Genomic DNA, 57,233 nt, shown 5'->3' on the forward strand with positions numbered 1-57,233 from the left:
AGACGCTTACCCAAACGCCCGCTGGATCAGGTCCTCGGTCGAGGGATCGAAATCCTGCCCGCCCTGGTCGGCCGCCTTGGCCATTTCCTTGCCCAGCTCGACGCCGAACTGGTCGAAGCTGTTGATGCCCAGCAGCACGCCGTTCACGAACACCCGGTGCTCATAGAACGCGATCAGCGCGCCCAGCGTGCGCGGGTCGAGCGTTTCCAGCAGGATGGTCGAGGACGGACGATCGCCCGAATAGCTGCGTGCGGGGTCGTCGGTCTTCTTGCCCTTCATCAGCGCGGCCCCTTGCGCGAACGCATTAAGCAGCAACTGGCGATGATGCTCGTCGCTCAGCACATCGCCCGGCTCGACCACCGCGATGAATTCGACGGGGACCAGATGCGTGCCCTGGTGAAGAAGCTGGAACACCGCATGCTGCGCATCGGTGCCGACGCCGCCCCAGGTGATCGCGGCGGTGGGACGTCCCACCGGCTGGCCGTCGACAGTGACGCCCTTGCCGTTCGACTCCATCTCCAACTGCTGGAGATAGGAGGGCAGGAGGCGCAGGCGCTCGTCATAGGCGAAGGGCGCGCGCGTCTCGGCATGGCGGACCTGGGTGTAATAAAGGTCGGCAAAGGCGGCGAGCGCGGGGGCGTTCTGGCTGAGGTCGGTCAGGCGGAAATGGCGGTCCATTTCGGCCGCGCCCTCCAGCAGTTCCTCGAACGCGTCCCAGCCCAGGCCCAGCGCGGCGGGGAAGCCGATCGTCGACCAGAGCGAATAGCGGCCGCCCACCGACTCGGCGAAGGACAGGATGCGCGTCTCATCCACGCCCCATTCGACCGCCTTGTCCGGGTTGGCGGTCAGCGCGATGATGCGGCCATAGGGGTCCTCGACGCCATGCTCGGTCATCCATTGCAGCGCCGAGGTGGCGTTGAGCATCGTCTCGGTGGTGGTGAAGGTCTTGGAGGCGACGACCAGCAGGGTCGCGGCGGGGTCGAAGCGCTTGAACACCTCTTCCAGCGCCATGCCATCGACATTGGACACGATCGCCACGTCATACCGGTCGCTGTCGCGGCCCAGCGCATCGACCAGCAGATCGGGGCCCAGCGCCGAGCCGCCGATGCCGATGTGCAGGACATGGCGGATCGGCCCCAGCGCCTCGGCCTCGATCGCGTCGATCAGCGCGCGCATCCGGGCGTGCGAGGCGCGGGCGGTGGCGACGCTTTCGGGATTGCCCTCGCCGCGCTCGGCGGTGTGCTCGACCGCGCGGCCCTCGGTGACGTTGACGACTTCACCGCCGAACAGCGCGTCGCGCTTGGCGGCCAGGCCGCTCGCCTTGGCGAGTTCGGCAAAGGCGGCGACGGCTTCCGGCGTCAGATGCGTCTTGGACCAGTCGAAATGGATACCCGCCACGTCCAGGCTGAGCGACGCCAGCCGGTTGGGATCATTCGCGAAAAGATCGAGAAGCGGGGTCTGCGGGAGCGATTCGATCGTCGACCAGTCGGCAGCCATGATGCCTGTTCCTTCCTTGACGGGCCCGGATGGGCGCTTCGCCCACGGCGTTAGACAAAGCGGGGGCGCAAAGCCAAGCCCTAGATTGGTATGCTGTGGCCGGGATAGGGCGATGGGACGCCGATCCGAGCCATGGCGGAGCTGCCGGGCCGGAACCGGATGGCCTATAGCGTGATCCGCCGCGGCTGTTCGATCACGCGTCCATGCTTGCCGATACGCTGCGCCGCGCATTGCAGAATATGCTCGGCGGCGAATTGCGGTTTGCGACAGCGAGGTTCGACGCGGAGGCGGGCCAGATCCCGGGCGCGGTAGATCGAAGTGCAGAAAACCGGTGCGTCGCCGACCTGCTCCACGGCACAGGCGATGGCGATATAGCGTCCGTTGCGCGCAACCTCTGCTTGACTGCAGTCACGTTCGATCAGGCGTCGGGGGCCCCGCAACATCCTCGACCGCCATCCGCAGGCCCTCGCGCGGGTCATTGGCGGCGGGCGTGTACCAGGGGCGCAGCAGCAATCGTGACTGGATCGTCGTGACGATATCCGACCCCCCGAAGTTGATCGGCGTGTCGCGCATCGCGGCAAAGCTGGGATCGACCGCCGGCAGGCCGAGAGCCGCGACACTGCCGGGCTTGGGCGTACAGTGCTTTGTATAGCTGCCTGCCATCGGCTTGCCTGCCGGGCGGGCACGGCCCGGCCAGCCCAGCACATAAAAGCCGGGGCGAAACTCGGCGCAGTCCGCCGCCGATAAAACCCGCGCGCCCGGCGCGCGCCTTGCCGCGGCTACCCCAACCAAGGCGAGAGGGTCGCGGGCGGTCTGGACGATCATCCAAGTCGAACCGACCGGTTGCGCATCGGCTATTGTCATGGGTAATGCGACGCACACCGCGCCAAGGGTGATGGCATGCCGAAACGGGTAGTGGATATCCTTCATAGACCGCTCTCCCGTTTCACTTGGCGGAGCTCCGAATTCTGACGGCCTTGCAAATGCGCCCAGTCACGAAATCCCGTCCAATCGCCACCCCATACCAGGCCTTGCGCCTTTCCAGCTTTCCCGAGCGTGCGGAAGAAGATGTGACAATCCGGCTCGTTCCAGCCTCAGCGTTCGTCAACGATGTCGACCGCCCAGGCATTGGGACGTCCCTGAGGCGTCTGTGCGTTATGAAAGCTGAACCGCACCTTGGTTACGCCCCTGCGCGTCAGTTGCTGCTGCACCGCCACCGATCGCCAACCAAAAACGATGTCGGGACGAAATCCTTGCGCGCGAAGCGTTTGCAGTACGGCTTCGATCTTTCTGCGAAATCCCGGTTCCAGGCTGGCCAGCTTTTTATCCTGCGGCCACTTGCTGCTGTCGCCGGTCCAATTCTTCGGTTCGCCGCCGGAGCCTGAACCACTTCTGGGCGCAACGGTGAAAGCCGCCACGCGATCCGGCTGAACCATATGGCGAGGCGCCGCCCGCACCGCGCCGCTTTGCAAGCGGGCAAGTGTGATGCCGCCAACATCAACCCTGCCATCGGGTCTGGTAAGAAAACGCTGCTGAAACCCGACAATCGCCGCAATGATACGCCGGTCCGCAATGTGATCGATAGGGCCGGGGTCCATCCCCGCGCGCTTCAACAGGGATTGAACCAAGCCGACATCGTCATGCCGATTGAGGCCGTACCTTCCCACGCTTCCCGTGATCATGGTCGCACCTGCTTGTTATCGCGACACTATATTGCACGAATTTCAGCTTTATTTGCAACGTTATAAAATTTATCAGCCGAGATGCGCATTTGTTAGACAGGCGTTTTGTGCCCTTTCGGCCTTACCGATGCTTCGCCGCTACAGGATCACGGACTACGCCCACCTCAGCGAAGGGGCGGGGTTCTGCGGGATGCGTCGCCGGCTCGGCGAGTTCGCGCTGCCAGTAACCGACGTCGATCCAGCGGCCATGCTTGTGGCCCACCTCGCGAAAGACGCCGGCGCGGCGGAAGCCGACCGCTTCGTGCAGCTTGATCGAGCCGTCATTGGGCAGCGCGATCACGCCCATCGCCTGGGTGAAGCCTTGCGCGGTCAGCGTGTCGACCAGCGCCTCGTAGAGCAGTCGGCCGACGCCGGCGCGCTGCGACACGTCGGCGACGTAGATCGTCGTTTCGACCACCCAGCGATAGGCCTCGCGCTCGCGGAAGCGGGCGGCATAGGCATAGCCGATCACCGCCTCCTCGCCGCCTTCCTCGCTGCGCAGCGTGGCGACGATCCAGGGGTAGAGCCCATCCGCCCCCGCCATGCGCGCGCGCATCGTGTCCGCATCGGGCGCCTGGGTCTCGAACGAGACGACGCCGGCCAGCACATGCGGGGCATAGATGGCGGCGATGGCGGCGGCATCGTCAGGGTGGGCGGCGCGGATCGCGATCATGTGGGTCTCCGGAAGCGGTGAGCCTGCCTAGCGCGGGGAAGGCCGCTTCGGAAAGACCCGATTCCCACATCCGTTCAGCCTGAGCGAAGTCGAAGGCCGCGTCCTGCCCCGTCGACAAGGGATTGCCGGGCACGGTGACTTCGCTCAGCGCGACCCGAGAGGAATTCCCTTGGCCTTCGACTACGCTCAGGCTGAACGGGTGTGGGCCGCGGTTACAGCCCCAGCCGCGCGATCAGCAGGTTGAGCAGGCGTTGATCGCTCGCCGTCGCCATCGGACCCAGCGCGCCGCACTCCAGGCAGCGGGCCTGGACCGAACCGCTGCGCACCAGCCGCTGGACATCGCCCAGCGCGCGGGCCGCGACCGCCCGCCGCTCGGCAGCGGCGATGGCGAAGACGTCGCTGCCATCCTGGGTCGAATCGTCGTCATCCTCGAACCCCTGGATTAGCTCGGCGGCGAAGCCCGGCTTCTTCTCCAGATATTCGGCATGGATATTGGCGGGGTCCAGCTTGGCGCGGCGCGCGGCTTCGGCGACCGCGTCGGACAGATTGCCGAAGCGGTCGATCAGCCCGATCTGGCGCGCGGTGCCGCCGTCCCACACGCGGCCCTGCGCGATGGTATCGACCTTTTCGGGCGTCATGTGGCGCGACTGGGCGACGCGGGTCAGGAATTGGCGATAGCCATTCTCGATCCCCGCCTGCAGGATCGTGTCCAGCATCGGCGTGAAGCCGCCCAGCACGTCGGGCTGGCCGGTCAGCGGGGTGGTCTTCACCCCGTCGGTGGTCACGCCGATCTTGGCCAGCGTGTTCTCGAACGAGGGGATCAGGCCGAAGATGCCGATCGAACCGGTGATGGTGCCGGGTTCGGCGAAGATGATGTCGGCGGGCGTCGACACCCAGTAACCGCCCGACGCGGCGAGGCCACCCATCGAGACGACGACCGGCAGCTTCTGCCGCTTGGCTTCCAGGATCGCCTGGCGGATCTGCTCGGACGCCAGCACCGATCCGCCCGGCGAATCGACACGCACGACCAGCGCCTTCAGCTTCTTCTTGGCGAGCCCGTCGAGCAACGCCTTGGAGATAGTATCGCCCGCCGCGGTGCCGGGGCCTGCGTCGCCATCGACGATGTTGCCGGCGATGGTCAGCACGCCGATCGCATCGCCCTTGGACGGGAGCGGATTGGCGCGGACCCAGGCGTCATAGCCGATGGTGCGGAAGCTGCCGGCGGGCTTGCCGTTCTCGACGCCCGCAATCTCGGCGACGCGCTTGCCGAAGGCCATGCGGTCGCCCAGCCTGTCGACCAGCCCGGCCTTCAGATTGGCCTCGGCGATATTGCCGTTCGCGGCCAGCACGGCGCGATCGGGCTGGGTCAGGAAGCCGTCGATCTGCGCCTTGGGCCGGGCCTTGGCGACCGATTCGCGCCACTGGGCGAACAATGTGCCATAAAGCGCCTGCGACGCGGCGCGCGCATCGGGGCTCTGGTCGGTGCGGATATAGGGCTCGACGAAGGACTTGAACTTGCCGACGCGGTAGACATGCGCGGTGACGCCCAGCTTGTCGATCAGCCCCTTATAATAAAGCTGGTTGCCACCCGGCCCCATGAACAGCGTGCCGCCCAGCGGATTGACCCAGATTTCGCTGGCATGCGCGGCCAGGCGATAGGCGCCGTCGGTATAGGCGGTGGCATAGGTCAGCACCGGCTTGCCGCCTTTGCGGAAGCGGGCGAGGGCATCGCCCATTTCCTGGATCGCCGCCGGATAGGCGCCGCCGAACGCATCGAGATCGAGCACCAGCACCTTGACCCGAGCGTCGTCGCGCGCGGCGTCGATCGCGCGCACGACATCGCGCAGGCGGAATTGACGCGGGCTCCCCCGGCCCGACAGCATGGCGAAGGGGGCGACCGTCTCGGGCTGTTCGACGACGGGGCCGTCCAGCTTGAGCAGCAGGGCGCCGTCGCTGATCGCCTTGGTCCCCGGCCGCGCGTTGAGGGCGGCGAAGATCAGCCCGAAGAACAGCAGCATCGCCACCAGGACCAGCAGATCCTTGATCCCGACCAACAACCGCCACGCGCCCCGCACCAGCCGCCATCCGCTGCGCCGGCCGGGCTTGCGCCCCGGACGGCTAAAATCCTGATCGAGGGGAGAGGCGGGCGGAAGAGCGTCTGCGCGAGCGTCGGTCATGCGTCATGGCTAGCCCAGCCGGGAAAACGGGGCAATGGCCCGTATTAGCTCGCCAACACGGACGATCGGCGCGCCGAATTTTGTTCCCGCGGGCGGGGCGCTTCGTCGAAATTTTTTGCCGGGGGTCGTTGACGGGCTGAATGGCCGTTCACATATCCGGGGCGTTGGCACTCGCATGGCTCGAGTGCCAGAAAAGTGTAACATGCCAGATAAAGGGACATGGCAATGAACTTTCGTCCGTTGCACGACCGCGTTCTCGTCCGTCGCGTCGAGGCCGAGGAAAAGACGGCCGGTGGGATCATCATCCCGGATACCGCCAAGGAAAAGCCGCAGGAAGGTGAAGTCGTCGCCGCCGGCACCGGTGCGAAGGCCGAAGACGGCAAGGTCACGCCGCTGGACGTGAAGGCGGGCGACCGCATTCTGTTCGGCAAGTGGTCGGGCACCGAGGTCAAGGTCAACGGTGAAGACCTGCTGATCATGAAGGAATCGGACATCCTCGGCATCATCGGCTGAGCGACTGATCCTCTTTCCGTTTCCCAACATTCCAGATTGAAAGGGTAGCCACCATGGCAGCCAAGGAAGTCAAGTTTTCGCGCGACGCGCGTGAGCGCATCATGAAGGGCGTCGACATCCTCGCCGATGCCGTCAAGGTCACGCTGGGCCCGAAGGGCCGCAACGTCGTGATCGACAAGTCGTTCGGTGCGCCCCGCATCACCAAGGACGGCGTTTCGGTCGCCAAGGAAATCGAACTCAAGGACAAGTTCGAGAACATGGGCGCGCAGATGGTGCGCGAAGTGGCGTCGAAGACCAACGACATCGCCGGTGACGGCACCACCACCGCGACCGTTCTCGCCCAGGCGATCGTCCGCGAGGGCATGAAGTCGGTTGCGGCCGGCATGAACCCGATGGACCTGAAGCGCGGCATCGACATCGCCGTCACCAAGGTCGTCGAGGACATCAAGGCCCGCTCGAAGCCCGTTTCGGGCTCGAACGAAGTCGCGCAGGTCGGCATCATCTCGGCCAATGGCGACCGTGAAGTCGGCGAGAAGATCGCCGAGGCGATGGAAAAGGTCGGCAAGGAAGGCGTCATCACCGTCGAAGAGGCCAAGGGTCTCGAGTTTGAACTCGACGTCGTCGAGGGCATGCAGTTCGACCGTGGTTACCTGTCGCCCTACTTCATCACCAACCCGGAAAAGATGACGGTCGAACTGAACGACCCGTACATCCTGATCCACGAGAAGAAGCTGTCGAACCTGCAGGCGATGCTCCCGATCCTGGAAGCCGTCGTCCAGTCGGGCCGTCCGCTCCTGATCATCGCCGAGGACATCGAAGGCGAAGCGCTGGCGACCCTGGTCGTCAACAAGCTGCGCGGCGGCCTGAAGGTCGCAGCGGTCAAGGCACCGGGCTTCGGCGATCGTCGCAAGGCGATGCTGGAAGACATCGCCATCCTGACCGCGGGCGAGCTGATCTCGGAAGACCTGGGCATCAAGCTCGAGTCGGTCACCGTCGGTATGCTGGGCACCGCCAAGCGCGTCACGATCGACAAGGACAACACCACCATCGTCGATGGCGCGGGTGATGCCGAAGCGATCAAGGGCCGCACCGAGGCGATCCGTGCGCAGATCGAGAACACCACCAGCGATTACGACCGCGAGAAGCTCCAGGAGCGTCTGGCCAAGCTCGCCGGCGGCGTCGCCGTGATCAAGGTCGGTGGTGCGACCGAGGTCGAGGTGAAGGAGCGCAAGGACCGCGTCGACGACGCGCTGCACGCGACCCGCGCGGCCGTCGAAGAAGGCATCGTCCCCGGTGGTGGTACGGCGCTGCTGTATGCGACCAAGGCGCTCGACGGCGTCAAGGGCGTCAACGACGACCAGACCCGTGGCATCGACATCGTTCGCAAGTCGCTGACCGCGCTGGTTCGCCAGATCGCTCAGAACGCCGGCCATGACGGTGCGGTCGTGTCGGGCAAGCTGCTCGACCAGACCGACACCTCGTTCGGCTTCAACGCGTCGACCGACACCTATGAGAACCTGGTTGCCGCTGGCGTCATCGACCCGACCAAGGTCGTGCGCACCGCGCTCCAGAACGCGGCGTCGGTCGCCGGCCTGCTCATCACCACGGAAGCCACCGTGGCCGAGCTGCCGGAAGACAAGTCGCCCGCCATGCCCGCCGGCGGCGGCATGGGCGGCATGGGTGGCATGGACTTCTAAGTCGGATCGGAAACCGGCGGGCTTGCCCGCCGGGGACCGGACCGGCTTTGTCCTTGCGGCACAGTCAAACACGAAGGGCCTGGGGAGCGATCCCCGGGCCTTTTTTGCGTCTGCTCTATTTTCCGGCGCTCCGTTCGGCCTGAGCGAAGTCGAAGGCCACGAGAGTCATCCGGCGTAAGGGGAGGGCATGCACTTCGACTTCGCTCAGTGCGAACGGAGGTTGGGATGAGAATGGTCATTCCACGGACGTGAGGCGAATGGCGCGGCCATGACTATGCATGCCACCCCGGCGAAGGCCGGGGTCCAATAGCGGTTCGGCTGATGGCGCGTTACGCGATGCCGAAAGCGCGCGGTCGGAGGGTGTGAAGGGGCTTCCCATGCGACGTTCGACGTCCCTCCGAACGTAACGCAACTGGACCCCGGCCTTCGCCGGGGTGGTCTTCGTTTGGGGGAAAACAAAAAAAGGCGGCCGGACCTTCGCCCGACCGCCTTTCCTGAAACCAGAAACCGCCCCGCTTAGGCGCCGGCGTTCTTCAGCGCCGCCTGGACGTCCGACCAGCTGATCGCGCCCTTGAGCGGCTGGCCGTTTAGGATGAAGGTCGGCGTGCCGGTCACCGTGCCGTCGGCACCGCGATCCTGGGTCTGCTTGGTCAGGCGGTCGATCTGGGTCATGTCGGCCAGGCACTGGCGCGCCTTGGCTTCGGGGATGCCGCGCTGCTTGACGAAGTTGATCAGGTCCATCTGCTCGGCCATCGCCTTGATGGCGTCGACCGGCTTGGCGTTCTGAAGCTGCTGCTGCATGGCGGGCGGCATCGCCTGCAGCTTGTCGTTGAATCCCTGCTGCGCCTGATACATCTGCTCGAGCAGCGGGAAGAAGATCGTCTCGCCCTGGCAGATGCCGAGCAGCGCCGGCGGCAGATCGGGGGCGCCGTGGATCAGGAATTCGCGGAATTCCCAGCTGACCTTGCCCGACTTGACGTAATTGTTGGTCAGCGGCTCGAACCCTTCACGCGCGAAGGCGCCGCAGGCCGGGCACAGGCGCGAGCCATATTCGACCAGCTTGATGGGCGCGTTGGGGTTGCCCATCACATAGCCCTCGTCGGTCTTGTGAACGACCTGGGTCCAGTCCTGACCGGCCGGCGCGGGCACGGCGGGCAGCGGCGAGGCGGCCGGGGTGCTGCTATTGGCGGTGTTGCCGCTGCCGCCACAGGCTGCGAGCGCCAGGGGGAGGGCGAGGAGGAGAAGGCGAGACTTCATCGACAATTGCTCCGAAGGGAAAAAGGAAATCAGCGGGCGCCGGCGGCACGCAGCAGCGGTTGCAGGGCTTCCCAGGTGAAGACGCCCTGAGCCTGCTTGCCGTTTATGAAGAAGCCCGGCGTGCCTTCGATGGTGTCGGGCGCAGCGGTGGTGATCGCAACTATCCGGTCGGCGGCAGCACGATCGGCCAGGCAGGCACCGAGTTGCGCATCGCTCAAGCCGGCGGCCTTGCCGATCGCGGTCAGCCCGGCACCATCGGCCAGCGCGCGCATCTGCGCGGCCATCGGATAGGTGCCGATCCGCTGGCCATTGGCCTGCTCGAACTCCATGCCGCGGGCCAGCCAGGTCTTCTGTTCGGCAAAGATCGTCTGGTTGAGGCCGGCGAATTTCGCCGCTCCGCCACAGCGCGCGATCAGCGCGGCGGCCAGGTCGAGCCGGTCGCGGATGAAATGGCGGATCTCGACGCTGGTCGAACCCGACCGGACCATCTTGTCCTTCAGCACCGGCGCCGACTTGACCGCGAAATCGCCGCAATGCGGGCAGGTATAGCTGACATATTCGACCAGCTTTACCCGTGCGGCCGGATTGCCGATGATATAGGCACCCGCCGGCGTCTGAGTGACATGAGCGGTCCAGTCGGCGGTCTTGCGCTGCGCCTGTGCGGCCATGGCGGTGGCGGGGACGGCGAGGCCGAGCGCGGCCAGCGACAGGAAAAGACGCATCATGACACCTTGGGAAGGCCGCGCGTCGCGGCGACGCCGGCGGCAAGCGATTCGAGCACGGCGCGAAGCTCCGGATCGGCGATTTGGCGAAGGCCGTCGCCCATCTCCGGCGGCACCGGCTGGGGCTTGGGCGGCGCGGCGCGGCGGGGGGCGGCCAGGGGCAGCTCGCCCTGCCGAATCTGCAACCGCGCGACCGCCGGATAGCCGAAGAAGCGATTCACCCGTTCGATGATCTCGGGGGCGATATGCTGCATCATCGGCGCGTGCGCCCCGCGTACGACCAGGGTCAGCACGCCATTCTGTTTCTCGCCCTGCGGAAAGCGAATCGACTCCGGTGCGCTGGCGGTCGACAGGCGGGGACCGACAATGTCGGGCCAGCGGCTGACGATGGCGCTCTGGACGAAGCCGAAGCGGCGAAAGGCCGCGCCGCCGATGGCGGGCAGCAGTTCGGACACCGCACGAGGGCGATTCGATCGGGGGGGCGGCTCCTGGGGGGCGCGGACGCGCTTGCTCATATCGGGCTCCATGCCATAGCGGGCCGGTGGACGCCAAGCATTCATCATCGCCCGACTATTCGGACAGCCCCGCCGCCCGGCTGCTCGCCTGGTATGACCGTCACGCCCGCGACCTGCCCTGGCGCGCGAAGGCCGGGGAGACGCCCGACCCCTATCGCGTGTGGCTATCCGAAGTGATGCTGCAACAGACGACGGTGGCGGCGGTAGGCCCGCGCTTCTCCGCCTGGGTCGAACGCTGGCCCGATGTCGCGAGTCTGGCGGCGGCATCGGACGAGGACATCATGGCCGCCTGGGCTGGGCTAGGCTATTATGCCCGTGCGCGCAATCTGGTGAAGGCGGCGCGGGCGGTAGTCGCCGAGCATGGCGGGCGCTTTCCGTCGACCGAGGCGGGGCTTCGCGATCTGCCGGGGCTGGGCGCCTACACGGCGGCGGCGGTGGCGGCGATCGCGTTCGGCGAGCGCGCGGTGGTGGTCGACGCCAATGTCGAGCGGGTTGTCGCGCGCCTCTTCGCGATTCAAACGCCGCTCCCCGCCGCGCGGCCTGCGATCCGAGAGGCGACCGACCGCATCACCCCCGATGCCCGCGCCGGGGACTTCGCGCAGGCGATGATGGATTTGGGTTCCTCCATCTGCACCGTGAAGAAGTCGCAATGCCTGCTCTGCCCGATCGCGGTCGATTGCCGGGCGCGGGCCGAGGGGATCGCCGAGTCGCTCCCGGCCAAGGCGCCCAAAAAGGCGAGGCCCTATCGCCATGGCACCGTCTTCTGGATCGAGCGGAAGGGCCAAGTCTGGCTGGTCCGCCGCCCGGACAAGGGATTGCTGGGCGGGATGCGCGCGCTGCCGACCGGGCCTTGGGCGGACGAGCGACCGGGCCTGACGGACGCGCCGGCCAAGGGACCTTGGGTGATGCTCAACGACACGGTCGTGCATGGCTTCACCCATTTCGAGCTGGAACTGGCGCTCGCCAGGATCGATGGCGAGCCGGCGGCGTCCGTCGCGGGCGAATGGTGGCCGATCGCCGATCTGGGAACTGCCGGACTTCCCACGCTTTTCGCGCGGGCAGCCGATCGATTGAAAGGGGCCGGAGAATGACGATGCGCCGTGTGATGTTGCCGGGCGGGGCGATGCTGGCCCTGCTGAGTGCCTCCGCCTCCGCTCAGGTCGCGCAGCCGGCCCAGGCCACGGCCACCGCCATGCTGCCGGCGACTCAGGCCTTGTTCGACAGCTATGTCCGAACGGGCAAGATGCCGGGGATCGTCGCGGCGATCGGCCGGCCGGGCCAGCCGCCCGTCTTCGTCTCCGCCGGGCGCACCGCGCTGGCCCCGAACGCACCCGCCGTTGGACCGGACACGCTGTGGCGGGTCTATTCGATGACCAAGCCGATCACGGCCATGGCGGCGATGATCCTGATCGAGGAAGGCAAGCTCGGCCTCGATCAGCCGCTGTCGGACATCTATCCGGCCTATAAGCAGATGCGGGTTCTGACCAATGCCGACGCCTCGCTGGAAAGCCGGCCGGCGACCAGGCCGATCACCATTCGCAACCTGCTGACCCATACGGCGGGGCTGGGCTACAGCATCACCACCAAGGGGCCGCTGCTCAAGGAATATGAGCGGCTGGGCATCGTCCCCTTCGCGGCCAATGCGCAGGTGGAGGCGGCGTTGCGGCCGAAGCGACCGGCCAATCTCCAGCAATTCGCCGAGCGGGTCGCCACCCTGCCGCTGATCGCCGAGCCGGGGACCAAGTGGAGCTATTCGATCGGCCTCGACGTGTTGGCGGCGGTGGTGGAGAAAGTTGGCGGCATGCCGTTTGAGCGCTTCGTCCAGACGCGGCTCTTCACCCCGCTCAAAATGAATTCCAGCTATTGGCAGGTGCCGGCATCCGCCGCGAACCGGCTGGTCACCAATTACACCTTCCTCGGCGACCGGCTGGTGCCGGTCGATCCGGCGGCGCGCTCGGTCTTTCTCCAGGCGCCCAGCTTTCCCTATGGCGGGGCGGGCCTTGTCATGTCGGCGCGCGATTATGACCGTTTCCTTCAGATGCTGCAAAATGGCGGGATGGTCGACGGCGTCCGGGTAATGAAGCCCGAGACGGTCAAGCTCGCCATGTCCAACCTGCTGCCCGTCGGGGTCAGCTTCGGCGGCGTGTCGGGATCGACCGGGGGCAGCGGCGGCGGAGTGCCGACCGGCTATGGCGCGGGCGGTTCGGTGACGCTGGCCGATACGCCGGGCGGGCCGGGCAAGGGCACCTATGGCTGGGGCGGTGCGGCCGGGACGGTCGCCTATGTCGATCCGACGCGCGGGCTGCGCGGCACGATCATGGTCAATTATTTCCCCGCCGACCGCTGGCCGCTGCGCCGCGATCTGGCGGCGACGCTGTATCAGGATCTGGGAGCGGCACGACGGTGAGGGATATCGGTTTTACCGGCGGGCGGCTCGATCGTGCCGATCCGCTGCGTCACGACGAAGCGGGATTTGCGGCGGCCCTGGCCGATCCGGCGGCGCGGCGTCTGGTCCTGCAGGGCTATGAGCCGGAGATGGTGGACGGGCGGCTCGGTTGGACTGGAATCGATCCGGAGGACGGCCCTGACGACCATGTCTTGCTCGGATTCGAAGACGGCGTACCGCATTTCGCGCGGTTGACGGCCGAGCCCGCCAGCGGGCGATCGTTCGAGATGATCGCCGCGCTCCATGCCCTGGAGCCGGGGGAGGCGGCGACCTATGCGGCGGCGCGTTCGGTGCTCGACTGGCATGCGCGGCATCGCTTCTGCGCGCGGTGCGGGGCGGAAACCCAGCCCTTCCGCGCGGGCTGGGGGCGGCGCTGCCCGGCGTGCGGCACCGAGCATTTCCCGCGTGTCGATCCGGTGGTGATCATGATCGCCGAGCATGACGGCCGCGCGCTGCTGGGGCGCCAGCCCGCCTTTCCACAAGGGCGCTATTCGGCGCTGGCGGGGTTTCTGGAGCCCGGCGAATCGATCGAGGAAGCGGTCGCGCGCGAGCTGTTCGAGGAAGCGGGCGTACGGGTGACCGATGTCCGCTACATCGCCAGCCAGCCCTGGCCCTTCCCGTCGTCGCTGATGATCGCCTGTATCGCGACGGCGCTGGACGATCGGCTGACCATCGACCGGACCGAGCTGGAGGACGCGATCTGGGTATCGCGCGACGAGGTCCGCGCGGCGCTGGCGGGGGATGCGACGCGTTTCGGTGTGCCGCCGGCCTATGCGATCGCGCATACATTGTTGAAGGAATGGGCCGAATAAATCCTCCACGGACCGGGGAGGGGGACCATCCGCAGGATGGTGGAGGGGCGTGCCGCAAAGGACGTTCCTCGTAGCAGCCCCCCTCCATCAGGGCTTCGCCCTGCCACCTCCCCTTGCAGGGGAGGAAATTTGCGATTTATCCCCGATCGCGGGCCTGGCGGTAGGTTCCCAGTACCCGCACCCATTTGCTGTGGAAGCCCAGTTCCTCGATCGCTCGGTCGAAGGCCGGCTCCCCCGGCTTGCCGACAACGTCGCAATAGAATTCGGTCGCCGCGAAACTGCTGCCGCGCTGATAGCTTTCCAGCTTGGTCATGTTGACGCCGTTGGTCGCGAAACCGCCCATCGCCTTGTAGAGCGCGGCCGGAATGTTCTTCACCTCGAAGATCAGGCTGGTCATCCACGGGCCGTCGCCGACCGGCGGCTGACCGCCACGCGCCAGCACGACGAAACGGGTCATGTTGTGCTCGCCGTCCGACACGTCCTCGGACAGCAGCTTCAGTCCGTACAACTCGGCCGCCCGTGCCGGTGCCAGCGCGGCGACGCTCGGGTCGGCCATCTCGGCGACGCGCGCGGCGGCGCCGGCCGTATCGGCATAGGCGATCGGGCGCAGGCCATGCGCGCGCAACCAGTGGCGGCACTGGCCCAGCGCTTGCGGATGGCTCATCACCTCGACCAGCTCGTCGCGCGTGCCCGTCGTCATCAGCGCATGGCGGATCGCCAGGAAATGCTCGCCGATGATGACCAGCCCGGATTCGGGCAGCAGGAAATGGATGTCGGCGACGCGGCCATGCAGCGAATTTTCGATCGGGATGATCGCGCGGTCGGCCTTGCCCGACTTCACAGCCTCCAGCGCGTCGGCGAAATCGAAGCAGGGCAGCGGCAGACCATCGGGAAAGGCCTCGATGGCGGCGACATGGCTGTTGGCGCCCGGCGCCCCCTGGAACGCGACGGTGCGCGCGGGCTGGGCCAGCGCGGCTTGGGTCATCGCCTCGACGATCGGGCGGGCGGGGGCGGCGTAATTGTCCATGGCGGCGTGGCGTAAAGCGGGGGAGGCATGCGATCAAGGCGCGAACCCCGAAGCAAAACTTGCCGTCCGCGAAAGCCGCACCTAAGGTCGGCGTTCAGGAGAGATATTGGCGGGGCAGCGAAACGCGATGGACCTAAAGACCAATACGATCGCGGGATGGGTGCTTGGCGCGGCTGGCGCGGCATTGGGCCTGTCGATCGTCGGCGGCATGATCTACCACGGTGGGCGCCCGGAAAAGATGGGTTACCCGATCGAAGGCGTGGAGGCCGAAGGCTCGGGCGGTGGTGCCGCCGAAGTGCCGATCGCTTCGCTGCTGCCCACCGCCGATGCGGCCAAGGGCGCCGAGGTGTTCAAGAAATGCGCGGCCTGCCATACGATCAACCAGGGCGGCGCGAACGGCATCGGCCCCAATCTCTATGCCACCATGGGTGAGGCCATTGCGCAGGGTAAGGGCGGCTTCGCCTTCTCCGACGCGTTGAAGGCGGTCGGCGGCACCTGGGATTGGGACAAGATGAATGCGTGGCTGACCTCCCCACGCAAGTTCGCGCCCGGCACCAAGATGACCTTTGCCGGCCTGTCCAACCCGCAGGACCGCGCGAACGTAATCCTGTACCTCAACCAACAGGGATCGAACCTGCCGTTGCCGGCGGCCCCTGCGGCCAAGGCGGAAGCGGCGGCGGGTGGCGAAGCGCCCGCCAATGGTGCGGACGCGGCGGTCAAGAAGGTCGAGGAGGATCCGCGCGGCGAGACCGGATCGATCGCCAATACCGGTACCCCGGCACGCGGCGCGCCATCGGTCGATCCCCAGGCCGCGATCGAGGGTGCCAAGGCACCGCGCTAAGGCCGGAGCTTCGTCATGGATGCGTGTCTTTCCGTTTTAGGGATCACGCATCCTCTGTTGCAGGCACCGATGGCGGGGGTCTCGACGCCCGCCATGGCCGCGGCGGTCAGCGAGGCGGGCGGACTGGGCGGCATCGCGCTCGGCGCCAGCGATGGGGCCCAAGCGGCGACGATGATCGCCGAGACCCGTGCGCGAACCGATCGGCCGTTCAACGTCAATCTGTTCGTCCATGCCCCGCCGCGACGCGATGCCGCGGTGGAGGCGGCGTGGTGCGAGGCATTGCGGCCCGCCTTCGCCGAACAGGGCGCGGAGCCGCCCGTACGGCTACACGCCATTTACCCGAGCTTTGCCGAGGATGACGCGATGCTGACGCTGCTGCGTCAGGCGCGCCCTGCGGTGGTCAGCTTCCACTTCGGCCTGCCCGATGCCGCACGGATCGCGGCGCTGAAGGCGGCGGGATGTCTGTTGCTGGCGAGCGTGACCTCACTGGCCGAGGCACAGGCGGCCAGCAGCGCGGGCATCGATATGCTGGTGGCGCAGGGCTATGAGGCGGGTGGCCATCGCGGCATTTTTGATCCCGACTCGCCCGACGATCGGCTGGGCACGTTGGCGCTGACCCGGTTGCTGGCGGTGCAGGGCCACCGTCCGGTGATCGCGGCGGGCGGGATCATGGACGGCGCGGGCGTATCGGCGGTGCTGGCACTGGGCGCAGTGGCGGCGCAGCTTGGGACCGCCTTCATCGCCTGTCCGGAAAGCGCGGCGGATGCGGGTTATCGTGCGGCGCTGATGGGGGAGGGGGCTTCGCATACGGTGATGACGCGTGCGATTTCCGGGCGACCGGCGCGTTGCCTGGCCAACCGGTTTACGGCCTTGGGGGCGACCTTATCGGTGCAGGTGCCCGATTATCCGGTGGCTTATGATGCGGGAAAGGCGCTCAACGCCGCTGCGAAGGCGCGGGGGGAATCCGGCTATGGCGCGCAATGGGCGGGGCAGGGAGCACCCTTGGCGCGAGCGATGCCGGCGGGGGATCTGGTGCGAGCGATCGCGGGGGAGATGTAGGGGCGTGGCCTTCGACTTCGCTCAGGCTGAGCGGAGTGAAGGGCCCTTTTTATGTGTCCCAACGTCCGTTCAGCCTGAGCGAAGTCGAAGGCCAAGGGACAAGGCGTCGGCTCCCGCCCGAAGGGCAGGAGCCGGCAGAGCTCAAGCCTGCTCCGCTTCCAGCCGTGCGCGCTCCTCATAGAAGTTGCGCACCACGTCCCACGCTTCCTCAGCGGTTTCGACATAGGTGAAGATGCCCAGATCGCGCTCGGACACCACGCCTTCCTCGACCAGCGCCTCAAAATTGACGACGCGTTCCCAGAAGGCGCGGCCGAACAGCAGCACGGGGATCGGCTGAATCTTGCCCGTCTGGATCAGCGTCAGCAACTCGAACAGCTCGTCGAACGTACCGAAGCCGCCCGGGAAGGCGGCCAGCGCGCGGGCATGGAGCAAGAAGTGCATCTTGCGCAGCGCGAAATAGTGGAACTGAAGCGAGAGCGAAGGCGTGACGTACGGATTGGGCGCCTGCTCGTGCGGCAGGACGATGTTCAGGCCCACCGACTCGGCGCCGACGTCATGCGCGCCGCGATTGGCGGCCTCCATGATCGAGGGGCCACCGCCCGAGCAGACCACGAATTGCCGCATGCCGCGATCGTCACGGGGCAGGCGGCTGGTGATCTGCGCCAGCTCGCGTGCGATGTCGTAATATTTGCTCTTGGCGACCAGATTTTCGGCGATCCGGCGTGACTTGTCGTCATGCGCCAGATCGAGCAGCGCCTTGGCCTTGGCGGGCTCCGGGATACGCGCCGAACCGTAGAAGACGAAGGTCGAGGCGATCTTGGCCTCTTCGAGCAGCAACTGCGCCTTCAGCAATTCCAACTGGAAACGGACGGGGCGAAGGTCTTCGCGCAGCAGGAAGTCCATGTCCTGAAAGGCCAGCGTATAGGCGGGGCTTTCGGTCTGCGGCGTCGAGACGATCGTCTTGGCGCTCTCGGCGTCCTGGCTGGCATTGGGGAAGACGCGGTTCGGTACTTGGGTTTTATCGGTCATTTTGGGTGATGTAGGGTATCGATTGCGCCTGCGCTACCGGCAAAAGCGTGCGTTATCGTCTTCCAGATGCAGGTGGTTGCGGTGCGCGGCGTTATAGTCGGGGCTCAGCACCGTGCCGAAGCGGCGACAGGCCGAGGCGCGGATCACCGTCCAGAATTGGCGGATCTGCGGATCGGTCGAATACCAGTCGTTCAGCAGCGTGATTCGCCGCCCGTCCTTCAACACGAAGCCGCCGACATCGACCGCATTGGCCAGCGCATGGCCCGATCGCCGGTCGCCCATCCGCGTGCTGCCGACGATATTGCGACAGGCATAGGTGCCCATGCCCTCGACCTTGACCAGCGGCGAACCCAGGATCTGCCAGGCGGCGGGCGCGACGGCGTTCCTGACCCATCCGGCAAAGGCGCGCGCATTGCCACAGCGCATGGCGGTCACGCCGGTCACGGGTACGCCGATATCGGTCAGTTGCACCGCGCCGTACAGGCCGCAGCCGGGGCCGAGTTCCTTATCGGGCAGGCGTCGGTAATCGACGCCCTCACGCCGCAAATCGGCCTCGCACTGCGCCGTTTCGCGTACCGGCGGACGATAGGGTTCGGCACGGGAGGCCTGTCGGGTCGGCCGGTCGGGACGGCCGCAAGCGGAGAGGAGCATAGCCCCCAGAATCGGAATGACGAGAAACAGGGGGACGCGAACCATATGCCCCCTTGTTCCCCGCCGCTTCGCTTTTGTCAGCCCCGATCAGCCATGCGGAGGCGTGTCTGCGACATGCTCCAATATGTCGCCCGGCTGGCAGTCGAGCACGGTGCAGATCGCATCCAGCGTGGTGAAGCGGATCGCCCGCGCCTTGCCGGTCTTCAGGATCGACAGATTGGCGAGCGTCAGGTCGACCCGCTCGGCCAACTCGGTCAGCGACATGCGCCGGTCGAGCAGCAGCCGGTCGAGATTGATGCGGATCGCCATCAGATCGTGCCCTCGGCATCCTCGCGCAGGCGAACGCCCTCGCGAAAGATCTGCGCCAGCACCAGCGTCAGCAGGATCGCGAACACACCGTCCACGCCCATCGGCTTGACCATGCCCTGCGACTCGAAGGGCAGGATAGGGGGCAGGATGATTTGCAGCAGATAGGCGACCGCGATGGTCCCCGCGATCCAGTTGAGCCGCTTGACGTTGGCGAGGGTAAAGGGCGCGCCCGCCGCCGTGCTGCGCAACATCTGGATCAGCGGCAGCAGCGCGGCCCAGGCAAGGCCCAGGACCATCAGCATGACCGCCAGCGCGGCGGCGACCACGGTGGGGGTCTTGGCGTCGATCGCCTGCACATTGACATGCACTGCCCCCAGCGCCCCCGGCGAGATCGCATCCACGATCAGCACGCCGACCGACGCCAGGATGATGGCCGTGACGAACGCCAGAATGGCGAGCAGCGCGGCGTACAGCAACGTGCTGATATGGCTGGCAAAGCGTGTCATGACTTCCTGTCCTCCCATTCCGAATCAATATCGATATTCAATAATGAGATATTGATTATCGATCAATAAAGATATTGAAAAACGATATGGAGGAACACTGAAACCAAAGGGGTGGGATGATCGGCGTCCTGGGCGTTCCGATCGTGCGGTAAGCCATGGAGCAACCGAACTTTGTAAAACCTCCACGCGCCGGCGCTTGGAGAATGCAAAATTGCGCCATGGCGATTGTAGTTGTCATCTTCGATCGGCATCGCTAGGGCCGTCGACGGGCCACGCGGTCCCAACGCCGCGCGTGCTCTCTGTGAGGAGAGTCTTAAATGACTGATACGATTGCCGCCGACGCCACTCTTGCGCCTGCGAAGCCCGCCACGAAACCGGCGCGCCCCTATTTCTCCAGCGGTCCCTGCGCCAAGCCTCCCGGTTGGGACGCGGCCAAGCTCGCGACGGACAGCCTCGGCCGTTCGCATCGCTCGAAGCTGGGCAAGCAGCGGCTGCAATATTGCATCGACCTGATGCGCGAGTTGCTCAAGCTCCCCGACACCCACCGCATCGGCATCGTCCCCGGCTCCGACACCGGCGCGTTCGAAATGGCGATGTGGACCATGCTGGGCGCGCGCCCCGTCACCACGCTTGCCTGGGAAAGCTTCGGCGAGGGCTGGGTGACCGACGCGGTCAAGCAGCTGAAACTCGACCCCACTGTCCTACGCGCCGATTACGGCCAGATCGCGGACCTGAACGCGGTCGACTGGTCGAACGACGTCCTATTCACCTGGAACGGCACCACCAGCGGCGTGCGCGTGCCGAATGGCGACTGGATCGCCGACGACCGCGAGGGCCTGTCCTTCGCCGACGCGACCAGCGCGGTGTTCGCCTATGACCTGCCCTGGGACAAGATCGATGTCGCAACCTTCTCGTGGCAGAAGGTGCTGGGCGGCGAGGGCGCGCACGGCGTCCTGATCCTCGGCCCGCGCGCGGTCGAGCGTCTCGAAACCTACACTCCTGCCTGGCCGCTGCCCAAGGTGTTCCGCCTGGTGTCGAAGGGCAAGCTGGCCGAGGGCGTCTTCAAGGGCGAGACGATCAACACGCCCTCGATGCTGGCCGTCGAGGACGCGATCTTCGCACTCGAATGGGGCAAGGGTCTTGGCGGCGCGGAGGCGCTGGTCAAGCGTTCGGACGCCAATGCGGCGGCGCTGAACCGAATCGTCGAGGAGCGCGACTGGCTCGGCCATCTCGCCGCCGATCCGGCGATCCGTTCGACCACCAGCGTCTGCCTGACGGTCGAGGGTGCGGACGAGGCGGTCATCAAGAAGATGGCCTCGCTGCTCGAAGCCGAAGGCGCGGCCTATGACGTGGCGGGCTACCGCGACGCGCCCGCAGGCCTGCGCATCTGGTGCGGCGCCACGGTCGAGACCGCCGATATCGAGGCGCTTGGCCCCTGGCTCGACTGGGCCTACGCCACCGCCAAGGCGGCCTGATCCTTTCCCGAATGACCCCCGGTCAGCGGGCCGGGGAGCTTTCCCATTCCATAACCCCGGCCGTGCCGGGGTGACGAGGTAAACCATGCCTAAAGTTCTCATCAGCGACAAAATGGACCCCAAGGCCGCCCAGATCTTCCGCGAGCGCGGGGTCGAGGTCGACGAAATCACCGGCAAGACGCCCGAAGAGCTGAAGGCGATCATCGGCGAATATGACGGCCTTGCGATCCGCAGCTCGACCAAGGTCACCAAGGACATCCTGGAGCACGCGACCAATTTGAAGGTCGTCGGCCGCGCCGGGATCGGTGTCGACAATGTCGACATCCCCGCCGCCAGCGCCAAGGGCGTGGTGGTGATGAACACGCCCTTCGGCAACTCGATCACCACCGCCGAACACGCCATCGCGCTGATGTTCGCGCTCGCCCGCCAGCTGCCCGAGGCCGATGCCTCGACCCAGGCGGGCAAGTGGGAGAAGAACCGCTTCATGGGTGTGGAACTCACGTCCAAGACGCTGGGCCTGATCGGCGCGGGCAATATCGGCTCGATCGTCGCCGACCGGGCGCTGGGCCTGCGAATGAAGGTCATCGCCTTCGATCCGTTCCTGACGCCTGAGCGCGCGCTGGAGATGGGCGTCGAGAAGGTGACGCTGGACGAATTGCTGGCGCGCGCCGACTTCATCACGCTGCACACCCCGCTGACCGACCAGACCCGCAATATCCTGTCGGCGGAGAATCTCGCCAAGACCAAGAAGGGCGTGCGCATCATCAACTGCGCGCGTGGCGGCCTGATCGACGAGGACGCGCTGAAGGCCGGACTCGACTCGGGCCATATCGGCGGCGCGGCGCTCGACGTGTTCAAGGTCGAACCGGCCAAGGAAAGCCCGCTGTTCGGCACGCCCAACTTCATCTCGACGCCGCACCTCGGCGCGTCGACCACCGAAGCGCAGGTCAATGTCGCGATCCAGGTCGCCGAACAGCTGGCGGATTTCCTGGTCTCGGGCGGTGTTACCAACGCGCTCAACATGCCGAGCCTGACCGCTGAGGAAGCTCCCAAGCTCAAGCCCTATATGGCACTGGCGGAAAAACTGGGTTCGCTGGTCGGCCAGCTGGCACACGGCGCGGTCACGGGTATCGCGATCGAAGCGGAGGGTGCGGCCGCCGCGCTCAACCTGAAGCCGATCACGGGCGCCGTGCTGGCGGGCTTCATGCGCGTTCATTCGGACACGGTGAACATGGTCAACGCGCCCTTCCTCGCCAAGGAGCGCGGGCTCGACGTGCGCGAAGTGCGCCATGACCGCGAGGGCGATTACCACACGCTCGTCCGCGTGACGGTGACGACGGCGGACGGCGAGCGCTCGGTCGCGGGCACGCTGTTCGGCGATCAGGCGCCGCGTCTGGTCGAGCTGTTCGGCATCAAGGTCGAGGCCGATCTAGCCGGGCCGATGCTGTACGTGGTCAACGAGGACGCCCCCGGCTTCATCGGTCGCCTGGGCACCACGCTGGGCGAGGCGGGGGTCAATATCGGCACCTTCCACCTCGGCCGCCGCTCGGCGGGCGGCGAAGCGGTGCTGCTGCTCTCGGTCGACGAGGCGGTGGATGCGGAACTGCTGGCCAAGGTCAAGTCGCTGCCGGGCGTGAAGACCGCCATGGGCCTGGTCTTTTAAGATCGTAGGCGCTGCTCCTCTTGTCAGAGGAGCAGCGCCGTCTTCTACGTTAAGCCAAATGACCCTTAACTTTGACAGTCGTCGGCAAGAAGTCCCATGCTGCCATCGACTCGTCGGGAATCGTCTCCATCCGGCATCGTCATTATATGTGTTGCCCGATCATCGGTGATGGGAATGGACACTTTTCCCTGTTCCGTCCTCGCTGCAAAATTGCCGACTTTACTCCAGTTGACGGTAATGGACGTCATGGGTGTCACAAAGCGCGTATGGCATCGATCGACCATCTGAACGTCCGAGATCATCGCGCCGTCAATTTGGCCTGTGCCCGCCAATTCGGATTTCAAGGACTGGTGGATTGTGGCGTGGTCAGCACCCGGTAAGGGGTTCTGCGGCGCTTGTTCGGCCACGGCGGACGGGGCCTGAGGCATTGCAGCATTGGCCATAGCCTTTTCCGTCACATTCGAAGCGTCCGGGCCAGCCGATGTCGGCGCGCTGCAGCCGATCGTCGAAAACAAAGCCATGATGGCGACGCTGAAATGGCGGGTCATTGGTAAATTCCATAGAGAAACAGCCGTGCTTCGTGTTGGCGACGCCGAACCAGGCTAGCCACGATTTTCGGACCCGATCTTACATGGCGAGCAATCTCCGCCATTGCTTCTCGTGGAAGATGCTGGTTCACGAGTTGGGTCGTTTTGCGCCATCCGCTGCCTGGATTATAAGCGTAGGAAACCAGCGCATCAAATTCGTATTGATAGAGGGGAATGCGAATGCGGCTTTTGACCATCGCTTCATAGTGAGGAAGGATTTGGTCCAGTAGCGCGGCTTCCTGGCGAAGGTCGATCCGCACGAGATTTTTATTCTCGTTTACGAAGTCACGCGCGCTATGCCCTTTCAAACCGGCAGCGCGCGCCACGGAACTGGCAACGGGGCGCGGAATACCGATGCCCAATAGGTCGCGTATCACGAAATCGGGCTGACGAGCGCCCATGTCATATCCCGGTCCCAGCGTCACCCCGCTAACGCCGCCTGGCCAGTGAAGGCGATCCGAAACGCCCCTCATTGCCTCATGGGCTATGATGAATCTACGGCCGCTTCGCGATGTCCGAAGGCTGGCTACAGCTATTGCAGCCTCGCGTGGCGTCACCTTGTTCTGACCTGCGTCCAGAGCCGCCAGCGTTTTCGGACCTGCTATGCCATCGTCAGGAAAAACGGATAGTCGCCTTTGGGCTAATCGGACCGCACGCTCCGTCAATGGCCCAAAGATGCCATCAATAGGGAGCCTCGGTTCGAAATCCTTCAGCCGTCGTTGAAGGCGTTCAACATCTGGCCCCGTACTTTTCAGTCTCAGCATTTTCCAGCTCCGACTTGACTATCATTCATAAGTCGTTCGCTGGGCGGCTGCAAGCCAGCGCAAACGTCTTGCCAAGCAAGAACATCCAACGGCGGCGCGGCTGTGCTGTCAGCTTTGCGTCCTCGTTCGTCCGCTCCATCCGGCGGATGGTTGACGCCGCTGTCCTTAGTGACCAATCACGAAGCCATCCGTCGCAGGCCGACGATCGAACGACAGGGTATTTCGCGCGTGATACGTTTCTCCACCTCTGACCGTGAATGCTACGAGGACAAGACCCGATGACCGCGCTCCTTCCCGAAGGCTATCACGACCGTCTTCCCCCCTATGCCGATGCCGCCGCGTCGGTCGAGGCGCGGGTGCTGGAGGCGGCGCGGCTGCACGGCTATGAGCGCGCCGATCCGCCGTCGATCGAGTTCGCCGAGGCGCTGGGGTCGCGGTTGAAGGCGGGGGGGCTGCATGATGCGGTGCGCTTCGTCGATCCGGTGTCGCAGCGTACGCTGGCCATCCGGCCCGATCTGACCGCGCAGGTGGCGCGGATCGCGGCGACGCGGATGGGGCATCATCCGCGCCCGGTGCGGCTGTCCTATGCGGGCACAGTCGTGCGTCTGCGCGGCTCCGAACTGGCGCCTGCGCGCGAGTGGCGGCAGATCGGGGCGGAGCTGATCGGGCTCGACTCGACGGCGGCGGCGACCGAAGTGGTGCGCGTCGCGGTCGAGGCGCTGATCGCCGCTGGTACGACCGGTATTTCGATCGACTTCACGCTCCCCGATCTGGTCGACCTGCTGGCGGCCGGCCCTCTGCCGGTGGCGGCGGATCAGGTGGCGGCCTTGCGCGACAGGCTGGATGCCAAGGATGCGGGCGGGGTGGCGGCGATCGCGCCGGACTATCTGCCGCTGGTCGAGGCCGCCGGACCGTTCGGCACCGCCATCGAGCGGCTGCGTGCCTTTGATACCCAGGGCGTGCTTGCCAGCCGTCTCGACGCGCTGGAGGCGATTGCGGCGGCGTTGGGGGAGGGCGTGTCCCTCACCCTCGACCCGACGGAGCGGCATGGCTTCGAGTTCCAGAGCTGGCTGGGTTTCTCGCTGTTCGTCGCTGGCCCGCCGCGCGAGGTCGGGCGTGGCGGCACCTACACCATTTTCCATGAGGATGGTGCCGAGGAGAAGGCCACCGGCTTCTCGCTCTACGCCGACGCGATCGTTGCGACGGCGCCGCCTACCGAACGGCGGCGACTGTTCCTGCCCTTCGGCACCGAGCCCGCGACAGGCGCATCGCTCCGGGCGGAGGGCTGGGTGACGGTGCAGGCGCTGGAGGACGGCGACACGCCCGAGGCGCAGCTCTGCACTCATATCCTGAAGGATGGTCAGCCGACCGCCATCGTCGGTTGACATACGGGGCCGCGTCCCGCTAGGCGCGCCCCGCACATCATTGGAAACCCCCATCCGCCGAGTCCTGTCGAAGGGCGCATGGGGTCCGTCCGGCAGGCGGAGATTGGCATCCATGGCAAATGTAGCAGTCATCGGCGCGCAGTGGGGCGACGAGGGCAAGGGCAAGATCGTCGACTGGCTGGCCGAGCGCGCCGACATGGTCGTGCGCTTCCAGGGCGGGCATAATGCGGGCCACACGCTGGTCGTCGGCGAGAATGTCTACAAGCTGTCGTTGCTGCCCTCGGGCATCGTGCGCGGCACCCCCAGCGTCATCGGCAATGGCGTTGTCCTCGACCCCTGGGCTTTGAAGGCCGAGATCGAGCGTCTCGGCGAGCAGGGCGTTCATGCCTCGCCGGAGACGTTGCGAATCGCCGACAATTGTCCGCTGATCCTCCCCATCCACCGCGACCTCGACGGTCTGCGCGAGGATGCGAGCGGCGCGGGCAAGATCGGTACGACGCGGCGCGGTATCGGTCCGGCGTACGAGGACAAGGTCGGTCGCCGCGCGATCCGCGTGTGCGATCTGGCGCATCTCGACGACCTGGGGCCGCAGCTCGACCGGTTGTGCGCGCACCATGACGCGCTGCGCGCCGGGTTCGGCGAGCCGCCGATCGATCGCGAGCGCCTGCTGGCCGATCTGCGCGAGATCGCCGCTTTCGTCCTGCCCTTCGCCAAGCCGGTGTGGCGCGACCTCAACGAGGCGCGGGCAGGGGGCAAGCGCATCCTGTTCGAGGGCGCGCAGGGCGTGCTGCTCGACATCGACCATGGCACCTATCCCTTCGTCACCTCGTCCAACACCATTGCGGGTGCGGCGGCGGGCGGTTCGGGCCTGGGGCCGTCAGGTGTCGGCTTCGTGCTGGGCATCGCCAAGGCGTACACCACCCGCGTCGGTTCTGGGCCTTTCCCGACCGAGCTGGAGGACGAAACCGGCCAGCGTCTCGGCGAGCGCGGCCATGAGTTCGGCACGGTCACGGGCCGCAAGCGTCGCTGCGGCTGGTTCGACTCGGTGCTGGTGCGACAGTCGGCGGCGGTCGGCGGTATCACCGGCATCGCGTTGACCAAGATCGACGTGCTCGATGGGTTCGACGAGGTGAAGATCTGCGTCGGCTACAAGCTGGGCGACGAAACGCTGGACTATTACCCAACCCATGCGGCGGATCAGGCGAAGGTCGTTCCCGTCTATGAGACGATGGAAGGCTGGCAGGAATCGACCGCGGGAGCGCGGAGCTGGGCGGATCTGCCGGCGCAGGCGATCAAGTACATCCGGCGGATCGAGGAACTGATCCGCTGCCCCGTGGCGCTGGTGTCAACCAGCCCGGAACGCGAGGATACGATCTTGGTTCGCGACCCGTTCGCGGATTGATTGGGGAGGCCCCGGCGGCAGTCGGGGCCTTTTTTGTTGGCAGGTTTCCACGCTTCCACCTGGCCGTCACAAAAAGGCCCGGCCGCTTTCGCGACCGGGCCTTTTCCGTAGTGACGCTTATCCAAGAAGGATCAGCGCATGCCGCCGCTGCTGCCCGGGGGCGTGGTGGTGCCGCCCGTGGTGCCGCTACCCATCGACCCACTGGTCGTGGGATCGCTGCCCAGCGAGCCGCTACCCGTCGTCGTCGAGGAGCCGGTGGAATCCGGCAGCGTCGACGGCGTGTTTACCGTGCTGTCGGGCGTGGTCGTCCGGCTGCGGCTTTTGCTGCGCGTCGTCGAGCGGGTGGTGGTGCTCGGCGTCGTCGTCATCGTGTCCGGCTGGCCCATGGTGGTCTGGCCGGGCATCGTGGTTTGGCCCGGCATCTGCCCAGGCATTGTCTGACCCGTCGTGGTGCCGGTCTGTCCAGACATCCCACCCGTCGCGCTACCCGATACCTGCGCAAAACCAGCGGCGGGGATCAAAAGGGCACCGGCGGCGATCACATGCATATAACGCATTGATTCTCTCCTGCTTTGTTCTCGTCGTCATCAACGAGGCAGGATGGTGCACGTTCCTCTATTCAACCACACTGGCCGCGATGAAGCAACGCCTGATCGGCTAAAACCAGGGCGACCATCGCTTCGACCACGGGAACGCCGCGAATGCCGACACAGGGGTCGTGACGGCCCTTGGTCGCGATCTGGGTTTCCTCACCGGTACGGGTGATGGTGTCGACGGGGGTCAGGATCGAACTGGTCGGCTTGAACGCGACACGCATCGTCACCGGCTGGCCGGTGGCGATCCCCCCCGCGATCCCGCCCGCATGGTTGGCAAGGAAGCGGGGGCCGCCATTGCCGGCGCGCATCGGATCGGCATTCTGCTCGCCGGTCAGTGCGGCGGCGGCGAAGCCGTCGCCGATCTCAAAGCCCTTGACCGCGTTGATGCTCATACAGGCGGAGGCGAGCTCGCTGTCCAGCTTGGCGTAGAGCGGCGCCCCCCAGCCGGCCAGCACTCCGGTCGCCTCGCAGGCGACGACCGCTCCCACCGACGAACCCGATTTGCGCGCGCCATCGACGATCGCTTCCCAGCGTTCGGCGGCGGCGGCATCGGGACAGAAAAAGGGGTTGGCGTCGATCTGCGCATCGTCGAACGCGTCGTAGTCGATCCGGTCGCCGCCGATCGCCTCGACCCAGGCGCGGATGCGGACTTGCGGGATGACCGCCCGCGCCACGGCACCCGCCGCGACCCGTGCCGCCGTCTCGCGCGCCGAGGAGCGCCCGCCGCCGCGATAGTCGCGAAAGCCGTATTTCGCGTCATAGGCGTAATCGGCATGGCCGGGGCGATAGGCGAGCGCGACGTTCGAATAGTCCTTGGACCGCTGGTCGACATTCTCGATCATCAGGCTGATCGGCGTGCCGGTCGTCCGCCCCTCGAACACGCCCGACAGAATGCGGACCTGATCGGGCTCGCGCCGTTGCGTCGTGAAGCGGCTGGTACCCGGGCGGCGCTTGTCGAGCCAGGGCTGAATATCTTCTTCCGACAGCGTGATCCCCGGCGGGCAACCGTCCACAACTGCGCCCAGCGCGGGCCCATGGCTCTCGCCCCAGGTGGTGAAGCGGAACAGGCGGCCGAAACTGTTGAAGCTCACGCAGCGTCTCCAAGCCGGGCAAAGGCCGGCGCATGGGTGGCGGCCCCGCGCACGCCGCAGGGGATCAGGCCGCCCTGCAGCGGCACCGCCAGGAAATAGTCGCCCGCATAGGGGCTGTCGAAACCGCTCGCCACATCGGCGGCGAAACCGAACCGGCCGTAAAAACCGGGATCGCCAAGCGCGAAGCAGAGGACCACACCCTCCTGCTCCAATCGTTCGATCCCGGCGGCGACCAGTGCCTCGCCGACGCCCTGCTGGCGCCATTCGCGCGCGACGGCGATGGGGGCGAGCGCGACCGAGTTGATCGGCTTGCCACCGATTTCGACGCTCATGCGACTAAACGCGATCGCGCCGATCAGACTGTCCGTTTCCTCATCGACCGCGACCAGCATCAGGACCATGTCGCCCTCGACGCACAGGTCGCGGACCAGGGCGGCTTCGGCGGGCGCGGGAAAACTGGCGACGAGAAGCGCGTCGAGCGCGGCGACATCTTCGCCGCGCGCGGGGCGGATGGTGATGTCGGCGGGGGGCTGGTCGGACATGGGTTCGTCTTTAGCGGGCCGGTGGCGGAAGACGCGATAGATAATGTTGGCCGCCTATTCCTCCCCTAGAAGGGGAGGTGGCAGGCCGCAGGCCTGACGAAGGGGTGTCACGGTTGGCGATGGCAGTCTGACCTCGCTGCCGGTTACACCCCTCCACCAGCTTCGCTGGTCCCCCTCCCCTTGCAGGGGAGGAAAAGTTTATTACGCCAGCGCGATGTCCGGTGCGTCTTCGGCCTTCATGCCGATGACGTTGTACCCGGCGTCGACATGGTGGATCTCGCCCGTCACGCCCGATGCCAGATCGGACAGCATATAGAGACCGGCGCCGCCCACATCCTCGATCGTCACGGTGCGACGCAGCGGCGAGTTCAGCTCGTTCCACTTCAGGATATAGTTGAAGTCGCCGATGCCGCGCGCCGCCAGCGTCTGGATCGGGCCCGCCGAGATGGCGTTGATGCGGATATTCTCCGGGCCGAGATCGACCGCGAGATACTTCACGCTCGTCTCAAGCGCCGCCTTGGCCACGCCCATGACATTGTAATGCGGGATGACCTTTTCCGCGCCATAATAGGTCAGCGTCAGGATCGATCCGCCCTCGGGCATCATCTCACGTGCGCGCTTGGCCACCGCGACCAGCGAATAGGCCGAGATGTTCATGGTCATCAGGAAATTGTCGAGCGTCGTGTCGTAGTAACGCCCGCGCAGCTGCGACTTGTCCGAAAAGCCGATCGCATGGACGACGAAATCGATCGTCGGCCATTCGCCCTTCAGATCGTCGAACAGCTTGTCGAGCGATTCCATCTCGGACACGTCGCAGTCGAACAGACGCGCCACGCCCAATTGTTCGGCCAGCGGGCGGACCCGCTTTTCCATCGCCGCACCCTGATACGAAAAGGCGAGCTCCGCGCCCGCCTCCGAAAGCTGCTTGGCGATGCCCCAGGCCAGCGATTTGTCATTGGCCAGGCCCATGATGAGCCCCCGCTTGCCTGCCATCAATCCGTTCACGCCGTTACCGCTCCTGCCGGTTCACCATCTTCAATCGCCCTCTCTAGCGCCGGTTCGGGCGGTTCCGCCAGTGCCGCGTTCAAATGCGCGCCGAAAACCAGACCCAGACCGATCAAATAGAAGAACAACAGCATCACGACGACACCGGCCAGGCTGCCATAAGTCAGGTCGTAACCGCCCAGTTGCGACAGCACGACGGGCAGCAAGGCGGTCATGCTGACCCACCAAGCGGCGGTGAACAGCGCGCCGGGCCATTTGGGGCAGTCGCTTTCGCGATATTTGGAAGGGGTGACCGAATAGAAGAGCATGTAGAGCGCGCCGAACATGACCGCGCCGGGGATGAAACGCGACAGTCCGACCCAGCCCGCCACGTCCTGCGCGAAGGGAACGAGGCGATAGATGAATTGCTCGGCGGCGGTCAGAACGCCCGCGACCAAGAAGGACAGCAGCGCGATCACGACCGAGGCGACGATGACCAGCGTCGAGGACAGACGCGATTTCCAGAAGGCGGCGGTCGCCTTCACGCCGTAGGCGCGGTGGAAGATGTCGCGGATCGTCTCGATGAAACCGCCGACCGTCCACAACCCGACCAGCCCGCCCAGCCAGAGCAGCGAGCCCGTTCGCGCCGCCAGAACATCGGCTATCGGCTTGCGCAGAAGATCGCTGACATCGGGGGGCAGTACGTGAAGGAAGCTCTCCACCGCATGCTGGGTCTCGTTGCTCTGTCCGAACAGCGAGAGCAGCGCGGCGGTGGTGATGAAGAAGGGAAACAGCGTCATCAACGCCAGATAGGCCAGGTTCCCGGCATGGATGAACCCGTCGTTGAACACGCCCAGGCTGGTCCGCTTCAGGACTTCAAAGGCATAGGAGCCAGGCCGGACCTTGGCGATCTGCCGGTCCAGCCTCTGACGGGCCTTGCCTTGATGATGGGCACGTTCTTCTGGGGTCAGGCCGTTCGCATCGCTCATGGAACGATCAGACGCCCATGGCGGCCCTCGGGTTCCTGCCGTCGGTCCATTCGGCGGCAAAGCGTTGCAGCTCAGCATCATCGGCCGGGATGTCGATCATCAGCGTGATGAGCTGATCGCCGCGCCCGCCATCCTTCTTGTGAAAGCCCTTGCCCTTCAGGCGCAACGTCTTGCCCGAGCTGCTCCCCTTGGGGATCGTCAGCATGACGGGGCGCTCGACGGTCGGCACCTTGACCGGACCGCCCAGCACCGCTTCGTTCAGGGTGACCGGCAGGTCCAGGCGGACGTCGTCGCCGTCGCGGGTGAAGAAGGCATGGGGGCTGACCTCGATCGTGACGATCGCATCGCCGGCGCCGCCCGCTCCGGGCTCACCCTTGCCGCCCAGCCGCATCTGCGTGCCCGTTTCGACCCCGGCGGGCAGTTTCAGGTCGATGGTCTTGCCATCGCCCAGCGTGACGCGCTGTGGGCTGAGCGTGGCGGCATCAATGAAGGGGACTTTCAGCGCATAGGCGATATTGGCGCCCTTTTGCGCGGCCCGGCGGCCACCACCGCCAAAGCCACCGAAACCGCCGCTGAATCCACCGCGACCAGCGCCACCGAACATCCCCTCGAAGATGTCCGACATGTCGGCGCCTTCGCCGCCAAAGTCGAATTGCTGGCGAAACCCGCCGCCACCCGCACCCGGGCGCGGGCCACCCCCGCCGCCAAAGCCGAAGGGCGAGGCGGGATTGCCGTCCCCATCGATCTCGCCGCGATCGAAACGGGCGCGCTTGTCCTTGTCGGACAGAAGGTCATAGGCGTTGGTCACCTGGCTGAACTTCTCCGCCGCCTTGGGATTGTCCTTATTGCGGTCGGGATGGAGTTCCTTCGCCAGCTTGCGATAGGCTTTCTTGATATCGGCTTCGCTGGCCGTGCGGCTTACGCCCAGCGTCTGATATGGATCGGCCACTCTGTTCCCCGTTGCCAGTGTATTACGAATCTATGTGGGGAAGCCTGCGCCGGAGCGCAATCCGTTGCCCATGCGTTATAGACGCCGGACAAGGAGACGGAACATGACCGAGCCGATGCAGGCGACCGGCAAGGACGGGAAAATGGGCGACGCCAAGAAGGGCGCCCCCGATGGCGTCTCGGACGCGCCCGGCAAACATGGCGGCGAGAGCCAGGGTGGCGGCTATGAAGGCGTCCCCGAACGCAAGGGCGATTTCCACGGTGGCCAGAGCGAGACGGCCTATCACGGCTCGGGCGGCCATCCCGATCCGGACAAGGACAATCCCAATGCGGTGACGGACGAGGGGTGAGACCCCCTGTCATCGCCGTTCCCAAGTTCATGCCTTCGGGCTGAAGGGGCTCTGGTCAGGCGCAACCGTCGAGCATGACGTCGCGATTGCCCTGCGGTTGACAGCGTCCTGCCAATAGCCGCTCGATCCGGCGAACGCGCTCGTCAAGCCGAGGATTTGGGCCGATAAGGTGGAAATCGGCTGGTGCGACCAAGGCTGCCACGAGCCTCAGCCATTGTGGCTTGGTCAATGCAGCGGGTGGCTTGCCATATAGCTGTTCGCTGGCGGCAAACATGCCCTGCATCCAGCCCTTTGGCCCGAGGTTGAGTTGCGCGCTGTCCAGGAAGAGTGCCAGGATTTGGCGCTTGGACAAACGCGCTTCCAGGCCCTTGGCATAGGCCGTTTGTCGAATTTTTTTGAAACCCGGCTTGAAGTGGTCAAAGGCGAGTTTTTTGGACAACGACTGGGTGATCGTCGTGACGCCCGCGCCGGGCGTTTCGTTGTCCACGCCATGATGGTGCCAGAAATTGGGGTCTTCGACGCGGATCAATTGCCGCAGCTCGGCGGGTGTCAAAGCATCGGGGCCGCGACGTTGGTCGATCAGTCTGTTGGCGCGCGCTTTCAGACTGGGGGCATCGCGCATCGCGTCAATATAGCCGATTGCGGCATAGGCCAGAATGGCGAGGAACCCCGCCAGCAGGGCGATCGACATGATCCTGAATGCCGATCTCGCCCTGTTTGGTCGTCGGACTTCCATCATGGCATCGATCCCCCCAAATCGCGGTGACGATCAGTCGGACAATATGGTTTCCGCCATCACCGGATCATCGACGGGCGCGACGTCGACGCTGACGTCCATCTTCTGCGCGCCCGAGCCCAGTACGACGCCGTCCACGGGGGCGATCTCGGCATAGTCGCGGCCGATCGCGACGATGATATGGTCGCCCGCCATCCAGATGCCGTTCGTCGGATCGACACCGACCCAGCCATGCTCCGGCCCGCCCCAGATCAGCACCCAGGCGTGGGTCGCATCGGCACCCACCAGCCGCGGTTGTCCGGGCGGCGGTAGGGTGCGGATATAGCCAGATGCATAGGCCGCCGGGATGCCCGCCGCGCGTAGGCCGGTGATCATGATCTGCGCGAAATCCTGGCATACGCCGCGCCGCTGGCGGAACGCCTCGGCCGGGGGCGTGTCGACTAGGGTGGCGGCGGGGTCGAAGGCGAATTCGCGCTGGATGCGATTGGCGAGCGCAAAACCGGCTTCCAGCGCACCCCGCTCGGGCGACAGGTCGGCCGCGCACCATTCCGCAATCGCGGGGTCGAGCGGAATGAGGGGCGAGGGGAAGATGTAATTGGCCGGCCCCACCGCCGACAGGTCGCGGCTCGATCGGGCGAGCGCCGACACCTCGGCCAGCGTCGGGTCGTTCGGCGACGGCATCGGCACCGGCCGGTCGACCAGCATCCGCGCGCGGCTCTCGATGGTCAGGCTGCGCACCGGGCGATCCACGACCAGCCGCGTGACATGCGCCAGCCCCGCCTCGGCCCGCGCCGCACGGGTGCGCCCGACCGGCTCGACGATCAGATCATAGGACTCCAGCGTCTGACCGGGCCAGTCGATCGGTTTCAGCCGCAGGTTGCACCGCGCATATTTGACCTGCGCGCCGTAATCGAAGCGGGTGATGTGGCGGATGTCGTAGATCATGCCAGGGTAAGCCCCCCGGCACGCAATGGCTCCGCGCCTTGCAGGAAATAGCGGCGCGCAATCGCTTCGGAGAGCAAGCCCAGCCGCCGCTCGACATCGCCGAGCGTATCGACGTCGAGGGTGCGCGCGTCCGCCGTCTCGATCGCCGCACGAACCGCGATCGCCTGGGCCTGTTGCGGCTCGGCCATGTCGTCGTCGGACAGGACGGGCAGGCGCGACAGGCAGTCGGCGATGCGCGCGGTCTGATAGGCCAGCGCGCGCGGATTGTTGGGGTCGAGCGCGACCAGATCGACCACCGCGACGCGCGCGAGGCCAGTCGGATAACGCTGGCGATAGCTGATCTGGCTGTTGGCGAGGTCGAGCAGGGTGGACAGGTCGTCCGCAGACGCGCCCGCCATGCCGAACAGGCGCGTCGCGCGTGCCACCGCCATGGCGCGTTCCACCCGACGGCCGAGATCGTGGAAGCGCCAGGCGGTGGTGCGGACCATATGCTCGGCCGACAGCCCGGCGATCGCGGCATAGCGGCGTTGCAGCGAGCCCGCCCGGTCGAGCATCCCGACATGGCTGGGGAAGGGCGCCTCGAGCAACCGCACCATGTCGGCGGACAGACGATCGCGCGAGCCTTCGCTGATCCCGCGCGCCAGGCGATTGATGCGGGCGACCGAGTGCCAGCCCTCATCCTCCATCGCGGTGCGCGCGAACTGGGTGAGGGCGGCGCGGTGCAGGCTGTCGGGGTGCGGGGCCGCACCCGCGCCGGTGATGAGGCCGACCAGTCGCCCGACGGTGCGCGTATCGAGCGCCGCGCCGCCATCGGCGTCGATCGAATTCCCTAGCATCACCCGGATCGCCGCCAGCAGCGCCTCACCCCGCTCCAGATAGCGGCCCAGCCAATAGAAATTGTCGGCGACGCGGCTGGGCAAGGTTCCCGGATTGCGGCGGACATGGAGCGAATCGGGGTCGGCGAGCAGCGACATCGGCGCGACCGGCTCGGGCCCGTGGATGCAGACATCGGCGGACCATAGCCCTTCGCCGATCATCGCGGCGGTCGCCTCGGGATGGTCGCCGATCCGGCCGAAGCCGCCGGGCAGGACGGTCCATTGGCCCTCGCTATCGCGCGCGGCGAAGACGCGCAGCGTGAAGGGACGCGGCTCCAGCTGGTCGCCGATGACGACGGGCATGGTCGACAGCCGAACCATTTCCTGCCCGACATAATCCTGCGGGCGTTTGACCATGTCGGCAATCAGCATCGCGCGCTCTGCAGGCGACAGGCTCGCGCCCGGCCGGGTGCCCTCTGGCAGGCCCAAAGGCCTGGGGCCGAAGGCGGGGGCGATCAGCAGATCGTCCAGGTGCTCGGCGACATAATCCGCCTGCGTCGACCCGCCGCACCACCATGTGGCGATGGTGGGCAGCTTGAGCGGGGCGTCGAGCAATTGCTCGGCCAGCACGGGCAGGAAAGCGGACAGGGCCGGGCTTTCGAGCACACCCGCGCCCGGCGCGTTGGCGATCACCACCTGCCCCTCGACATAGACGTCGATCAGGCCGGGCACGCCGATCTGCGAATGGCTGTCGAAGGCCAGCGGATCGAGCATCCGGGGGTCGAGCCGCCGCCACAGCGCATCGATCCGCTTCAATCCGGCGACCGTGCGGACATAGACCTGTCCCTCGATCGCGGCGAGATCGGCCCCCTCGACCAGCAACAGGCCGAGATAGCGGGCGAGATGCGCCTGTTCGGGATAGCTCGGGTTGAACCGGCCCGGCGTCAGCAGCCCGATGCGCGGGTCGGCGCGGCGGCATTGCGCGGCCAGCCCGGCGCGGAAGGCGGCGAAGAAGGGGGCGTGGCGCTGGACATTCAGGCGGTTTTGCAGGCCCCCCAAAGTGCGGCTGACCGCCAGCCGGTTCTCCAGCGCATAGCCCGCACCCGCCGGATTGCGCAGATGATCGGCCAGCACCCGCCACTCGCCGTCCGGCCCGCGCGCCAGGTCGAAGGCGACGAAGCTCAAATGATGGCCGCCCGGCGGCGTCACCCCCACCATGGGCCGCAGGAAATAGGGGCTGCCGGTCGCGAGCGCGGCGGGAATATGCCCCTCGGTCACCAGCCGCCCGGGGCCGTAGAGATCGGCGAGAATCGTCTCCAGCAGCTCCGCGCGCTGGACCACGCCGCCCGCGATGCGACTCCATTCGCCGGTGTCGATCAGCAGCGGGACGGGCGAGACGGGCCAGGGGCGCTCGTCGGTTTCACCGATGATGCGAAAGCCGGTGCCGATATCGGCGGCGTGGCGCTGCACCCGCTCGCGCGCATGGGCCAGGTTGCTGGCGACGGCGGCGAGTTCCTCCAGCATCGCGGGCCAGGCCGGATCGTTCGATCCCGCCATGACGTCCGAGGGCGTCGCGGCGCTGCGATAGGCGGCGGTCCAGGCGGCGGCCTGTGCGGGGCTGTCCTCGGATGGGTCCATCGCGGCGGAAAATCGCCGCATCGGCCACAGGTTGCAACAGGCGATTAGACATCAGGCAGGATTTGATCAGCCACGCCCCATCCCCGCAGGCCTGCGCTGGCGGCCCGTTCGAGCAATTCCTCGGCATCCCGGATCGTCCAGCGTGCCGCCGTGTCGACCTTGTCTAACTCGCGCCATGCGACTGGGGCCGCGACCGGTGCCCCGGCCCGCGCGCGCGCCGAATAGGGCATGACGGCGGTCGCCCCGCGCTGGTTGCGCAGCCAGTCGATGAAGATCCGCCCCTGTCGCTTGGCCTTGGTCGCGACCGCCACGAAGCGCGCCGGATCGCCTTGCGCCAGCGCCTTGGCGAAGCGTTCGGCGAAGTTCGATACGGCGGGCCACTCGGCTTGCGGCGTGAGCGGCACGACGACATGGACGCCCTTGCCGCCCGACAGCATGGCGAAGCTGGTCAGTCCCAGTTCGGCCAACTGGTCATGGATATGGACGGCGGCGCGCTTCACATCGTCGAACGAGACCGATGGATCGGGGTCGAGGTCGAAGATCATCCGGTCGGGCTGTTCCAGCGTCGCGATGGACGAGCCCCAGCCGTGAAACTCGATCGACCCCATCTGGATACAGGCACGCAGCCCCTCGGCATCCTCGACATAGAGATAGGGTTCGGTGCCGCCGTCCTTCTCGCGGATCGGGATGGAGTGCACCTGCGACCCGAAACTGCCCGCGTCATGCTTCTGGAAGAAACAGGCGCGGGCACGGCCTTGCGGGCAGCGCACCAGGCTGACCGGCCGCCGCGCGACCCAGGGGAGCATCAGCGGTGCGAGCTTGGCGACATAATCGGCGAGGTCGCCCTTGGTCAGATCGCTGTCGGGGAAGATCACCCGGTAGGGATGGGTGATGGTAATGGCGCTGGCTTCGGGCGACGGGACGGGGGCTGGGCGTTCCTCGACCACCTGGTCGGCGGGCTTGTCCTCGCGCAATCCGATGAAGCTGGGATGGCGGAGCAGGCCATCGGGCGTCGTCTCGGTAAAGGCGATTTCGGCGACCAGATCGGGGCGGACCCAATGCGCGCCGCGCACCATCGCGCGGGGGGCTTCGACGGGGGTGGTCTTGCGCGTACGGGCGTCGAGTAATGCGCGGAGTTCGGCCATGCGTTGCTGGGTGAAGCCGGTGCCGACCTTTCCGGCATAGGCCAGCTTGCCGTCGCGGTTCACCCCCAGCAGCAGCGACTTCAACCCCCGCCGTGCCTTGTCGGACGGGAGCCAGCCGACGATGACGAACTCCTGCCGCCTCAGGCATTTGATCTTCAGCCAGTCGCGGCTCCGGCCATTCGGGTAGCGGCTGTCGGCGCGCTTGGAGACGATGCCCTCCAGCCCCTCGGCGCAAAGCTTGTCGAACAGCGCCTCGCCCGATCCGGTGATATGCTCGGCGAACTGGATCGTCTCGTCGCCCTTGGGAATGATGCCGCGCAGCCGCTCCTTGCGCTGGACCAGCGGCAGGCCGGTCAGGTCTTCGCCGTCGAGCGACAGCAGGTCGAAGGCGAAGAGGCTCATCGGCCGGTCGGTGCCGATCGCATCCTTCAGCGTCGAGAAATCGGGCCGCCCATTCTTGAATGCGACGATCTCGCCATCGATCAGCGCGGACGTGACGGGCAGGTCCGCAGCGGCCGCGACGATGCCGGGGAATTTCGCACTCCAGTCGAGGCCGCTCCGGGTGAAGACCTGCGCCTTGCCGCCGCCGATCGCGATCAGCGCGCGATAGCCGTCATATTTGATCTCGTGCAGCCAGCCATTTCCGGCGGGCACCTGATCGACCAGCGTGCACAGCGCCGGGGATCGAAACTCCGGCAGCGTGCCGTTCTTCGCCTTCGCCTTGCGGGCGGCGACCTTTGGTTTCCTGGTGGGCGTTTTCTTCGGCGGTTTCCCCTCGGCGATCTGCGCCATGGTTCGGCCGGTCGCGACGCTGGTCAGCGCCTGATCGGTCAGCGTGTCGGTGCCCCCGGCCTGTGCATCCGCCACCTTGCGGAGCAGCCAGTTCTCGCGCTTTTCCTTGGCCCGTGGCTTCATCCGGACGAGCAGCCATTCGCCCTTCATCCGCTCGCCATCGAGGATGAAGTGGAGGTGGCCGTCCTCCAGATCCTTCGCGCTCTTGCCCGCGACCGGCGACCAGGTGCCGCGATCCCACAGCATCACCGTGCCGCCGCCATATTGACCCTCGGGAATCGTCCCTTCGAACGTCGCATAGGACAGCGGATGATCCTCGGTCCGCACCGCCAGCCGCTTCTCATCGGGGTCCAGGCTCGGCCCGCGCGTGACGGCCCAGCTTTTGAGCACCCCGTCCACCTCCAGTCGGAAGTCCCAGTGCAGCCGGGTCGCGTCATGTTTCTGCACGATGAAGCTGTTGCCCTTGCCGGGCTCCAGCGTGCCCGCGGGCTCGGCGGTGCGGGTGAAGTCGCGCTTGGCGTTATAGCGTTCGAGCGGATCAGCCATGTTTGCGCGCCGGGGCTTTGCGCGTGGTCGTTTTCTTCGCGGGCGTTTTCCGCGTCGTCTTGGGCGGTGCTTTTCGCGAGCGGCTGCGGATCTCGCCGCCTTCCATCGACTGTTTGAGCGCGGCCATCAGGTCGGCGACGTTGCTCCCCGAGCGGGCGGGAGCGTCATCCTCGTCCTCGATGATCTTCTTGCCCTTCGCCTTGCGCTTGCGGTCGATCAGGCGGTAGAGCGCCTCGACATAATGATCGTGGAATTGCTTGGGGTCGAAGGGGCCGGATTTCTTCTCGATCAGCGCCTCGGCCAGGTCGAGCAGTTCGGCGTCGGGCTTGGCATCACCGATATCGCTGAAATAGGCTTGCGCCTTGTTGACCTCGTCGGCGTAGCGCAGCGTCTCCAGGATCAGTCCGCGTCCGCACGGCCGCAGCGAGACGATATATTCGCGGCCCCGCAGCGCCAGTTGCCCGAGCCCGACCTTGCCCGTCCGCTTCAATGCCTCGCGCAGGACGATGAACGCCTCCTCCGCCAGGTCATCGGCGGGCACGACGAAATATGGGCGTTCGTAATAGAGGACGTTGATCTCGCTCGCATCGACGAAGCGGGTCAGTTCCAGCGTCTTTTTCGACTCCAGCTTGACCGCGTCGATCTCTTCCTGGTCGAGCAGGACGTAATCGCCCTTGGCGACCTGATAGCCCTTGACGATCTCGTCGGTGTCGACCGGGCCAATATCGTTGACGACTTTCTCGTAATGGATCGGCTTGCCGCTGGGTTCGTGGATCTGCTTGAACTGGATGGTCGCGCCGCTTTTGGTCGCCGGATAGAGCTCGACCGGGATCGAGACGAGGGCGAGGCGGATCTGACCCTGCCAGTAAGCGCGTGCGGGCATTGGGAAAATCTCCGTTGCGTAACGGGATCAATGACGGACCCAGCGTTTCCGTTCCCGACATTGGTTTTCGTCCATCACAGGCGTATGGACGCGCGCATGGCTGACGATCCCTTTGCCCTGTTCGACACCTGGTTTGCCGAGGCACGGGCAAGCGAAATCAACGATTCCAATGCGATGGCGCTGGCGACGGTCGATGCGAGCGGTCAGCCCTCGGTGCGCATGGTGCTGCTGAAGGGCCATGACCCGCGCGGATTCGTGTTCTACACCAATCGCGAGAGCCGCAAGGCGCAGGACCTGGGCGAGGGCAGCAAGGCCGCTTTGCTCTTCCACTGGAAATCGCTGCGCCGTCAGGTTCGGATCGAGGGGCCGGTGAGCCGTGTTTCCGACGCCGAGTCGGATGCCTATTTCGCCAGCCGGGGTCGCGACTCGCAACTGGGGGCCTGGGCGTCGGAGCAATCGCGCCCGCTCGCCGATCGCGCGACCTTCGAGGCGCGGTTCGAAGAGATGCGCGCCCGCTTCGAGGGCGGCGACGTGCCGCGCCCGCCGCATTGGGGCGGATACCGCGTGACCCCTGAGCGGATCGAATTCTGGCTCGACCGCGAACACCGGCTGCACGAGCGCCGTGTCTTTACCCGCACCAGCGAAGGCGGCTGGGACGAAGGATTGCTGTTCCCGTGACCCAGGACGAACGCAAGAAGGTCATTCCCCTGGCCACCAAGGCGGCGCTGGCCAGCGTCGCGATGGCGCTGTTCCTGCTGGCGCTCAAAGGTTTTGCCGCATGGCGCACCGGGTCGGTCGCGATGCTGGGGTCGCTCGCTGACACCGCGCTCGACCTGCTTGCCAGCCTAGTGACGCTCTACGGCGTCCGGCTGGCGGCGACGCCGGCCGACCATGACCACCGGTTCGGCCATGGCAAGGCGGAGGCGCTGGCGGCACTGTTCCAGGTGGCGCTCATCACCGCCTCGGCGGCGGGCATCGCCTGGCGCGCGGTGATGGCGCTGGGCGCGGCCGATCCGACCAGCGACGCGGAGTTCGGCATCGGCGTGTCGGTCGTCGCGATCCTCGCCACGCTGGTCCTGCTCGCCTATCAGCGCAGCGTCATCCGGCAGACGGGCTCGGTCGCGATCCTGGCCGATAACGTCCATTACCAGTCCGACGTGCTGCTCAACGGATCGGTGATCGTCGCGATGGTGCTGGACCAGTATCTCGGCTGGCATGGCGCGGACCCGATCTTCGGTATTGCCATCGCGCTCTGGCTGGCCTGGGGCGCGTTCCAGGCGTCCTCGACCGCGATCGACCAGTTGATGGACAAGGAATGGTCCGACGACCAGCGCGCCGCCTTTCTCGACGTCGCCGCGCGCCAGCCGGGGTTGAAGGGTATTCACGACTTCCGCACTCGCCGATCGGGCAGCCACGACTTCGCGCAATTCCACATGGAGGTGGAGCGCGATCTGACGGTTGCCGCCGCGCATGACATCGTCGAGGGTGTCGAGCGGGCACTGCGCCGCGCCTTCCCCAAGGTCGAGGTGCTGATCCATCTCGATCCCGAAGGCCATGTCGATACCGACAATCCGCTGGTCGAGGCGGACGTGACCCCGCATTGGTTCGGCAAGCGGGTCTATTGATGCGCATTCCCTTCACCCAGGTCGATGCCTTTGCCGACGCCGCGTTCGGCGGCAATCCGGCGGCGGTGATGCTGCTGTCGGCCTGGTTGGACGACGCCGTGCTGCTGGCGATCGCGCAGGAGAACAACCTGTCGGAAACCGCCTTCCTCGTGCCGTCCGATGGCGAAGAGGCGGATTTCGAGTTGCGCTGGTTCACCCCGGGCGACGAGGTGGAGATGTGCGGCCATGCCACGCTGGCGAGCGGGCATGTCGTGCTGTCATCGGATACGACACGCGAGCAGGTGCGGTTCGCGACCCGCCATGCCGGGGTGTTGGAGGTGGCGCGGGACGGTCTCGGCTATAGCCTGTCGCTGCCGGAGCGCACGCCGTCGCCGGAGCCGCTGCCGGAGGTGGTCGCGGCGCTGGGCGTGGACGGCGTGGTCGAGACGTTGCGTCATCCGGCGGGCTATGCGGTCGTGGTGGTGGACGGTGCAGCGCGGGTGCGGGCGTGTACGCCGGACTTTACGGCGCTGGCCAAGGCGGGACGTTATGTCGTCATCCTGACGTCGCGGGGCGGGGAGGGAGAGGCGGATGTCGTCAGCCGCGTCTTCGTGCCGGCTTTCGCCATCGACGAGGATCCGGTGACGGGCGCGGCCCATGCGGTGATCACGCCCTATTGGACGAAGAAGCTGGGGCGCGAGGCGTTCACGGCCGAGCAGGCGAGCACGCGGGGCGGGCGGCTGACCTGCGGGCTGGAGGGCGACCGGGTCGTTCTGGGCGGCGGGTGCGTGACGGTGATCGAGGGCACGTTCCTGCTGCCGTGAGGGGCGGGCGTAGGCGTCGACTTCGCTCAGCCTGAATGGGAGCAAGGGCAGTAAACTATAAACGACAGCACCACCCCGGCGAAGGCCGGGGCCCAGGTGCCACTAAGCCCGTGGCGCGCTGATCGGTCCGCGAGGGCAAACGTAAGGAGCCCGACGATGGCGCGTAGCAACTGGACCCCGGCCTCCGCCGGGGTGGGCTGATATAAGGGCGGATGTTACTCCGCCGCCAGTAACGTCTCCGCCGCCTGCAAATCCACCGACACCAACCGGCTGACCCCGCGTTCGATCATCGTCACGCCAAACAGCCGGTGCATCCGGCTCATCGTCACCGCATTATGGGTAACGATCAGATAGCGCGTGTCCGTCTCGCGCGTCATCCGGTCGAGCAGCCCGCAGAAGCGGTCGATATTGGCATCGTCGAGCGGCGCGTCGACTTCGTCCAGCACGCAGATCGGCGCGGGGTTGGTCAGGAACAGACCGAAGATCAGCGCCACCGCCGTCAACGCCTGCTCACCCCCCGACAGCAAGGTCAGCGACTGGAGCCGTTTGCCGGGCGGCTGCGCCATGATCTCCAGTCCCGCCTCGAGCGGATCGTCCGAATCGACCAGCGCCAGATGCGCCGAACCACCGTCGAACAGCGTCGCGAACAGCGTCTGGAAATGCCCGTTCACCGCCTCGAACGCCGCGAGCAAGCGTTGCCGCCCCTCGCGGTTGAGCAGCCCGATCGAACCGCGCAGTCGCGTCACCGCCTGCGCCAGGTCCTCGCGTTCGGCGGCGTTGGCAGCGCCGGAGGCTTCCAGCTCGGCCAGTTCCTGTTCGGCGACCAGGTTGACCGGCCCGATCCGCTCGCGATCGGCGGAGAGTTTATCGTGCAAGCCCGCTTCGACCTGCGGCGAACCGACGCTGGCGCCGTCGAATTCCAGCCGCTCGGGCAGGACCGGGGCGGGGCAGGCGAAGCGCTCACCGGAGACGCGGCCGAGTTCGACCCGGCGCAGCTCATGATTCTCCACCCGCGCCAGCGCCCCCGCACGGGCCTCGCGCGCGGCGGAGAGCAGGGCATTGGCGCCGGCATGGGCGGCCTCGGCCGCGCGCAGTTGGCGTTCGGCCTCCGCTTCCTCCGCCTGGGTCCGCTCGGCATCGGCGCGGGCGGCGTCATGGGCGGTGGCCAAGGCCGCAATCTCTTCGGCCAGTTGCGCGGGCCGATCGGCGAGCGCGGCGGCATCGCGCTCCAGCGTCGCGGCGCGCGTGTCCATCTCGGCAATGCGCCCCGCCGCCTGACCGGCGCGCTGGTCCCAACTCTCCGCCTCGGCCGTGGCCGCGTCCAGACGATCGCGGGTCTGGGCCAGGCTGCGGTCCAGCGTCGTCCGCTCCGAACGGGCTAGTGCCACTGCCGACCGCGCCAACTGCGTCTCGGTCTGCAGCCGCGCCGTTTCCGCCGCGCTGGCCGAGCCGTCGGGCAAGGCGTCGAGCGCGGCCGCGGCGCGTTCGCATTCGGCCAATGCCTCGTCCATTTCGGCCGCAATCCGCTCGGCACGGGTGGCGAGATCGGCACGCTGCCCCGCGAGCCGCTCGACTTGCGCCTGGGCGCGGTCCTCGGCGCGCTGCGCGTCGCGGTGTGCGGCCTCCGCCTGGGCAAGCAGGGTCCGCGCGCTCGCGGCGGCGAGGCGGGCGCGGGCGATACGGTCGTCGATCGCGGTGCGCGCCTCGGTCGCGATGCGCAAGCTCGACTCCACCGCCGGGCGCTCTTCCTCCAGCTTGGCCAGCCGGTTGCGACGCTCCATCCGCTCGGCCGCCGCCGCGCCGCCACCCTCGCCGATATAGCCGTCCCAGCGCCGCAGCCGGCCCTCACGCGTCACCAGCCGCTGTCCGACCGCCAGCGCCTGACCCGAATCCGCCTCCACCAGGAAAATCTGCGACAGCCGGCGGGCGAGGGTGGGCGGCGCCTTGATCCGAGCGCCCAGCGACAAGGTTCCGACGGGCGCCGGCGGATCATCCTCCGCCAGCGGCGATCCATGCCAGTCGGCCAGCGGTGTCTCCAACTCGTCGCCTAGCGCAGCGGCCAGCGCGCGCTCGAACCCCGGCTCGGCCTGGACTTCGTCGAGTAGCCGGTCGCCCCCCTTGCGCTCGGTGGCACGGGTCAGGGTCGCAACCTCGGCATCCAGCGCGGCGAGCGCGGCGATCGCCTGTGCACGAGCCGTCTCCGCCGCATCGCGCTCGGCGGTGGCGGTGAGTTCGCTTTCCTCGGCCCAGCCCAGCGCGGCGCGCGCCTTGTCCGCATCGGCGCGGGCGGCGGCCTGGGTGGCGATGGCGGCTTCGCGCTGTGCCTCCTGATCGGCCATGTCGGGTAGCGCGGCGATGGCGGCGGCGACCCCGCGCGCGTCGCGCTCGGCGCGTTCATGGCGTCCGCGCGCCGCCGCCAGCGCGCCCTCGGCGATGCGGCGTTCGGCGGCTTCGGCGGCCTGCGCCGACAGGGCTTTGGCCAGCGCCACCTCGGCATCGCGATTGCGGCTTTCCGCCTCGGCGAGCAGCGCATCCAGCCGGGGCATGGCCTGTTCGGCATGGGCGATGCGGGCGTTCAGATCTTCGCGCTCTTCGGCCAGCCGGCGGATCGTGGCGGCGGCGTCATGCGCCAGCGCATCTTCGCGCGCCCGGTCCTCGTCGATCCGGGTGCGCGCGGCGGCCAGTTCCTCGATCCGGCGTTGCAGGCCATGGCGACGGTCGCGCGCCCGCGACAGGGCATGGCCGGCTTCGCTGAGCGCATCGCGCGTGGCCAGCGCGGCGGCGCGGGTGCGGGCGGCGAGCGCGACCGCCTGTTCCTGCGCCTGGGCGGCGGTGCGTTCGGTGGCGGTGGTCTCGGCCACCTGCGCCTCGGCGGCGGCGGCCTCGGCCTTGGCGGTGGTCGCGGCGGCGGCGGCATCGCGCCAGCGCGCGAAGATCATCCGCCCCTCCGCCACCCGGATCTGCTCCGACAACAGCCGGTAGCGCTCCGCCGCCCGCGCCTGTCGCCGCAAGCTTGCGACGCGCGCGTCCTGATCGGCGATCGCCTCATCCAGCCGCGCCAGATTGGCTTCGGTCGCGCGCAGCCGCGTCTCGGCATCGCGGCGGCGGACGTGCAGGCCGGAGATGCCGGCGGCTTCCTCCAGCATGGCGCGGCGCTCGGCGGGCTTGGCGGCGATGACCGCGCCGATCCGGTTCTGGCTGACCAAAGCGGGCGAGTGGGCGCCGGTCGCGGCATCGGCGAACAGCAGCGCCACGTCCTTGGCGCGCACGTCGCGTCCGTCGATCCGATAGGCCGAGCCCGCGCCGCGTTCGATCCGGCGGACGATCTCGGTCTCCTCGCCCTCGCGCTCGGCCAGGATCGTGACCTCGGCAAAGTCGCGTGGCGGGCGCGTCGCGGTGCCGGCGAAGATGACGTCTTCCATGCCCGCGCCGCGCATCGACCGCGCGCTGTTCTCGCCCATCGTCCAGCGCAGCGCTTCGAGCAGATTCGACTTGCCGCAGCCATTGGGCCCGACAACGCCGGTCAGCCCCGGTTCGATGACCAGATCGGCCGGATCGACGAAGCTCTTGAAACCCGAAATGCGAAGCCGCTTGATCTGCACGGACCCGGTCGCTGCCCTCACGTCGATACGTGGTTAATCGATAGCGAATGGGGGGGGATTGTCGAGGGGGCGTGGCAATGACCGAGCTTCGGGAGCAGGCGCTTCCGGGCGAGCTCAATGGGTGGATGCAATAAGTGCTTTTAAGAATTGCATCACCTTGCGGGGCCCTCGCGTGCGACCAGACTGCCATGAAGGAGAAAAAGGCTGGCCGCGGTGCTGATAAGCGTGAGCGCGGAGCCTGCGGCTTCGATGATCCAGTCGCCTCTTGCCACGGCGAATATGAGAACGGCGGCAGCCACAATAACGCTTAGAAGCAAGGCTGGCTTCCAAAAGCGGACCGCGCGGGGTTCAAATCGTCCCAATCCACTTAACCACCAGATGACTGGTAGCATTAGTAGCCAGTAAAATGGATTTTCGCGCGCTTGATACTGACTTCCGGTCACAAGCAGGCCTATCAGCGATACTGTCGCCGAAATACCTGCGACGGCAGCAAAGCCGGCTGCCCAGTTTGAGCGCTTATCCTTGCGGAGGCGTTGCCAATAATCTTGATCCCTGCGTATCACGAGCGTTGCCCTGTTTCTTCAGTGATCCAAACCACCACGTCCCAAAAGCCCGAACCCAATTCCCCGAGCGCACCGGAGTAGCTGCTGGCGAACAGGCCGATCACGCCAGCGACGCCGTCCATCAACCGCTGTCGCACGACCTTATTGATCACGATACCGGGAACTCGGCGCGCCCCTTGCAGATCCAGGGCCGAAGTCAGCGCTTTACGCATCGGTCTGCTAATCGTTTCTCCTTGGCTGGCACGGCTGAAGGAATAACCAGCCTGACGCAGTACGGCATTGGTTGCCTTGAGTTCTTTCAACGCGCCGCCAGCTCCCACAAGGCCGACGACATCTGCGGCTAGCATAGTGCGCACATACCAGCGATTCGCATCCCAACTGCGATTCACGTCCGCGCGGCCTCGCTCGACATTGACGACTCGGGCTACGGATACCACGCATTGACCAGTGGCCGCCGCCGCGCCTCCATAGACCATTGCGGCACCGAAGCCGCTCAGACCACCGGTCGCCGGCGCCAGCGCGGTAAGGCCAGCCACACCAATTCAAGCGAGCGCCGCACCGCCACAATTCAAACCAAGATTGATCCATTCGGTCGCCGGAGAGGTGTCGGCCGTACGTGGTCGTTGTGGGGCTTGTGCTCGTTTGACTGGGGCGTTGCCGGATTTTGCAAGCATCGGGGGTGCTGTCACCGGTTTAACGCGCCGCTCGAACACGACGGTCGCCGTGCTTGGCGGCGGCTTGCGCAAACGCTGCATCCGTCCGAAGTCAATGAGTACCACCCCAAGCCCTCGGGTCTCCGGAACCAGATCAACGACCCTCACAAGGTGTCGGGCGAATGTGGCGCCGTTTGGAGGAATGTTTCGAGATGACGCGATGGTCGGTGGAGCACTGGCCATGTTCATTCCCTCAAGATTTCGTGTCGCTTGGTAAGCGACCACAGCAACCCGCAGCGAGCGCCAATCGGAAAGGATGTATCCTCATGTAGGATTTTCCGATAGTTGACGCATAGGGTCAATCACCAGAGTGAGGGAATGCCAATTTTGTAGCGCATGGCTGCTCGTTACCTTCTAAAATGAGGCAGGCATTTGGATCGACGTTTTTTTGCGTCAATGATTTCATTTATGGGGCAGAGCGTAACGCTCAAGAGCGCAAAATCACCGGCATGAAGAGTAAGACCCCGCTACCTGATCAAGCTGGCTGCGACAAATAGGCGGCTGGAACGTGCTGCGATTGCGCGTGATCAGCGAAAGCGCTCCAAGCTGAACGATCCCAGTGGAACCATGGTCGCATCGCCCCCCAACAACCCCGCGACCAACTCCCCCGTAATCGGCGCCAGCGTCAGGCCGAGATGATTGTGTCCGAAGGCATAAGACACCCCCCGCACGCCCCGCACCCGGCCGATGGCGGGCAGATAGTCCGGCAAGGTCGGCCGTGCGCCCATCCAGGGCTTGGCATCCTCGCCGATCGGCAGGCCGAGCGCCGCGATGTGGTGGCGCAGGCGGTTCCATTTGGCGTGGTCGGGCTTGGCGTGCGCGCGGGCGAATTCGACGATGCTGGCGGCGCGCAGGCCCCCGGCGAAGCGGGTGACGATCATCGAGCGGTCCTCGAACACCACCGGCGGCAGGTCGGCGGGCCAGTCGACCTCGGGCCCCGTCTGGAGATGATAGCCGCGCTCGGCGATGATCGGCGCCTTGACCCCGAAAGGACGGAGCAGGTCCGCGCTCGCCACGCCCGCCGTCACCACGATCTCGTTTGCCGACAGGCGACGACCATCGGCAAGCCGGACTTCCCCCTCGCCAACCGCCGTCACCCGCGCGATGATCCGCGTCCCGCCATCGGCCAGGAACCGGGCCAGTGCGGTCTCGGCGAGCTGGCTCGGGTCGGCAATCTGGCCGCTCCCTTCGAACCGGATACCGCCGACGATCGGGCTGGCGATCCGGGCCCGCCAATCGTCTAGCTCCGTGTCAGTCAGGGGGCGGAAGCGGGCGGTGCCGGTATCGGCGGCCTGCCAGCCGGCCAGCCCCCGTGCGGCACTGTTGGGGGTTTCCCACAGGACGATATGGCCTTCCTCGCGCAGCAGTTCGGGCGCACCCAGCGCCGCGACATGCCGCCGCCACGCCGGCATCGCCTGCGCCAACAGCGCCGCCAGCGCCTCATGCGCCCGCGCATAGCGATCCGCGCGCGCCGCTCCCAACAGCCGTAGTGCGAAGGGCAGCCATGTGCCGATCTCGCGCGGGGGAAGCGCCAGCGCGCCGCCCCGGCAGAAGAGCTTGCCGGCAAAGCCGCGCACCATCTTGGGCGAGGCGATCGGCTCGGCTTGCTCGGTGGCGATATGGCCGGCATTGCCCCAGGACGCGGCCCGCGGGATATCCTCCGCCTCGACCAGGGTCACGGCCCAGCCGGCGCGCTGCAACGCCAATGCGGTCGTGGTCCCGACGATGCCGCCGCCGACGATCAGCGCATTTCGATTGGCGACAGGGGAGAACGCATTTTCCGACTTGGGCATAGACCATATGATACCGCATACGGATTGGGTAGCAAGGAAATCCCGATGACGACACCGACGATCCGCCACACCTTTTTCTGCATCGACGGCCACACCGCCGGCAATCCCGTCCGGCTGGTGGCGGGGGGCGCGCCGCTGTTGCGCGGCGCCAGCATGGCGGAGCGCCGGCTGGATTTCCTCGAGCGGTTCGACTGGATCCGCACCGGCCTGTGCTTCGAGCCGCGCGGGCATGACATGATGTCGGGCGGCTTCCTCTATCCGCCGTGCGAACCCGATAGCGATGCCGCGATCCTGTTCATCGAGACGAGCGGCTGCCTGCCCATGTGCGGACATGGCACGATCGGGATGATCACCTTCGGCCTGGAAAACGGCCTCATCACCCCACGCGAGCCGGGCAAGCTGAAGGTCGAGGTGCCAGCGGGCACCATTCATATCGAATATGAGAAGGAAGGCGCGAAAGTCACCGCCGTCCGCATCCGCAACGTGCCCGCCTATCTGGCGGCCGAGGGGATCGAAATCGACGTGCCGGGCTTCGGCCCGCTGACGCTCGATGTCGCCTATGGCGGCAATTACTATGCCATCGTCGAACCGCAGGGAGCCTATACCGGCCTCGACGATCTGGGCGCGTCGCGGCTGGTCGAACTCAGCCGTATGATCCGCGAATTGGTGCGCGAGAAGTTCGAGCCGGTGCATCCGCTGGAACCCTCGATTCGCGGGGTCAGCCATGTGCTGTGGGCCGACAAGCCCTCGGCCGAGGATGCCGATGGCCGCAACGCGGTCTTTTACGGCGAACGCGCGATCGACCGTTCGCCTTGCGGCACCGGCACCTCGGCGCGTCTTGCCCATCTGGCGGCGAAGGGGCGGCTGAGCGTCGGCGACCGCTTCGTCCATGAAAGCTATATCCGCAGCCGGTTCATCGGCCGGGTCGAGGAGGCGACCGAGCTTGGCGGGCAGGCCGCGATCGTGCCGTCGATCCAGGGCTCGGCGGTGGCGACCGGGTTCAACACGATCTGGATCGACCGCGAGGACCCATTCTGGGCCGGGTTCACGGTGGTCTAAATCAGACCACCGCTCGCGCTGAGCGATGTCGAAGCGCCTTTCCGTGGCTGTCGACTTCGCTCAGGCTGAACGGCCGGGGTGCTTACCCCAGATCGTCGATCGCGGGCTGCGGTTCGGTGAACCAGGCCGCGCCCGTGTCGGTGATGTAAAAGTGATCCTCCAGCCGCACGCCGAAGCGATCGGGCACCACGATCATCGGCTCGTTGGAAAAGCACATGCCGGGGGTCAGCGGCGTGCGGTCGCCGCGCACCAGATAGGCGGGTTCGTGGATCGACAGGCCGATGCCGTGGCCCGTACGGTGCGGCAGGCCCGGCAGGCGATAATCGGGACCGAGTCCTGCGCGCTCCAGCACGGCCCGCGCGGCATAGTCCACCGCTTCGCACGGTTCGCCCGGGCGGACGGCGGCGAAGGCGGCGGCCTGTGCCTCCTTCTCGATATCCCAGATGCGGCGGACCTCGTCGCCAACCTCGCCGAACGCGTAGGTGCGGGTGATGTCCGAATGATAGCCGTCGATCAGCGTGCCGGTATCGACCAGCACCACATCGCCCTCACGCAGCACGTCGTCCTGCGGCAAGCCATGTGGAAAGGCGGTCGAGCGGCCAAACTGCACCGCGCAGAAAGTATTGCCGGTCGAGGCCCCCAGCGCGCGGTGGGCCGCGTCGATGAAGCGGATGACCTCCGACGCCCGAATCCCCTCGTGCAGGATATGCGCGGCGCGGCGATGCACCTCCAGCGTCATCTCCATCGCTTGGCGCATTAGCGCGATCTCGGCGGGCGACTTGATCATGCGGCAGCCATCGACGACCGCCGCACCGTTGATCAGCCGGATGTCGGGGTCGGCTTCGCGGATGCGGTCGACGAACAGGAACGCCATCGCCGGATCGATCGCGAGCGTGCTCGCCCCCGCCGCCTTCAGCGCATCGGCGACCAATGCGGAGGGGCTTTCGTCCTCCTCCCACAGGCGGATATCGGTGGCGGTGATGCCCAGGCTCGCGTCGAACGAGCCCAGTTCGAAGGCGGGGCAGATGAAGATGGGGTCACCCTGTACCGGGAGCAGCATCGCCACGAGCCGCTCGGTCGCGCCCCAGGCGACGCCGGTGAAATAGCGCAGGCTCGCCCCCGCACCGATCAGCAGCATGTCCGCGCCGATACCCGCCATCAGCGTGCGGGCGCGGTCCAGGCGCTGCATCCGCTCGTCCGCGCCGATGACGGGGGCGGGGTTGGTCCATGGCGACAGCGCCGCCAATTCCCGCTCCGCCGTCGAGCCGCCGATCATCGATGCCATGCCAATCGCTCCGTTTCGTATACGGTTTGGCGTCTAGCGCGGATCGCGGCGTCACGCCACCCGGCGCAGGCGATAGCCCTCCGCGCTCTGTTCGACAAAGCCCAGCCGCACCGCGCCTGATAGCGCGGCCGCGACCGCGCGTTCGACCTGCCGTCCTTGGGCGAAATATTGCGCCAGCGCGGCGGCGGAGCGTGGGCGATCGGTGGAGAGAAGGGCGAAGACGCTGGCGATCCTGCCGCTGAGGTCGCGGGGGAAGGGCGGCTTGGCAGTTGCCGGCTCGACCAGTGGCAGCGTGCGTTCGGCGGGGGCGAGCGGCGTGGCACCGGCGCGGCGGCTCTGGAATTCGGGGCGCAGCCACCGGACGCGGCCGCCCCGTTCCTCGGCACGGCGCTCGGTGTTGAGCGCGACCAGCCGCTCGACCATGTCCGGCGCCTTGATCCCGGCGGGCCAGCCATAGGCAGCGATGACGGCGGCATCGATCTGTTCGTGCAACCGCGCGATCAGATCGACCGAGCCGGCGCGACGCTGGTCTTCCTCCTCGTCGCTGAGCGGTTCGCCGGTGATCAGCTTGGCGTGGAGATTGTAGAGGCCGGTCAGAGTCAGGTCGGGCGTCTGGGCGAGGATGCGCTTGCGCGTGGCGTCGAGTTCGTCGGCCAGTTCGGAGATGATGCGGCGGGCGGTCTCGCCGGCGTCGGGGAAGGGGAAGGGGTCGAAGCTCGTGGTTTTTACGTAGACCGCTGGCTGATCATAAACGCCAAGCATCCCGGCATTGGCGAGGTACCACGCCTCGTGTGTGGATGATTGCAGCATACCGAGTATCCAACTGTCCGCTGTTGCGATGCAAATGAGCTTATTGTCAGGCAGGGTATCGGCATCCAGAAACTGAAAAATGCGGTGCTTGGCCGTCTCGACCGTAGCGATATAGCGCGACAGCCCTTCCAGCGCGGGGCGCAATTCCCGGCGCGGTTCGCCGAACAGCCACCACTGGTCGCGATAGGTGGCACGCGCATTGCCGTCGCGTTCGGGCTTCACTTCGCGCAGCACATGGCCGTAGACCTCCGGAAAGCGCTGTCGCACTTCGGTTTCCGACAGGCCGAGCAGGTCGATCACCATCACCCCGCGTGCTCGCGCCGTCAGGTCGCGACCGTTGCGATAGGGGCGGATATGCCGCTCCAGCCCTTCGCGACGGCCGAGTCCCAGCATCTCGGCTTCCGCGGGCGAGACGATAAAGCCGGCGCCGTGGAGCGACACGCCGCGAGAACATAGCCAGGCATTGGCCAATAGCGGCTGTGCGCTGCTGACATTCGCGCCCACCGACAGATCGGCATTGATCCGTCCCACCGTCTCGGAAAAGCGGATGTCAGGCGTGTCGCTGTCCAGCCCACGCTCGCTGATGATCCGCAGGCGCCGTCCGTCCTGCCGCCCACGTGCCACCACAGTCATCGCGATCCGCACCATCGCGGCATCGGGTGTCGCCTTGGTCCAGGGGTGGTCGGGAATGGCGAGCAGCACGGATAGCGGCGTCGTGCCATCCAGCGCGCGGGCGATGACCCGGCGGCCAAAGGTCTGGGTGATCGAGTTGGTCGTGACGAAGCCGAAGCGGATCAGCGGCGAGCCCTTGGCCGCCAGTGCCTGCGCCGCGCGTTCCCACCAATAGAGGACATAGTCCGCCGCGCGCGGTACCTTCGCGTATGCGCGCCACAGGGCCTCGGCCATGCCCTCGGGGAGCCGGCCGCGCAGGTCCTTGCCGCCGATAAAGGGCGGATTGCCCACGATGAATTCCGCCTCGGGCCAGGCGGTCCGTGCCCCCGTCACGGTCAGCAGCGCGTCGCCGGTGACGATCGACTGCACATCCTCGAGCACCGGGTCGGACACCTGGCCGCCATTACGCAACTGCCAACGGATATAGCCCAGCCACAGCACAAGTTGCGCGATCGCGGCGGCGCGGGCATTGACCTCGATCCCATGGAAATTGCGCGGATGGACGGTCTCGGTATCGAGATGCAGCAGTTCCTCGCCCGACAGTTCGGCGAGCACCTCCAGCACCTCACCCTCCAGCCGCTTCATCAGCTCGAGCGTGACATAGAGGAAATTGCCGGTGCCACAGGCGGGGTCGAGGATACGCATCCTGGCCAGCCGGCGATGGAAATCGCGCACCCGCTGCACGGCGGCGCGGGGATTGTCTGTCCGCTCGGTCTCCATCGCGCTCAGCACCTGGGCCCAGTCGTCGCGTAGCGGCTCGATCACGGTGGTCGTCACCAGCCGCTCGACATAGGCGCGCGGCGTGTAATGCGCGCCCAGCCGCCGCCGCTGCGCCGGGTCGAGTGCCTGTTCGAGCAGCGTGCCGAAGATCGCGGGCTCGACATCGCGCCAGTCGCGCTTCGCGGCGGCGAGCAGTTCGCCGATCTCCTCGCGGTTGAGCGGCAGGGCATGGGCGGTGTGGAACAGCCCGCCATTGAACCGCCGCACCGGCCGGCGCAGCACATTGGCCTCGCCACCCCGGTCCATCGAATGCCACAAATCCTCCATCCAGGGTACGAAGGCGTCGGGCCGCTCGCAGGCATCGGTCAGCAGCGTGACGAAGCCGCCGCTGGGCAGCAGCCCGCTATGCTCGGCGAACATGGTGAACAGGCAGCGCATCAGGAACAGCGCCACCTGTTCGGGATCATGCCCGCGCTCCTCCAGCAGCTTGGAGATGCTCGCCAGCCGCGCCGCCACGTCGCGGGTGACGGCGGCGGCATGGCGGGTGGGGTCGAGGGTCAGCGGCTTTTCCCAGATCGCCGCCAGCCGCTCGCGGATGTCGGCGCGGCGCAGATCGTCGAGCGTGATGCGAAAACGGGCGCGGTCGGGGAATTGCTTGTAATGTTTGCCCTGGCCGGAAAAGTCGGCGAACAGCTCGATCACCCGGCCGACATCGACCACCAGCAGAAAGGGCGGCCAGCCATGGTCGACCGGCAGCGCCCTGGCATATTGCTCGGCCTGTTCGCGGGCGCGGCGCATCAGCACGTCCCATTGCCGCGATCGCGGTGCCGCTCCGGCTTCGTCGGGCAGCAGGCCGGGCAGGGTCGGACCCAGGTCGGCCAGCGATTTCGCGCCCAGCCCTTCGCGGCTCTGCTTGGCCTCCAGCACGAAGCAGCCGCGCTTGTAGAGGTCGATCCGCCCGCGCCGGTCCTCATCGCCGGGCAGGATGACGCCGCGTTCGAAGACATAGTCGTTGCGCGTGCTGGTGGCGTGCGCGGGTTCGGGCGGGGCGACGCCGATGACGGTGCAGAGCTCGGTCAGGAAAAGGGCGTAATTGGCGCGCTCGGCCCCGCCTTCGCACGCCTGCCAGCGCCGGATGAACGCCTCGATCGCCGCCGACGTCGCCATAAGTTGAAATCCTTCCGATGGGGATCATCGGGAGGATTTCGATTGGTCAAAGCGAAGTTGCGGCCATTTCTGTCCAGTCTCCTCACCTCCGTTCAGCCTGAGCGAAGTCGAAGGCCAAGGGAATCGGGAAACCGTCAAGCGTGCGCTTCGACTTCGCTCAGCGTGAAGGGCTGTGGGGATCGGTCAAAAGCATCGATAATGGATGCAAGACCTATCCTCCATACATCGCCATCGCATCGCGCCGGAACGCGGCACCGCTATCCGACCGGCTATAAAACATATGCCCACCCGGATAGACGTTCAGATGCACCCGCTGCGCCACGCCGTAACTCGGCATCTGGTCGACGATGAGTCTTGAAGCGAAATAGGGGCAGGACAGGTCGTCCCAGCCATGGACGATCATCACCTTCATCTTGGGATCGTTGGCGATCGCCTTGCGCAGATCGGTGACGGGGGTGTCGTCCGGCTTGCCGCGATCCCAGGCGCTGTTCACCTCATAGGACAGCGCGTGATAGCGCGCGTCGGTCTTCCAACCCACTTCGCGCGTGACGAAGTCGACCATTGCGCTCGTCGTCGGTGCGATCAGCGAGTCGAGTAGCGGATCGTTCGAGCGCTGCTGCGATGACCAAGGGAAGGGGTCGAAGGCGGTGACGTTGGAGTCGTAGATGCTGCCGATCGTCGAGTCGTTGCGATGGATCTCGCGCAAATAGGTACCCGTATCGACCCGCCCGCCCAGTTTGCGCACCAGCGCCGGGTCGAGCCCGGTCAGCTCGGTCACATGGCTGACCAGCCGATCGACCGCCTGGGTATCCGATCGGCCGCGCATCAGGTCGCGCAAATAATCGCCGCGCGCATAGGCTTCAACGCCCGCCATGGCTTCGGGCGTCAGCTTGCCCTGCCGCTCCAGCTGCGCCGCCGCCATCGAGGGCAGGTCGATCATCCAGGGCAGAGGCGACAGCGCCGTCGCACCGTCGCCCGAAGCCGGGTCGAGATAGGGCGAGACCATCACCAGCCCGTTCACCCCGACGCCGATCTGCGATTGCAGCTCATAGGCGATGCGCGGCGCGCGATAGCCTCCATAGCTTTCGCCCATGATATATTTGGGCGAGCGCAACCGGCCTTCCTTGACCAGCCAGTCATAGACGACCTTGGACAGATATTTGATGTCCGGATCGTTGGCGTAGAACGCCTTCTTGGTCTCCGCCTCGTCGACCAGACTGCGGCTGAAGCCGGTGCCGATCGGATCGATGAAGACCAGGTCGGTGAAGTCCAGCCAGCTATTGGCATTGTCTGTGGCGATCGGGCTGTCCGAAGGGGCGTCGCCCTGTGCGCCGAACTGGACATGCTTGGGGCCGACCGCGCCCATGTTGAGATAGACGGAGGCTGCACCCGGGCCGCCGTTGAAGGCGAAGGTCACCGGCCTCCGCACATCACCGCCGGGCACGGTATAGGCGGTATAGACGACCTGCCCGATCTCCTTGCCCTTCTCGTCGCGGACCGGAATCTTGCCGACCGTCGCCTTGTAGGTGAGGAGCTTGCCGCCGATCCGCGCGCTCTGGGTGATCGTCTTGTCGGCGGGGAGCGGCGGACGCTTGGCCTCGTCGTCTTTCGTTTCGGTGGTCGTCTTGGTCTCGGTCTTCTCCGCCTTTTGCGCGAACGCTGGGGTCGTGCCGGCGGCGAGCAGCAACAAGGCGGCCAGATGCAGGGTCTTGGACAAGATGGAAACGCTCCCCCTTCGGATTCTGTGACAATATATCACTCATGGCGTTCGGGAAGCCAAGTCCCGCCGCCTGTGCGAGGATCATGGGCGAATATCGAGCGTTACCGCAAGCCCAGCCACCACACTGCCCCTCGAAACCCGCCGACTCGCTTCCTATCTCGCCTATGGCAATTTTTCCGGAACAGAAGTAGAACCCGCTTCATGCTGACCAAGATTTCCGTCCGCGGCGCGCGCGAGCATAATCTCAAGGATGTCGATATCGACATTCCCCGTGACACGCTGACGGTGATCACCGGCCTGTCGGGCTCGGGCAAGTCTTCGCTGGCGTTCGACACCATCTATGCCGAGGGGCAGCGGCGCTATGTCGAGTCGCTGTCGGCCTATGCGCGCCAGTTCCTGGAGATGATGCAGAAGCCGGACGTCGACCATATCGAGGGTCTGTCGCCCGCCATCTCGATCGAGCAGAAGACGACCAGCCGTAATCCGCGCTCGACCGTCGCGACCGTCACCGAGATCTACGACTATATGCGCCTGCTCTGGGCGCGGGTCGGCATCCCTTACTCGCCCGCCACCGGAGAGCCGATCGCGGCGCAGACGGTCAGCCAGATGGTCGACCGGGTGATGACCTTGCCTGAGGGCACGCGCCTCTATCTGCTCGCCCCCGTCGTGCGCGGCCGCAAGGGCGAGTATCGCAAGGAAATGGCCGAGTGGCAGAAGGCGGGCTTTACCCGCGTCCGCATCGACGGCCAGCTTTATGAGATCGACGAAGCCCCCGCGCTCGACAAGAAGTTCAAGCATGACATCGAGGTGGTGGTCGATCGTCTGGTCGTACGCGAGGACATCGCGACGCGCCTGGCCGACAGTTTCGAGACCGCTTTGAAGCTCGCGGATGGCCTGGCCTATGTCGACCCCGCCGATCCGGTCGAACCTGCCACCCCCAAGTCCGCAGTGCTGGGCAACAACGCGCCCGACG

52 protein-coding genes (1 of these 52 running past the window's edge) are annotated in these 57,233 nt (G+C 66.5%); 18 read left to right on the forward strand and 34 right to left on the reverse strand.

Annotated features, from left to right (window positions below):
- Positions 1-6: 6 nt before the first annotated feature.
- The 7 genes from pgi to sppA form a co-directional block, all read right to left on the reverse strand.
- Positions 7-1,497 carry a glucose-6-phosphate isomerase gene (gene pgi / locus SP6_RS00425; RefSeq protein ID WP_007405719.1) on the reverse strand — a complete coding sequence of 497 codons (1,491 nt, stop codon included), beginning with the start codon at positions 1,495-1,497 and terminating at the stop codon, positions 7-9.
- Between the two features lie 164 nt (positions 1,498-1,661).
- The gene (locus SP6_RS00430) at positions 1,662-1,940 is read right to left on the reverse strand and encodes a hypothetical protein (protein WP_007405672.1); all 279 of its coding nucleotides are present in this window, start codon (positions 1,938-1,940) and stop codon (positions 1,662-1,664) included.
- Positions 1,906-2,427: a hypothetical protein gene (locus tag SP6_RS00435; protein WP_007405636.1), complete on the reverse strand. Its 522-nt coding sequence runs from the start codon at positions 2,425-2,427 to the stop codon at positions 1,906-1,908. The genes SP6_RS00430 and SP6_RS00435 overlap by 35 nt, the downstream gene beginning before the upstream one ends.
- Positions 2,424-2,567 carry a M15 family metallopeptidase gene (locus SP6_RS21760; RefSeq protein ID WP_197913068.1) on the reverse strand — a complete coding sequence of 48 codons (144 nt, stop codon included), beginning with the start codon at positions 2,565-2,567 and terminating at the stop codon, positions 2,424-2,426. Before SP6_RS21760 ends, SP6_RS00435 begins: the two co-directional genes overlap by 4 nt.
- Before the next feature lie 24 nt (positions 2,568-2,591).
- A complete protein-coding gene (locus SP6_RS00440) occupies positions 2,592-3,179 on the reverse strand; it encodes a M15 family metallopeptidase (RefSeq protein ID WP_007405705.1) in 588 nt (195 codons plus the stop codon).
- 121 nt (positions 3,180-3,300) lie between these two features.
- Positions 3,301-3,891, reverse strand: coding sequence for a GNAT family N-acetyltransferase (locus tag SP6_RS00445; protein WP_007405735.1), 591 nt, complete (start codon positions 3,889-3,891; stop codon positions 3,301-3,303).
- 212 nt (positions 3,892-4,103) lie between these two features.
- Positions 4,104-6,068, reverse strand: coding sequence for a signal peptide peptidase SppA (gene sppA, locus SP6_RS00450; protein ID WP_082052386.1), 1,965 nt, complete (start codon positions 6,066-6,068; stop codon positions 4,104-4,106).
- A 225-nt stretch (positions 6,069-6,293) separates the two neighbouring features.
- Between sppA and groES the strand changes: the two genes are divergently transcribed.
- Together groES and groL are read left to right on the forward strand one after the other, a co-directional pair.
- The gene (groES, locus tag SP6_RS00455) at positions 6,294-6,581 is read left to right on the forward strand and encodes a co-chaperone GroES (protein ID WP_007405746.1); all 288 of its coding nucleotides are present in this window, start codon (positions 6,294-6,296) and stop codon (positions 6,579-6,581) included.
- A 53-nt stretch (positions 6,582-6,634) separates the two neighbouring features.
- Positions 6,635-8,278 (forward strand): chaperonin GroEL, encoded by a 1,644-nt coding sequence (gene groL, locus SP6_RS00460; RefSeq protein WP_007405729.1) that lies wholly within the window; start codon positions 6,635-6,637, stop codon positions 8,276-8,278.
- Positions 8,279-8,794: 516 nt separating this feature from the next.
- On the opposite strand, the gene SP6_RS00465 is transcribed toward groL, so the two are convergent.
- Genes SP6_RS00465 through SP6_RS00475 form a run of 3 tightly spaced genes read right to left on the reverse strand, consistent with a single transcriptional unit; the run spans position 8,795 to position 10,772 of the window.
- Positions 8,795-9,535, reverse strand: a complete 741-nt coding sequence (locus tag SP6_RS00465) for a DsbA family protein (protein ID WP_007405688.1) — start codon at positions 9,533-9,535, stop codon at positions 8,795-8,797.
- 29 nt (positions 9,536-9,564) lie between these two features.
- A complete protein-coding gene (locus tag SP6_RS00470; protein ID WP_007405728.1) occupies positions 9,565-10,260 on the reverse strand; it encodes a thioredoxin domain-containing protein in 696 nt (231 codons plus the stop codon).
- A complete protein-coding gene (locus SP6_RS00475; RefSeq protein WP_206378566.1) occupies positions 10,257-10,772 on the reverse strand; it encodes a DUF721 domain-containing protein in 516 nt (171 codons plus the stop codon). The genes SP6_RS00470 and SP6_RS00475 overlap by 4 nt, the downstream gene beginning before the upstream one ends.
- A 26-nt stretch (positions 10,773-10,798) precedes the next feature.
- Between SP6_RS00475 and SP6_RS00480 the strand changes: the two genes are divergently transcribed.
- The 3 genes from SP6_RS00480 to nudC are packed head-to-tail and all read left to right on the forward strand — an operon-like array spanning position 10,799 to position 14,030.
- Positions 10,799-11,863 (forward strand): A/G-specific adenine glycosylase, encoded by a 1,065-nt coding sequence (locus SP6_RS00480; protein ID WP_007405649.1) that lies wholly within the window; start codon positions 10,799-10,801, stop codon positions 11,861-11,863.
- Complete coding sequence (locus tag SP6_RS00485) at positions 11,860-13,179, forward strand: serine hydrolase domain-containing protein (RefSeq protein WP_007405630.1); 1,320 nt, start codon at positions 11,860-11,862, stop codon at positions 13,177-13,179. Before SP6_RS00480 ends, SP6_RS00485 begins: the two co-directional genes overlap by 4 nt.
- The gene (gene nudC, locus SP6_RS00490) at positions 13,176-14,030 is read left to right on the forward strand and encodes an NAD(+) diphosphatase (protein WP_007405739.1); all 855 of its coding nucleotides are present in this window, start codon (positions 13,176-13,178) and stop codon (positions 14,028-14,030) included. Before SP6_RS00485 ends, nudC begins: the two co-directional genes overlap by 4 nt.
- A gap of 136 nt (positions 14,031-14,166) precedes the next feature.
- Here the strand turns inward: nudC and SP6_RS00495 are convergent, their stop codons facing one another.
- Positions 14,167-15,057, reverse strand: coding sequence for a prephenate dehydratase (locus SP6_RS00495; protein ID WP_007406810.1), 891 nt, complete (start codon positions 15,055-15,057; stop codon positions 14,167-14,169).
- Between the two features lie 127 nt (positions 15,058-15,184).
- Between SP6_RS00495 and SP6_RS00500 the strand changes: the two genes are divergently transcribed.
- Positions 15,185-15,898 (forward strand): c-type cytochrome, encoded by a 714-nt coding sequence (locus tag SP6_RS00500; protein WP_007406837.1) that lies wholly within the window; start codon positions 15,185-15,187, stop codon positions 15,896-15,898.
- Positions 15,899-15,913: 15 nt separating this feature from the next.
- Positions 15,914-16,957, forward strand: coding sequence for an NAD(P)H-dependent flavin oxidoreductase (locus SP6_RS00505; RefSeq protein WP_037569960.1), 1,044 nt, complete (start codon positions 15,914-15,916; stop codon positions 16,955-16,957).
- A gap of 141 nt (positions 16,958-17,098) precedes the next feature.
- Here SP6_RS00505 and SP6_RS20715 read toward each other — a convergent pair whose 3' ends face one another.
- Genes SP6_RS20715 through SP6_RS00525 form a run of 4 tightly spaced genes read right to left on the reverse strand, consistent with a single transcriptional unit; the run spans position 17,099 to position 19,452 of the window.
- Positions 17,099-17,986, reverse strand: a complete 888-nt coding sequence (locus tag SP6_RS20715; RefSeq protein ID WP_007406820.1) for an LOG family protein — start codon at positions 17,984-17,986, stop codon at positions 17,099-17,101.
- Between the two features lie 33 nt (positions 17,987-18,019).
- A complete protein-coding gene (locus SP6_RS20720; protein WP_007406828.1) occupies positions 18,020-18,682 on the reverse strand; it encodes an extensin family protein in 663 nt (220 codons plus the stop codon).
- Positions 18,683-18,724: 42 nt separating this feature from the next.
- Positions 18,725-18,946, reverse strand: a complete 222-nt coding sequence (locus SP6_RS00520; protein ID WP_007406809.1) for a helix-turn-helix domain-containing protein — start codon at positions 18,944-18,946, stop codon at positions 18,725-18,727.
- The gene (locus SP6_RS00525; protein WP_037569962.1) at positions 18,946-19,452 is read right to left on the reverse strand and encodes a DUF2975 domain-containing protein; all 507 of its coding nucleotides are present in this window, start codon (positions 19,450-19,452) and stop codon (positions 18,946-18,948) included. Before SP6_RS00525 ends, SP6_RS00520 begins: the two co-directional genes overlap by 1 nt.
- Before the next feature lie 317 nt (positions 19,453-19,769).
- On the opposite strand from SP6_RS00525, the gene SP6_RS00530 reads away from it, so the two are divergent.
- On the forward strand, positions 19,770-20,927 hold the full coding sequence (locus SP6_RS00530) for a phosphoserine transaminase (RefSeq protein ID WP_007406831.1): 1,158 nt from the start codon (positions 19,770-19,772) through the stop codon (positions 20,925-20,927).
- Positions 20,928-21,012: 85 nt separating this feature from the next.
- On the forward strand, positions 21,013-22,590 hold the full coding sequence (gene serA, locus SP6_RS00535; RefSeq protein WP_037569964.1) for a phosphoglycerate dehydrogenase: 1,578 nt from the start codon (positions 21,013-21,015) through the stop codon (positions 22,588-22,590).
- Between the two features lie 65 nt (positions 22,591-22,655).
- Here serA and SP6_RS00540 read toward each other — a convergent pair whose 3' ends face one another.
- Both SP6_RS00540 and SP6_RS21765 read right to left on the reverse strand, forming a co-directional pair.
- Positions 22,656-23,138: a hypothetical protein gene (locus SP6_RS00540; protein ID WP_007406835.1), complete on the reverse strand. Its 483-nt coding sequence runs from the start codon at positions 23,136-23,138 to the stop codon at positions 22,656-22,658.
- Positions 23,135-23,941, reverse strand: a complete 807-nt coding sequence (locus tag SP6_RS21765; protein ID WP_082052387.1) for a DUF8812 domain-containing protein — start codon at positions 23,939-23,941, stop codon at positions 23,135-23,137. Before SP6_RS21765 ends, SP6_RS00540 begins: the two co-directional genes overlap by 4 nt.
- 278 nt (positions 23,942-24,219) lie before the next feature.
- Between SP6_RS21765 and SP6_RS00550 the strand changes: the two genes are divergently transcribed.
- The 3 genes from SP6_RS00550 to SP6_RS00560 all read left to right on the forward strand — a co-directional run bounded on the left by SP6_RS00550 (position 24,220) and on the right by SP6_RS00560 (position 27,169).
- The gene (locus SP6_RS00550; RefSeq protein WP_007406825.1) at positions 24,220-25,326 is read left to right on the forward strand and encodes an ATP phosphoribosyltransferase regulatory subunit; all 1,107 of its coding nucleotides are present in this window, start codon (positions 24,220-24,222) and stop codon (positions 25,324-25,326) included.
- Positions 25,327-25,438: 112 nt separating this feature from the next.
- Complete coding sequence (locus SP6_RS00555) at positions 25,439-26,728, forward strand: adenylosuccinate synthase (RefSeq protein WP_007406821.1); 1,290 nt, start codon at positions 25,439-25,441, stop codon at positions 26,726-26,728.
- A 138-nt stretch (positions 26,729-26,866) separates the two neighbouring features.
- Positions 26,867-27,169, forward strand: a complete 303-nt coding sequence (locus SP6_RS00560; RefSeq protein ID WP_007406824.1) for a hypothetical protein — start codon at positions 26,867-26,869, stop codon at positions 27,167-27,169.
- Positions 27,170-27,347: 178 nt separating this feature from the next.
- Here SP6_RS00560 and aroC read toward each other — a convergent pair whose 3' ends face one another.
- From aroC to SP6_RS00585, 5 genes are all read right to left on the reverse strand, one after another.
- Entirely contained in the window at positions 27,348-28,415 is a 1,068-nt protein-coding gene (gene aroC, locus SP6_RS00565; protein WP_007406822.1) for a chorismate synthase, read from the reverse strand.
- Positions 28,412-28,957 carry a GNAT family N-acetyltransferase gene (locus SP6_RS00570; protein WP_007406829.1) on the reverse strand — a complete coding sequence of 182 codons (546 nt, stop codon included), beginning with the start codon at positions 28,955-28,957 and terminating at the stop codon, positions 28,412-28,414. The genes aroC and SP6_RS00570 overlap by 4 nt, the downstream gene beginning before the upstream one ends.
- A 201-nt stretch (positions 28,958-29,158) precedes the next feature.
- Positions 29,159-29,950: an enoyl-ACP reductase FabI gene (gene fabI, locus SP6_RS00575; protein WP_007406832.1), complete on the reverse strand. Its 792-nt coding sequence runs from the start codon at positions 29,948-29,950 to the stop codon at positions 29,159-29,161.
- Positions 29,951-29,958: 8 nt separating this feature from the next.
- The gene (locus SP6_RS00580) at positions 29,959-30,930 is read right to left on the reverse strand and encodes a YihY/virulence factor BrkB family protein (protein WP_007406823.1); all 972 of its coding nucleotides are present in this window, start codon (positions 30,928-30,930) and stop codon (positions 29,959-29,961) included.
- A 7-nt stretch (positions 30,931-30,937) separates the two neighbouring features.
- Positions 30,938-31,879, reverse strand: a complete 942-nt coding sequence (locus SP6_RS00585; protein ID WP_007406813.1) for a DnaJ C-terminal domain-containing protein — start codon at positions 31,877-31,879, stop codon at positions 30,938-30,940.
- Between the two features lie 103 nt (positions 31,880-31,982).
- Between SP6_RS00585 and SP6_RS00590 the strand changes: the two genes are divergently transcribed.
- Positions 31,983-32,228 carry a hypothetical protein gene (locus SP6_RS00590; protein ID WP_007406818.1) on the forward strand — a complete coding sequence of 82 codons (246 nt, stop codon included), beginning with the start codon at positions 31,983-31,985 and terminating at the stop codon, positions 32,226-32,228.
- Between the two features lie 55 nt (positions 32,229-32,283).
- Here SP6_RS00590 and SP6_RS00595 read toward each other — a convergent pair whose 3' ends face one another.
- The 5 genes from SP6_RS00595 to ku form a co-directional block, all read right to left on the reverse strand.
- Positions 32,284-32,919, reverse strand: coding sequence for a transglycosylase domain-containing protein (locus SP6_RS00595; protein ID WP_007406833.1), 636 nt, complete (start codon positions 32,917-32,919; stop codon positions 32,284-32,286).
- A gap of 78 nt (positions 32,920-32,997) precedes the next feature.
- Complete coding sequence (locus tag SP6_RS00600) at positions 32,998-33,909, reverse strand: transglutaminase family protein (protein WP_007406819.1); 912 nt, start codon at positions 33,907-33,909, stop codon at positions 32,998-33,000.
- On the reverse strand, positions 33,906-36,383 hold the full coding sequence (locus SP6_RS00605) for a circularly permuted type 2 ATP-grasp protein (RefSeq protein WP_007406811.1): 2,478 nt from the start codon (positions 36,381-36,383) through the stop codon (positions 33,906-33,908). Before SP6_RS00605 ends, SP6_RS00600 begins: the two co-directional genes overlap by 4 nt.
- A 23-nt stretch (positions 36,384-36,406) precedes the next feature.
- Positions 36,407-38,845: a DNA ligase D gene (ligD, locus tag SP6_RS00610; RefSeq protein WP_007406817.1), complete on the reverse strand. Its 2,439-nt coding sequence runs from the start codon at positions 38,843-38,845 to the stop codon at positions 36,407-36,409.
- A complete protein-coding gene (gene ku / locus SP6_RS00615) occupies positions 38,838-39,728 on the reverse strand; it encodes a non-homologous end joining protein Ku (protein WP_007406827.1) in 891 nt (296 codons plus the stop codon). The genes ligD and ku overlap by 8 nt, the downstream gene beginning before the upstream one ends.
- A gap of 96 nt (positions 39,729-39,824) precedes the next feature.
- Here ku and pdxH point away from each other — a divergent pair, with 96 nt between their 5' ends.
- From pdxH to SP6_RS00630, 3 genes are read left to right on the forward strand one after another with little or no spacing between them, the layout of a single operon-like run.
- Positions 39,825-40,406 (forward strand): pyridoxamine 5'-phosphate oxidase, encoded by a 582-nt coding sequence (gene pdxH, locus SP6_RS00620; RefSeq protein ID WP_007406826.1) that lies wholly within the window; start codon positions 39,825-39,827, stop codon positions 40,404-40,406.
- Positions 40,403-41,353 (forward strand): cation diffusion facilitator family transporter, encoded by a 951-nt coding sequence (locus tag SP6_RS00625; protein ID WP_007406836.1) that lies wholly within the window; start codon positions 40,403-40,405, stop codon positions 41,351-41,353. Before pdxH ends, SP6_RS00625 begins: the two co-directional genes overlap by 4 nt.
- Positions 41,353-42,156, forward strand: a complete 804-nt coding sequence (locus SP6_RS00630) for a PhzF family phenazine biosynthesis protein (protein ID WP_007406814.1) — start codon at positions 41,353-41,355, stop codon at positions 42,154-42,156. The genes SP6_RS00625 and SP6_RS00630 overlap by 1 nt, the downstream gene beginning before the upstream one ends.
- Positions 42,157-42,371: 215 nt before the next feature.
- Here SP6_RS00630 and SP6_RS00635 read toward each other — a convergent pair whose 3' ends face one another.
- The 4 genes from SP6_RS00635 to SP6_RS00645 form a co-directional block, all read right to left on the reverse strand.
- On the reverse strand, positions 42,372-45,758 hold the full coding sequence (locus SP6_RS00635) for a chromosome segregation SMC family protein (RefSeq protein ID WP_042468301.1): 3,387 nt from the start codon (positions 45,756-45,758) through the stop codon (positions 42,372-42,374).
- Positions 45,759-45,910: 152 nt separating this feature from the next.
- Positions 45,911-46,321 (reverse strand): hypothetical protein, encoded by a 411-nt coding sequence (locus SP6_RS20725; RefSeq protein WP_126053410.1) that lies wholly within the window; start codon positions 46,319-46,321, stop codon positions 45,911-45,913.
- The gene (locus SP6_RS20730) at positions 46,318-46,857 is read right to left on the reverse strand and encodes a hypothetical protein (protein ID WP_126053411.1); all 540 of its coding nucleotides are present in this window, start codon (positions 46,855-46,857) and stop codon (positions 46,318-46,320) included. Before SP6_RS20730 ends, SP6_RS20725 begins: the two co-directional genes overlap by 4 nt.
- Before the next feature lie 704 nt (positions 46,858-47,561).
- On the reverse strand, positions 47,562-48,827 hold the full coding sequence (locus SP6_RS00645; protein WP_007406133.1) for an NAD(P)/FAD-dependent oxidoreductase: 1,266 nt from the start codon (positions 48,825-48,827) through the stop codon (positions 47,562-47,564).
- A 45-nt stretch (positions 48,828-48,872) separates the two neighbouring features.
- Between SP6_RS00645 and SP6_RS00650 the strand changes: the two genes are divergently transcribed.
- Positions 48,873-49,886: a 4-hydroxyproline epimerase gene (locus SP6_RS00650; protein ID WP_007406058.1), complete on the forward strand. Its 1,014-nt coding sequence runs from the start codon at positions 48,873-48,875 to the stop codon at positions 49,884-49,886.
- Between the two features lie 82 nt (positions 49,887-49,968).
- Here SP6_RS00650 and SP6_RS00655 read toward each other — a convergent pair whose 3' ends face one another.
- The 3 genes from SP6_RS00655 to SP6_RS00665 form a co-directional block, all read right to left on the reverse strand.
- Positions 49,969-51,171: a M24 family metallopeptidase gene (locus SP6_RS00655; RefSeq protein ID WP_007406090.1), complete on the reverse strand. Its 1,203-nt coding sequence runs from the start codon at positions 51,169-51,171 to the stop codon at positions 49,969-49,971.
- 51 nt (positions 51,172-51,222) lie between these two features.
- Entirely contained in the window at positions 51,223-54,540 is a 3,318-nt protein-coding gene (locus tag SP6_RS00660) for a class I SAM-dependent DNA methyltransferase (RefSeq protein WP_007406130.1), read from the reverse strand.
- Between the two features lie 211 nt (positions 54,541-54,751).
- Entirely contained in the window at positions 54,752-56,257 is a 1,506-nt protein-coding gene (locus SP6_RS00665; RefSeq protein ID WP_007406060.1) for a S10 family peptidase, read from the reverse strand.
- Between the two features lie 204 nt (positions 56,258-56,461).
- On the opposite strand from SP6_RS00665, the gene uvrA reads away from it, so the two are divergent.
- Positions 56,462-57,233 carry the beginning of an excinuclease ABC subunit UvrA gene (gene uvrA / locus SP6_RS00670; protein ID WP_007406054.1) on the forward strand. The gene runs 2,129 nt beyond the window's last position, so only the first 772 of its 2,901 coding nucleotides appear in the window; the start codon lies at positions 56,462-56,464; the stop codon falls past the right edge of the window.

Source organism: Sphingomonas paucimobilis NBRC 13935 (genome assembly GCF_000739895.2).
Classification (GTDB): domain Bacteria; phylum Pseudomonadota; class Alphaproteobacteria; order Sphingomonadales; family Sphingomonadaceae; genus Sphingomonas; species Sphingomonas paucimobilis.

Coding starts and splice junctions, on each gene's coding strand:
- SP6_RS00485 (WP_007405630.1), top strand. CDS start 11,860: ATGACGATGCGCCGTGTGATGTTGCCGGGCGGGGCGATGCTGGCCCTG.
- SP6_RS00525 (WP_037569962.1), bottom strand. CDS start 19,452: ATGACACGCTTTGCCAGCCATATCAGCACGTTGCTGTACGCCGCGCTG.
- SP6_RS00630 (WP_007406814.1), top strand. CDS start 41,353: ATGCGCATTCCCTTCACCCAGGTCGATGCCTTTGCCGACGCCGCGTTC.
- SP6_RS00505 (WP_037569960.1), top strand. CDS start 15,914: ATGGATGCGTGTCTTTCCGTTTTAGGGATCACGCATCCTCTGTTGCAG.
- SP6_RS00570 (WP_007406829.1), bottom strand. CDS start 28,957: ATGTCCGACCAGCCCCCCGCCGACATCACCATCCGCCCCGCGCGCGGC.
- SP6_RS00475 (WP_206378566.1), bottom strand. CDS start 10,772: ATGAGCAAGCGCGTCCGCGCCCCCCAGGAGCCGCCCCCCCGATCGAAT.
- SP6_RS00445 (WP_007405735.1), bottom strand. CDS start 3,891: ATGATCGCGATCCGCGCCGCCCACCCTGACGATGCCGCCGCCATCGCC.
- SP6_RS20715 (WP_007406820.1), bottom strand. CDS start 17,986: ATGACCGATAAAACCCAAGTACCGAACCGCGTCTTCCCCAATGCCAGC.
- SP6_RS00430 (WP_007405672.1), bottom strand. CDS start 1,940: ATGTTGCGGGGCCCCCGACGCCTGATCGAACGTGACTGCAGTCAAGCA.
- SP6_RS00605 (WP_007406811.1), bottom strand. CDS start 36,383: ATGCGGCGATTTTCCGCCGCGATGGACCCATCCGAGGACAGCCCCGCA.
- SP6_RS00655 (WP_007406090.1), bottom strand. CDS start 51,171: ATGGCATCGATGATCGGCGGCTCGACGGCGGAGCGGGAATTGGCGGCG.
- SP6_RS00580 (WP_007406823.1), bottom strand. CDS start 30,930: ATGAGCGATGCGAACGGCCTGACCCCAGAAGAACGTGCCCATCATCAA.
- SP6_RS00600 (WP_007406819.1), bottom strand. CDS start 33,909: ATGATCTACGACATCCGCCACATCACCCGCTTCGATTACGGCGCGCAG.
- groL (WP_007405729.1), top strand. CDS start 6,635: ATGGCAGCCAAGGAAGTCAAGTTTTCGCGCGACGCGCGTGAGCGCATC.
- SP6_RS00550 (WP_007406825.1), top strand. CDS start 24,220: ATGACCGCGCTCCTTCCCGAAGGCTATCACGACCGTCTTCCCCCCTAT.
- SP6_RS00465 (WP_007405688.1), bottom strand. CDS start 9,535: ATGAAGTCTCGCCTTCTCCTCCTCGCCCTCCCCCTGGCGCTCGCAGCC.
- fabI (WP_007406832.1), bottom strand. CDS start 29,950: ATGGCAGGCAAGCGGGGGCTCATCATGGGCCTGGCCAATGACAAATCG.
- ku (WP_007406827.1), bottom strand. CDS start 39,728: ATGCCCGCACGCGCTTACTGGCAGGGTCAGATCCGCCTCGCCCTCGTC.
- SP6_RS00590 (WP_007406818.1), top strand. CDS start 31,983: ATGACCGAGCCGATGCAGGCGACCGGCAAGGACGGGAAAATGGGCGAC.
- pgi (WP_007405719.1), bottom strand. CDS start 1,497: ATGGCTGCCGACTGGTCGACGATCGAATCGCTCCCGCAGACCCCGCTT.
- groES (WP_007405746.1), top strand. CDS start 6,294: ATGAACTTTCGTCCGTTGCACGACCGCGTTCTCGTCCGTCGCGTCGAG.
- SP6_RS00470 (WP_007405728.1), bottom strand. CDS start 10,260: ATGATGCGTCTTTTCCTGTCGCTGGCCGCGCTCGGCCTCGCCGTCCCC.
- SP6_RS00500 (WP_007406837.1), top strand. CDS start 15,185: ATGGACCTAAAGACCAATACGATCGCGGGATGGGTGCTTGGCGCGGCT.
- SP6_RS00440 (WP_007405705.1), bottom strand. CDS start 3,179: ATGATCACGGGAAGCGTGGGAAGGTACGGCCTCAATCGGCATGACGAT.
- SP6_RS00495 (WP_007406810.1), bottom strand. CDS start 15,057: ATGGACAATTACGCCGCCCCCGCCCGCCCGATCGTCGAGGCGATGACC.
- ligD (WP_007406817.1), bottom strand. CDS start 38,845: ATGGCTGATCCGCTCGAACGCTATAACGCCAAGCGCGACTTCACCCGC.
- SP6_RS00555 (WP_007406821.1), top strand. CDS start 25,439: ATGGCAAATGTAGCAGTCATCGGCGCGCAGTGGGGCGACGAGGGCAAG.
- SP6_RS00650 (WP_007406058.1), top strand. CDS start 48,873: ATGACGACACCGACGATCCGCCACACCTTTTTCTGCATCGACGGCCAC.
- SP6_RS21765 (WP_082052387.1), bottom strand. CDS start 23,941: ATGCTGAGACTGAAAAGTACGGGGCCAGATGTTGAACGCCTTCAACGA.
- sppA (WP_082052386.1), bottom strand. CDS start 6,068: ATGACCGACGCTCGCGCAGACGCTCTTCCGCCCGCCTCTCCCCTCGAT.
- serA (WP_037569964.1), top strand. CDS start 21,013: ATGCCTAAAGTTCTCATCAGCGACAAAATGGACCCCAAGGCCGCCCAG.
- SP6_RS00540 (WP_007406835.1), bottom strand. CDS start 23,138: ATGACCCGCCATTTCAGCGTCGCCATCATGGCTTTGTTTTCGACGATC.
- SP6_RS20720 (WP_007406828.1), bottom strand. CDS start 18,682: ATGGTTCGCGTCCCCCTGTTTCTCGTCATTCCGATTCTGGGGGCTATG.
- SP6_RS00645 (WP_007406133.1), bottom strand. CDS start 48,827: ATGCCCAAGTCGGAAAATGCGTTCTCCCCTGTCGCCAATCGAAATGCG.
- SP6_RS00520 (WP_007406809.1), bottom strand. CDS start 18,946: ATGGCGATCCGCATCAATCTCGACCGGCTGCTGCTCGACCGGCGCATG.
- pdxH (WP_007406826.1), top strand. CDS start 39,825: ATGGCTGACGATCCCTTTGCCCTGTTCGACACCTGGTTTGCCGAGGCA.
- SP6_RS00435 (WP_007405636.1), bottom strand. CDS start 2,427: ATGAAGGATATCCACTACCCGTTTCGGCATGCCATCACCCTTGGCGCG.
- SP6_RS00560 (WP_007406824.1), top strand. CDS start 26,867: ATGCCGCCGCTGCTGCCCGGGGGCGTGGTGGTGCCGCCCGTGGTGCCG.
- SP6_RS00595 (WP_007406833.1), bottom strand. CDS start 32,919: ATGTCGATCGCCCTGCTGGCGGGGTTCCTCGCCATTCTGGCCTATGCC.
- SP6_RS00660 (WP_007406130.1), bottom strand. CDS start 54,540: ATGGCGACGTCGGCGGCGATCGAGGCGTTCATCCGGCGCTGGCAGGCG.
- SP6_RS00530 (WP_007406831.1), top strand. CDS start 19,770: ATGACTGATACGATTGCCGCCGACGCCACTCTTGCGCCTGCGAAGCCC.